Genomic DNA, 55544 nt, shown 5'->3' with positions numbered 1-55544 from the left:
GCCTCCGCGACGATCAGGTCACGGAGTTCAGTCGAGGTGATTGCAGCCGTCATGACGAGCGAATACCCAACCGGTCCCTAGGCGGGAAAGTTCCGCTCGCCGTGAGTTTTGCTGCGGGTCAAGCTTGCAGCAACGCCGAATCAGTCGCGCCGGTCTCGTCGGATTCGTCATCGACGTCGGCCCCGGGCAGGTTCTCCGGGTGCAGCATGTCGGCGTAACGCAGTGAATCGGGGATGCCGAACCCGTCGACCAGAAGTTGCGCGTGCGGGCGCAGCAGCCGGCACCGGTCGTTGATCCCGCGGGTGACCGCCTTGGCGCGTTCGGTCGACAGGAATCGGTGTTCGACGTACCAGGCCTTATCGTCCTCGATCACCGTCAGCGCGTAGAGGTCGCAGACGAGCCCGAGAACCTCACGCGCCTTGTCGTTTTCGCACGCGTCGATCCCGGCGACGAACGCCTCCAACACCACCCGATCGATGTGGGCGCGCGCAGCGTGCAGCACGTGATCCTGCACCGAATTGAACGCGTCGAAGGCCGACATTTCTTTCGATTTGGCCTGCAGCCGGCGCGCCACCGAGGCGATGATGTATTGCTCCCGGTCCTCGAACATCTGGACCTGGGTGCCTCGGTTGAACAGGCTGCCTTCTTCTTCGTTGTCCTGTCGGGCGTCGATGACGGTCTGGATGATCGTCTCGGCCGCAGTACGCTTCAGCACCCGTTCGCCGGCGAAATTGGCGGCGAAGCGCACCCATTCCACCGGGCTCATACCCTTGATGTCGTCGGCGTAGGCGGTCAGCAACTCCTTGGCGACCAGCTGCGTCAGCACGTGATTGTCACCTTCGAAGGTGGTGAACACGTCGGTGTCGGCGCGCAGGGCGATCAACCGGTTGTCGGCCAGATACCCTGCGCCGCCGCATGCTTCGCGTGCCTCCTGGATGGCGGTGGACGCATGCCAGGTGTTTGCAGCTTTCAGCCCGGCCGCCCGCGCCTCCAACTCCCGTTGCTCCTCGGCATCGGGGGAGTCGGCGGTCTGCAGATCGTGGCATTTGGAGACCAGTTCGTTCTGCGCGAACTGCAACGCATACGACTTCGCAATCAGCGGGAACAGCCGGCGCTGATGCACCAGGTAATCCATGATCAGCACCTCGCCTTCGTCGTCGGGCGCGCTGAACTGCTTGCGCTGCAACGCATATCGGGTCGCGATGTCCAGGGCAACCCGCCCCGCGGCGCCCGCGCTGCCGCCGACGGTCACCCGTCCGCGGATCAGCGTCCCGATCATCGTGAAGAACCGGCGGTTGGGATTCTCGATGTCCGAGGAGTAGGTGCCGTCGGCCGCGACATCGCCGTACTTGTTCAGCAGGTTCACCCGCGGGACGCGAACATGGTCGAACACGATGCGACCGTTGTCGACGCCCGGCAGGCCGCCCTTGTACTGACAGTCCGAGGTTGTCACGCCGGGCAGGTCGTCGCCGTCGTCGTCGCGGATCGGCACCAGGAAGCAGTGCACGCCGTGGTTGACCTGCTGGCCGTCCTCGGTGGTGACGAGCTGGGCGAAAACCGCGGCGATGATGGCGGTTTCGGCGGCACCACCGATGTAGTCCTTGCGCGCGTTCGGTGTCGAGGAGTGGATGACGAACTCTTCGGTCGCAGCGTCGTAGGTCGCGATCGTCTCGAGCGCCTGCACGTCGCTGCCGTGACCGGTCTCGGTCATCGCGAAACAACCGGGCAGCTCGAGGTTGATGATCTTCTTCACGTAGGCCTCGTGGTGGCGCTCCGTACCCAGGTTCTCGACGGCCCCGCCGAACAGGCCCCACTGCACCCCGGCCTTGACCATCAGCGACAGGTCCGACATGGCCAGCATCTCGATCATCGTCACCGCGGCGCCGACGTTGCCGTTACCGCCGTGCTCCTTGCGGAAACCGTCGTCGGCCTCACCGGAGGCGGCCATGATGCTCATCTGCTCGGCGACCTTCGTGCGGGCGATCACCGTGTTCGGTGTGTAGTGCGGACGGAAGATCTCGTCGGAGAGTCGCTCGCGCATCTGGTTCTTCACGTCACGAAAGCGTCCGTCGAGCGAGTTGCGTAAATGTTCCGCAATGGTGGTCATACCCGACGGTAACCGATCAGAATTGTGACGCTGGGAGAACGCGGTGCTCAGTTGAACGATCCGTTAACCCAAGGTGTCTATAGTCTCCTCCGCGGCCTCGGTCTTGCGGTCGCAGAAAGGTATGCCATGAGCGGGGTTTCCCGCGCTTTCAGCAGGGAGGGCGCGGTCGACGCGGAGGCCGTCGCGGCAGCTCTGCGGCCGACGTTCACCGTCACGGCCGGGGCGGAGCAGACGGTCTCGCACACCTGGCTGGACACCTTCGACTGGCGCCTGCACTCGGCCGGGATCTCATTGCGGTACGCCGACGACGGGCCGCTGGTGCTGCAGTCTCCCGACGGGGCCCGGCTGCAGGCTCCACGGGCCGGGCTGAAGTGGCCGGCGCAGGCGCATGATCTGCCGGTTGGGGCGCTCCGTGACGCACTGGCGCCACTGATTGCGCCGCGGGCGCTGCTGCCGGTTGTGACCGTGCGGTCCGCCTCGCAGGAGGCTCGGGTGCTCGATGCCGAGGAGAAAACCGTCGCACGGCTGCAGACCGACAGCGTCGAGGACGGGACCAGCCAGCTACGGATCCAGCCGCTGCGTGGCTACGACACCGAGGCCGATCGGATTGCGCGGCTGCTGGCGCGGGCCGATGGGTTCAGTGCGGTCTCCGCGACGCTGTACGACCTCGCGCTGATCCATGCCAGTCGCAGCCCCGCCAACGGAAGCCGCCCGCGCGTGAAGCTGCAGCCGGAAACCCCTGCGGCCGTGGCTATTGCGGAGATGCTGATCGGGTTCGCAGCGGCGATCGAGGAGAACGTGCCAGGCACCATCGCGTCGATCGACACCGAATTCCTGCACGACCTGCGGGTCGCGGTGCGTCGTACCCGCTCGATTCTCAAGCTGGTCGGGGACGTGCTGCCCGACCAGCTGGCCGATCGGTTCGCGCCGGATTTCAAGTGGCTCGGCGATCTGACCACCCCGGTCCGCGACCTCGACGTCTACCTGCTCGAGCTGGATTCGATGGCCGCCCGGCTGACGTCGGCCGACCCCGGCGACCTCGACGCGTTCCGGTCGTTCCTGGTCAAACACCGCAGCGCCGAGCGGCGGCGGTTGGTGCGCGGGCTGCGGTCGAAGCGTTTCCAGAATCTGCTGGGCGACTGGCGCGCCGAGCTGATCGAGGTGACGCCCGTCGGCGGCGGCCCAACGGTCGCGATGCTCGCGCACCGGAGAATCACGCGGGCATACCGCAACGCGGTGCGGCGCGGGAAGCGGATCAACGAGAACTCGCCCAGCGAGGACGTCCACGCGCTGCGCAAGCGGTGCAAGGAGTTACGCTATCTGCTCGAGGTGTTCCGGCCGGTGTGCGATAACACGCCACACCGGGCGCTGCTCAAAGAGCTCAAGTCGCTGCAGGACACCCTCGGCGACTTCCAGGACGGTGAAGTGCAGCGCGAAGCCGTCCGCGAATTCGCCGCGGCGATGATGGAACAGGGAGCGGTGCCCCCCAAGACACTGCTGGCGATGGGGGAGATGGCCGCGCAGCTCGACGCGCACCAGCTGAACGCGCGGGCGGCGCTGGCTGGTCGGCTGAAACCGTTTCTGGCCGAGGACAATCGCGCCCGCGTCAAGGCGCTGGTGCGCCGATGAGGGTCTACGCGACGTACAACATCAAGGGCGGCGTCGGTAAAACGTCGGCTGCGGTGAACCTGGCCCATCTCGCGGCGCTCGACGGGCGCAACGTGCTGCTGTGGGACCTCGACCCGCAGGGCGCGGCGACCTACATGTTCCGGGTGCGGCCCAAGGTCAAAGGCGGCGGGCGGGCACTGGTGGACGGATCGCGATCGCTGGACGACGCGATCAAGGCCACCGACTTCGACGGGCTCGACCTGGTGCCCGCCGATTTTCGGTATCGCAACCTGGATGTGCAACTCGACGACACGAAGCGGCCGACGCGCCGGGTCCGAGAATTGTTGCGGCCGTTGGAAAGCCAGTACGACGTCGTTTTTCTGGATTGTCCGCCGAGCATCTCGTTGCTGTCGGAGAACGTCCTGCATGCGGTCGACAGGCTGTTGGTGCCGATGATCCCGGCGACGCTGTCGGTCCGGACGTTCGATCAACTGACCGATTTCGTCGCCGATTTCGAAGGGCGCCGCCCGCTGGTGCAAGCCTTCTTCTCGATGGTGGACCGGCGCAAGCGGCTGCATTGCGATCTCGTGGAACGTCTGTCGACCGAACGGGTGGGAATTCTGGCCAGCGCCATCCCGGCGCTGTCGGTCATCGAGCAGATGGCCGAACACCGAGCGCCGGTGACCGCGTTCGCGCCGCACAGCGCCGCCTCGCACTGCTACAGGGCGCTGTGGGCGGAGATCACCGGCGGCTGATGCCGGCGCGACGGCCGTCGCAGTCGCCATCGCAGCGCGGCGGTCGCGACGACGCCGAAGCCGATCAGCAGGCCCATGTCGAGCAGCCACTGCCCGGATGTGTGCCGCCACGAAACGTCAGCGTCGGCAAGGGGATTGACCACGTGCACGTCGACGGTGGACGCGGTGGCGGCGAAGCCCCATCGGGACGGCACCAGCCCCGCGATCTGCTCCAGCGGGAAACGGCCGGATATCGGGAACAGCGCCCCGGCGAACACCAGTGAGACCATCACGATCAGCACGGCAATCAACACGACCTGCTCGGAATAAGTCGCCAATGACGACAGGGCCAGCGCGACCAGCGCCGACACGATGGCCGTAACGGCCAGCGCGATGAACAGTTCGACGCTGGCCTCGAGTTTGTTGTGGCCGAGCAGGACCGCGCCGTGCGTGGGCGCCGGGTGGCCGACGGTCGCGACGATGGTGATGACGGCGGTTTGGACGACAGCGACGAGGCTATAGACGATTGCCTTGCCGGCCAAGAACGCTGACGCCGATAATCCGTGAGCTTGTTCGCGCCGAAAGATGCGCTGCTCGCCGAAGAGGTCGCGGATACCCAGGGCGGTGCCCATCACGACGGCGCCGATGCCGAGCACAGTGAGGAGCGCCACCGCCTGGTCCGGGTTGTTGCCGTAGCGACTTGCCGGGCCGAATCCGGAGTCCCCGGGTATCAGCAACGAGACGGCCCCGAACAGCACCGGGAGGATGGATAGGAAGATGAAGTACCGCTGATCGCCGATCATCACCCAGGCTTGCCGACGCGCGGAAATGATGATCTGGTGCAAGACATTTCGCTGCAGCGACGGCGCGGTCGTGGCCTCGGATACGGCCGGCGGCTCCGGCGGCGGCGGTTCCTGTTGTCGCGCCAGGTATTCGTCGTGGGCGCCGTAGGGGTCCGTGCGGGCCCGCTTGACGATCGTGGTCCAATCGGTGGTGCCCAACTGCGGCCCCATCTGCGACGGCGCGCCGGCGAACACCGGGATGCCGGTGGGGGTGAGCACCACCACCTGGTCGCACGAGTCGAGTTCGGTGGGTGTCGTCGTCGCGACCAGAACGACGCGACCGTCGTCGGCGAGTTGGCGCAGCGTCGCGGTGATCTTCTGTGCCGCTTCCGGTTCGAGTCCGGCGGTCGGCTCCTCGAAGACGAGCAGCGACGGGTCGGTCAGCAGTTCCACCGCGAGTGATGCCCGTTTGCGCTGCTCGGCGGTCAGGGTGCCGGCTTTGGCGGTGCGCAGCGTGGTCAGATCCATCTTGTCGAGCACCGAGCGCACAGCCTCGCCTCGGATCTCGGCGGAAGTAGTTGGTGCAAAACGCAATTCGGCGGCATAGCGCAGCGCCTGCTCGACGGTCAACTGCGGGCGCACCAGGTCGTGACGCGGCACCACTCCGACATGTGGCCGCACATCGTCGGCCGCGACGTCATGGCCATCGAAATCGACTTCGCCGACGGTCGGTTGCCGCGTGCCGGCGAGCACGTCGACTAAGGCGGACGTGCTCGCTTCGGAAAGACCGATCACCGAGGTGATGGTGCCTGGCGACGCGGTGAACGACAGATCGGCCAGCGCCTGTTCGCCGTCGACGCTGAGCCGCACCCGGCGCGCCTCCAGCGGACCGGCGATGGTCGTCGGTGCCGGCGTGCGGGACGCGGGCTGCTCGTCGTCCGGCGGCTGCAGCTGCGCGGTCGGCGCTGCTTCGTCCGGCTGGGGCTCCGGACGGCGAGGCTGCCGGAGCTTCGCCATCGCGCCGGTGAGTCGTGCGCCGACGGTCGGCTTCGACTCGGGTGGCGGGAAGGGCGCCGGCGGTTCCGGCTGAACCTGCGATGGAGGTGGTGGCGGCACCGGTGCCGGTGGCCATGGTGGCGGCGGCAGTGGTGCCGGTCGGGGTGGTGGCGGTGGTGGCGCGTAGGAACGCATCGGCGGCGGCACTCGCGGGGGTGGGGCCGCTGCGGGTGGGGCGACAAGCTGGAAGACCAGTCGTGGCCCGTGTTGGGGATCGCCGAGCGTGATGGCCCGCCCGTCATGGATGAAGACCGTCGACATGCGTACCCCGTCGACGTAGATCCCGGCTTCGCTGCGATCGACAGCGATCCATTGATTGCCGTTGAAGTGCAGCACCACCAAAGGTGGGACGCTGGATGGGCGGACACCGTCGAGGCGGATGTCCGCGCCACCGTCCACGCCTACGGTGACGTCGCGGCCAGGGGCGAAGGCGTACCTACGCGGGCCCAGCCACACGATCAAGGGCGGCCCGAATGTCGCCGTCGACACAGCCGCCCCCCCCTTTCCCGCCCAATTTCTCGAGTCGAGAGTCCATTATCCAGCCGCCGTGTAGCGCTGATGACCGACCGTAGGTCGTCGGCGCTGGCTAGACCCTCCCGGGGCGACCCTTTATCGAGGTGAGCAGGGTCGCGGGGCAGGCGCGGAGTCGTCGAGCAGGCGCCGCAACACCGTGACGGCTTCGGCGAGAGTCTGCCGGTCAGCCTCGTTCAACTCGCCGAGTTGCGGCTCGATCGCGCGGGCGCGATCGGCCCTGACCCGGTTCAGCGTGTGCATGCCCTCGGCGGTGATTTTGATGCGTACCGCCCGGGCATCGCCTGGGTCGACGGTCCGGGTGACCAGGCCGGCGTCTTCGAGCCGTCGCACCTGGGTGGTCATCGTGGGCTGCGAGCAGTGATCCACCGCGGCGAGATCGCAGATCCGTGCTTCGCCATGGGCGTCGATCGTCGACAGCAGGCGGGCCTGCGCGGCCGGTAATTGCATCTGAATGCGTTGCGTGGCATAGCGATTGAGCCGGGCGACGACGGCGAGCAGATCCGCGCCAAGACCGGCGACAGCCTCCTGCGCGGCGCGTCGCTCGGTGATTGCGGACGATGTCATGCCTATATAGTTGCATAGCTAGGCTATCTAGGCCACGAACCGGCAATTTCCGTCTCGTCAACTCGATCGAACCCTCATTGTTTGCTCGCGGGTATACCCCGTGGGTGCTGGCAGAATTGATGAAATGAACGCGACTCGCTCTCCGACCGGGAATGCCGCGTCCCGCTCGCTGAGTCCCAGCGAGCTCGCGCAGGCATCGGTGATGGCCGCGCTGTGCGCGGCGACCGCGATCATCTCGATCGTCGTGCCGTTCGCTGGAGCGCTGTCGTTGCTGGGGACGGTCCCGATGGGATTGCTGGCCTACCGCTACCGGTTTCGCGTGCTGGTCGCTGGAACGGTCGGCGCCGGAGTGATCGCGTTCCTGATCGCAGGCCTGGGCGGCTTGCTGACAGTCGCCAACAGCGCCTATGTCGGTGGGCTGACCGGCGTCATCAAACGCCGGGGCCGCGGCACCGGGACGGTGCTCGTTGTCTCTGTCATCGCCGGCGCGGTGTTCAACGTGTTTGCGGTCGGCGCGCTGATGCTGCTCTCGCGGCTGCGAAACCTGATCTTCGACACCATCACCGCCAACATCGACGGGTTCGCGGCCGTATTGACTGCGATCGGCCGTTTCGCGGTCGCGCATTCGTTTCCGCTCAGTACCCGCATCGGCCAAGTATTCGAGGCGACCGCTCACGGGCTCCAGTGGTTCATCGCCCATGCGCTGCGCTACTGGCAACTGCTGCTCTTTGCCAACGGCGTCGTCTCGCTGGTGATCGTGTCGTTGATCGGATGGTGGGCGTTGTCGCGGGTGCTGAACCGGATGCGCGGCATCCCCGACGTGCACAAGCTGGATGCCCCGCGCGACAGCGCGCCGGTGGGTCCGGTCCCGGTGCGGTTGGACCGGGTCCGCTTCCGCTACCCGAATACCTCCCACGACGCGCTGCGACCCGTCGACCTAGAGGTCAAGGCCGGCGAACATCTCGCGATCACCGGAGTCAACGGCTCCGGGAAGACGACCCTGATGCTGGTGTTGGCCGGGCGGGAACCGACATCGGGCACCATCGAACGTCCCGGGTCGGTGGGGCTGGGTCGGATGGGCGGCACCGCGGTGGTCATGCAGCATCCGGAAAGCCAGGTGCTGGGCACCCGGGTTGCCGACGACGTGGTGTGGGGTCTGCCGCCGGGCACCAAGACCGATGTGGACCAGTTGCTTCAGGAAGTCGGCCTGGAGTCGCACGCCGAACGCGACACCGGAAGTCTGTCCGGCGGTGAACTGCAGCGGCTGGCGGTCGCGGCCGCTCTGGCGCGCGAGCCCGCGCTGCTCATCGCCGACGAGGTCACCAGCATGGTCGACCAGGAGGGCCGCGACAGCCTGCTGGGCGTACTGTCCGGCCTGAAACGGCAGCACAGCACGGCGCTGGTGCACATCACCCACTACAGCTCCGAGGCCGAATCCGCGGACAGCACAATCAATCTCAGCGAGTCTGGGGACAACACCGACATGGTCGAGACGATGGCCGCGCCTGCGACGACGCCGCCGCCGGTGGGACATGAGTCCGGTCCGGCGATTCTCGAAGTCGCCGGCGTCAGCCACGAGTACAACAGCGGCACACCGTGGGCCAAGGCTGCTCTGCGTGACGTCAGCTTCACCGTCCACCAGGGCGACGGGTTGTTGATCCACGGCGGCAACGGGTCAGGAAAGTCGACGCTGGCATGGATTTTGGCCGGGCTGACGGTGCCGACCACGGGCGATTGTCTGCTCGACGGCCTGCCCACGCACGAGCAGGTCGGTGCGGTGGCGCTGTCATTCCAGGCGGCCCGGCTGCAGTTGATGCGGAGCCGGGTCGATCGGGAAGTGGCTTCGGCAGCAGGGTTTTCGCCGAAGGACCAGGACCGCATCGAGAACGCCCTGGCCGTGGTGGGGTTGGACAGCGGGTTGAGCACACGGCGCATCGACCAGCTCAGCGGCGGCCAGATGCGCCGGGTGGTGCTGGCCGGTCTGCTGGCGCGGTCTCCGCGCGCGCTCATTCTCGACGAGCCGCTGGCCGGCTTGGACGCCGAAACGCAGACCGGCTTGGTGCGATTGATCGAGGATTTACGCCATGAGCAGGGGCTCACCGTGGTGGTCATCTCCCACGACTTCGTCGGCTTGGAGGAGCTGTGCCCCCGCACCCTGGATCTTCGCGACGGGGTGCTTCACGCGGTCTCGACTGCGGCCGGAGGGGTGTCGTGACTACCACGCCTGCGAAGGAACGATCAGAACGCCGGCCGTCGCGCTCGGTGGTTCTGCTGCGTCCGGTGCCGGGCAGCTCCGCGGTACACGACCTGTGGGCCGGCACCAAATTGCTTGCCGTGGCCGCTATCTCGGTGCTGCTGACCTTCTTCCCGGGATGGATCGCGATCGGTCTGGTGGCCGGGCTGGTATTGACGGCCGCGCGGATCGCGCGCATTCCGCGCGGCGCTCTGCCCACCATTCCGCACTGGCTGTGGGTCCTGCTTGCTCTCGGCGGCATCTCGGCCACTTTCGGCGGCGGAAGCCCGGTGATCGAGTTGGCCGGAACATCGATCGGGCTCGGCGGGCTGTTGAACTTCCTGCGGATCACCGCACTGTCGATTGTCTTGCTGGGGCTGGGGGCGATGGTGTCGTGGACCACCAATGTCGCTGAAATAGCGCCCGCGGTGGCCTCTTTGAGCCGGCCGCTGCGACTGGTGCGGATACCGGTCGACGAATGGGCCGTCACGATCGCGCTGGCCCTGCGGGCATTCCCGATGCTGATCGAGGAGTTCCGGGTGCTCTACGCGGCACGTCGGCTGCGGCCCAAACGGGTGACGCCGTCTCGCAGGGGGCGCGGGAAGCGGCTGGCGGCGGAGCTCGTCGACCTGCTCACCGCGGCGCTGACCGTGACATTGCGACGTGCCGACGAGATGGGCGACGCCATCACCGCGCGGGGCGGGATCGGCATGATCTCGGCGATGCCGGCCCGGCCGAAATCTGCCGACTGGATTGCTATGTCGATCACGCTTGCGGTGTGCGCCGCCGCGATCTGGCTCGACGTCCCGCCGGTCCCGCGCTGACCTGCTAACGGCGGGCGGCTGCGTTGGCGGCGTTCTCGGCGTTGTGCAGAGTTGACGCGACATCGCCGCGGCCCAAGAACATCTCGTCGAAGTAGGGTTTGAGCGCTTGATTTCCAGCGGCGAAGCCGGCGCCGCCCGGTGCGGCGATCCGCGGACCGTTGAGGACCGTGAAGAACGGTCTGACGTCGACGCCCTTGGTCAGCCAGTAATCGAAGTACACGTGCTGGGCCGCGGTCACGGCAGGGATGGCGCTGCCTTGGCGGCCGATGTACTGATTTCCCTCGATGCTGCCCATCCACGCCAATACCTGGCCTACCGCGTCCGGGTGCGCGGACGCCGAATTGCCTGCCGCGGCAATTCCGTTGGTGACGCTGACGCCGCCCTTGGGACCGGCAGGAAGCATCGCCACACCCCAGCGGAAGTTGGCTTGGGCGGTGATGGTGGCCAGGTTGTAGGTGCCGGACTGAAACAGTGCCATCCGGCCCGCCAAGAACTGGTTGCGGGAGAAGTCGCCGTTGTCGTTGGTTTCCGAAGCGGGCGGCGCGACGTGGTCGTCGTTGATCAGCTTGACCAGGTAGGTGAAGGCCTCGACGGCACCCGGGTTGTCGAAGGCGAAACGGTCACCGGCCTGATACGCCCCGCCCGCCGACCCGATGTAGTTGAGGTAGATGCCCTGCGCGTCGTTGGCGGCGTTGTAGCCCCACTGCCGGACCCGTGCCGGGTCGAAACCCGTTGTGCCCGCGGTGTGTCCATCGGCATCGACGGTGAGCCGGTTGAGCAGTGGACGCAGTGTGTCGTCGGCGTCCGGGCTCCAGCGCAGGGTCGACAGGTCCGCGGCATCGACGCCGGCGGCGGCGAGCAGGTCCGCGTTGTAGTACACCGCGATGCCGGCGTCGGTGAGTTGCGGCACTGCCCACAGCGTTCCGCCGCGGGTGAACTGCTGTACCACCGACGGCTCCCAGGCGGACGCGGCTTTCGGTCCCAGCGTCTTTCCGACGTCGATCAGGCGGCCACTGTCGGCGTATCCGGCGAGGAAGGCGTTGGAGACCCAGAAGATGTCGTCGGCGCTACCCCCGGCGACATCGGTGCGCAGCGTGGTGAAGTAGGTCGAGTACGACACGACGTTGGTGCGCACGTCGATGTCGGGATGCGTTCGGGTGAAGTCCGCGAACGACTTTCGGTACGCGGCGGCGACCTGCTCGTCCCACAGTCTGACGGTGACGACGGTCTTGCCGGCGACCGGGCGCGCCGTGACGTCCAAGACCACCGCTGCGAAGCCCAGCAGCGCGGCGATCAGTACGAAGCCGGCTACGAAAAGCGTGGAAGACCGCGGCCGCATCACTTGAGTCCTGTGACGACGATCGAGCGGACGATGTGCCGCTGAAATGCAACGAACAGCACCAGCAGTGGCACGATCGCTACCACGGTCGCGGCCATCACCAGCGTCCACTGCGAGTTGTAGCGCGACTGCAGGGCCGCCGTCGCCACCGTCAGCACTTGCCATTTCGGGCCGCTGGTGATCACCAACGGCCACATGAAGTGATGCCACTGCGACACCACGGTGATCAGCATCAGCGTCACCAGCACCGGCCGACTGGACGGGATCACCACATGCACGATCACGTCCAGGGTGTTGGCGCCATCCAGGTATGCGGCGTTGACCAGGTCATCGGGGATCGCGCGAAAGTGTTGGCGGAGAAGGAAGATCGCGTACGGAGAACCGAAGACGAACGGCAGCACCAAGGCCCAGAACGTGTTGCGCAGACCCAGCTGCGCCATCATCAGATAGAGCGGCACCACCGTCACGCTTCCCGGCACCATCAACGTCGCCAGGTACACCCAGAACAGTGCGTCCCTGCCGGGGAACCGCAACCGCGCGAACGCATAGGCGGCCAACACCGACGAGCTCACCTGGCCGAGCAGGATCACCGCCGTCATCAACGCCGTCACTGCCAGCGCCCGGCCGAACCCGGCACCGCCCAAGTCGGCGTAGTTCGACAGCGTCGGCGGCCGTGGCAACGACAACGGCGTGCCGGTCGCGAACTGATGCGCCGACGTGACCGACGTCAGCAAGCCGAGCACGAACGGCACCAACGTCAGCAACGCGCCGGCCAGCAAGCCGACGTACACCAGAACCGCGGCAGGGCTTTTAGGTGAGGTCATAGCTGACCCGCCGACGGAAATACAGATGCTGGACGATGGTGATGCCGACCAGGATGACGAACAACACCACCGCCATCACCGAGGCCCGGCCGATCGACGCCGCCCCGAAGGCTTCGGCGTAGATCCGGTGGGCGACCAGGTCGGTGCGGTCCTGCGGACCGCCGCCGGTCAACGCATACACGGTATCGAATACCTGTGCGGCACTGATGATTCCGGTGACCAGCACGAAAAACATGGTCGGCCGCAGCATCGGCAGCGTGATGCGCCAGAACCGCTGCCAGGATGTCGCGCCGTCGGTGCGCGCCGCGGAGTGGATCTCTGCGGGGATGGCCAGGATGCCGGACAGAAAGAACAGCGCGACATAGCCGACGTTGGTCCACACCACGACCGCCGACACCACCGGCAACGCCAGCCCAGGCTCGGTGAGCCACTCGATGCGATGACCCAGCAGTGTGCTGATCGCGCCGTCGGTGGGTGCGAGGATCCAGCGCCACAACACCGCGATCGCCAGCGGCACGCAGATCCACGGCAGCACATACAACGTGCGGAACACGCCGCTGCCGGGCAGTTCGCGAGCAAGCATCGCGCCGACGGCCAACCCGAGCACGGTCTGGATTGGGACCACGATCGCCACGAACGCACATGTCACCACTAGCGAATTGCCAAAGGTGTGGTCGGTGAGCACCGAGCGCCAATTCTGGCCTCCGACATACTCGATCGGCCCGAGCAGATCCCAGCGGTGCAGGCTCAGCCACACCACTACCAAGATCGGCAGCAGCAGGAACGTGACTACCCCGAACAGACTCGGCGCGAGCAAGGCATATCCGAGCGCCGCCGATCGGCGTCCGGACGTGTCACCCATACAGGTATTAAAGCCGGTCGATACGGTGGCAGGGTGACACCGAACCGGGGGATCGATGCCGACTTCCTCAGCCTGCCCCGCCACGAACTGGCCGACGCTGCGCTGTCCGCTGCCGTCGCGGCCGGGGCCAGCCACGCCGACCTGCGAATTCACCGGCTGGTCAGCGAGATCATCCAACTGCGCAACGGTGAGCTGGAGACCGCGGTGCTCAACCGCGAGATCGGCTTGGCCGTCCGCGTCGTGGTTGACGGCACCTGGGGCTTCGCGTCGCACGCGGAACTGTCACCCGACGTCGCCGCCGAGACCGCCCGCCGCGCGGTGGCGGTGGGCCGCACGCTCGCCGCGCTGAACACCGACCGGGTCGAGCTGGCCTCCGAGCCGGTGTATCCCGATGCCACCTGGGTATCGAGCTATCGCATCGACCCGTTCACCGTGCCGCTGGCCGACAAGATCACCGTGCTCGACGAATACTCCGGACGGCTGCTGGCCGCCGACGGCATCAACCACGTCTCGGCCAGCCTGATGTCGGTCAAAGAGCAGACCTTTTACGCCGATACCGCCGGCTCGTCGATCACTCAACAGCGGGTCAGGGTGCAGCCCCGGTTCGAGGCGATCACCGTTGACAGCGGCGGCTTTGACTCGATGCGCACACTGGCGCCGCCGATGGGCCGCGGCTGGGAAGCGCTGACCGACGACGGTGTGTGGAACTGGACTGACGAGCTGGCCCAGTTGCCGTCGGAGCTGGCCGAAAAGATCAAGGCTCCCAGCGTCCAGGCCGGCCGCACGGATCTGGTCATCGATCCGACCAACCTGTGGCTGACCATCCACGAATCCATCGGCCACGCAACCGAATACGACCGAGCGATCGGCTACGAGGCGGCCTACGCGGGCACGTCGTTCGCCACCCCTGACAAACTCGGCACGCTGCGGTACGGCTCGTCGCTGATGAACGTGACCGCCGACCGTACCGTCGAATTCGGTTTGGCCAGTATCGGTTACGACGATGAGGGAGTGGCCGCCCAGAGCTGGGACCTGGTGCGCGACGGGATATTCGTCGGGTACCAACTCGACCGGGCGTTCGCGCCGCGACTGGGTCAAGCGCGCTCGAACGGCTGCTCGTACGCCGACTCACCGCATCATGTGCCGATCCAGCGGATGGCCAACGTGTCGCTGCAGCCGGGCCCTGAAGGCTTGAGCACTGACGACCTGATCGGTCGGGTCGACGACGGCATCTACATCGTCGGCGACCGGTCATGGTCAATCGACATGCAGCGCTACAACTTTCAGTTCACCGGACAGCGGTTCTACCGGATCCGCGACGGGCGCCTGGACGGTCAACTCCGCGACGTCGCCTACCAAGCCACCACGACCGACTTCTGGAATTCGATGGACGCCGTCGGCGGCCCGTCGACCTGGCGATTGGGCGGAGCGTTCAACTGCGGCAAGGCGCAACCCGGTCAGGTGGCTGCCGTCAGCCATGGTTGCCCGTCGGCCTTGTTCCGCAGAGTCAACGTGCTCAACACCCGTACGGAGGGCGGCCTGTGATCGGCCCGCAACAGGTCATCGACATCACACTTCAGACCGCGGCGAAACTGGGGCGCGCCGCCGAGACCATCGTGGTGGTCACCGACCGCTCGGCGACGTCGCTGCGGTGGGCGAACAACTCGATGACCACCAATGGAGTGTCGACCGCACGGCAGACCACGGTGATTTCGATTGTCCGGCATGGCGATACCGCTCGGGTCGGCTCGCTGACCACGGCCGAGGTGGAGCCGTCCGCGATCGAACAACTGGTCGCCGTGTCGCAATCGGCCGCCATCGAGGCGCCCGAGGCTCGTGATGCCGCGGCGCTGCTGAGTGGTAACACCGCGCCGGATGACTGGGATACCCCGGTCTCGTCGACGGGTCCCGAGGTGTTCGCCGGCATCGCCGACCCGTTGGCGCGCGGATTCCGCGGACCCGATCAGCTGTACGGCTTCGCCCAGCACACGGTGGAGACGACCTTTCTGGCGACGTCGACGGGGCTTCGGCGGCGCTACACCCAGCCCGCCGGTTCGGTGGAGATCAACGCCAAGCGCGACGGCGCCAGCGCGTGGGCGGGGGTCGGAACCCCCAATTTCGCTGGTGTGGACGCGGATTCGCTGCTCGACGAGCTGTCCATGCGGCTTGGCTGGGCGTCGCGTCGCGTCGACCTGCCGGCCGGACGCTACGAGACGATTCTGCCGCCCTCGGCGGTCGCAGACATGATGATCTACCTGGGCTGGTCGATGACGGGCCGCGGTGCACAGGAGGGCCGCACCGCGCTGTCGGCCCCGGCCGGCGGGACGCGGGTGGGTGAGAAGCTGACCGACCTGCCGCTGACGCTGTATTCCGATCCCGGGGCGCCCGGGTTGGGGTGCACGCCGTTTGTGACCGCGACCAGTTCGTCGGAGACGCTGTCGGTGTTCGACAACGGGATGAACGTCGGCCGGGTGGACTGGATTCGCGACGGGGTGATCAACGCGCTGGCCTATTCGCGGGCGGCGGCCGACGAGTTCGGCGCGCCGGTCGCATTGGCTGCCAACAACATCCTGATGACTGGCGGTGGAATCGAGCTCGCCGACATGATCGCGACGACCGAGCGCGGGTTGCTGCTGACCACGCTGTGGTACATGCGCGAGGTCGACCCAACCACGCTGCTGCTGACCGGGCTGACCCGCGACGGCGTCTACGTCGTCGAAGACGGTGAAGTGGCTGCGGCAGTGAACAACTTCCGCTTCAACGAAAGCCCATTGGATCTGTTGCGGCGGGCCACTGAGGCCGGTGTGAGCGAGCTGACGCTGCCACGGGAGTGGGGCGACTGGGTGACCCGCGCGGCGATGCCGTCGCTACGGATTCCTGACTTTCACATGTCATCGGTGAGCCAAGCAACGTAAGCCGTTGCGCCGGAAACGAATCCGCAATAAGGACGTCGGTCACATGTCGATCCGGGGGGTTCTGATGTTCAAGGGGTTCTTGCCGCGTGCAGTGAGCGGCGCCTTCGCCGTCGCGGCGGCGTCTAGTTGGAGTTCGACTTTCGCAGCGCACGCTCCCGTCAATCTCTTCGAGGCGCTGCGGGACACCACGCTGGGAAGCTTCGGCATCACCATTCCCTGATTTCACGTGTCATCGGTGAGCCACGCGTCATAATCGGCGGGTGGTGTTGCACGACGACCTGACTCGACTGGTGGCCTTGTCGCCGGGCGACGGCCGGTTGACCGCATTGGTGCGGAGCGTGTGCGGGACGACGCTCGGACTACCGGCGCTTCCTTTTGAGGCAGACCCGGCTACCGATGATGTCGTCGCCGAGTTCGCCGAGCAGTTCAGCATGGACGTCTCGACGATCGGTGGCGAGCAGCGATCGAGGCTATGGAAGACGGTGGGCGACAGCACGTTCAGCGCAGTCATTCAGATGTACATCGCCGATTTCGTTCCTCGGGTGCGCGCCGGGCTGGAAGCCCTCAGCGTCGGGCATGAGTACCTCGGCTGGGTTGCCGGGCCCGTGTCGTGGGATCACGCCACCGACCCGTCCGATCTCGTGTTCAACTCGTTCCTGCCGACGGTAGCGCGATTGCGTGAGCTCGATGCGGTGACGGCCGAGGTGGTGCGATTGCGCGGCGCCACCCAGCACAACTGTCGGCTGTGCAAGTCGCTGCGCGAGACGACGGCGCTGAATGCCGGTGGCACGGAGACGCTGTACGAAGACATCGAGCGGTTCGAAGAGTCGGCGCTGTTGACCGACCGGCACAAGGCGGCGCTGCGGTACGCCGACGCGCTGATCTGGACGCCGAGTCGCATCGAGTCGGGCGTCGCCGACGGGGTGCGTGCCTACTTCTCCGACGCCGAGGCCGTCGAGCTGACCCTCGACGTGATGCGCAACGCCAGCAACAAGGTCGCGGTGGCGCTGGCCGGCGACGCGCCGCGCGTCGAGCAAGGCACCGAGGAGTATCTGCTCGACGTCGACGGGCAGACGGTGTTCAGCTGAGGCCTGGCGCTAATCTTTACGTTGATCTAGGGGCGGTAGCTCAGTTGGTTAGAGCCGCGGACTCATAATCCGTAGGTCGCGGGTTCGAGCCCCGCCCGCCCCACCGTAAAAGGCCTGGTCAAGTGAGATGTCGCCGTCAGACGACAGTCGTCCAAACCGTTTCGTAGCGGCGTCGTCGCGGCGCACGGCGACTGCACCGCCGCGACCGGCGCAGCTAGCTAACAAGGTCTGATGGGCGTCGGCGTGCCTATATCAGAGATTCCGCCACCGGTGGGACCATCCGCTAGTGGCCGACCGGATTAAAGAGACGATGGACGGCACACTGGGTCACTTCTGGACGGACATCAACAACGTTCACGACTTGGACAAGTCAGACGACGGTTACGCAAGACTTGTTGACGGCAGCCTTTTCCACGTGAGTACTCTGCGCACCCGCGAATTCAATGATTGGTCGCGGCTTAACGAGAGGCTCCCTCGACCCGAAGTCGTTTATGGGATGACCGCTGCAACGCGCTCCCTGTTTTTCGACATTGCGGGAGTCGCTCAGAACAACGTAATGGGTCCGCGAGCGTCTACGCAGACCCTTCGTACACGCGGCGTGGTTGTCGATGTACCTTTCGAGTTGCTCCAAAGCACGAACTTCCTGGCCGTAGAGGTCCGTATCCCGGAAGTTACTACCTGGTCCGGTTTGCAGGGTGTTTCCGAAACGGTTCGAAGGTTTGAGGACAACCGGCCCAAGACCTACACCGCGGCAACAATCGAGACCGAGCCGCTCGAAATTGAGATACGACGCGGTCTGAAGTTGACGCTGGACACGACGTGGTCCGTCGACGGTCCCGACGATAAACGAACGCTCAGCACCCCGTTGGTCGTGAGCACTGAAAGCAAGACGCCAAGGACATGGGATCAACATCTCGTCCCGCTTATCGCGGTACAAGATCTGATAAATTTGGCCTACGAAGGGTTCGTGCCAGCAGAACGCGGAACCGTGAAATTCAAGTGCCGGGACGACGGCCGTCCGCGCAGTGCTTCCCAAGTCTGGAACTCACGGCTGATGACAGTTCCTCGCGGTGTATCGCGGCCAAACTCGATGAGCGAGTATCCGCTGTTCCATCTTCATCAGATCGGCGGTGTGCGAGGGGTAAGAAACTGGATTCGGCTAGACCACCGGTATCCGCGAGCAACAGGCCCTATCGCGAATACGTTCCGCTACGGAACGACAGGTGCGGAAGTGCGCTTGATCGAAATCGCTCTTGCGTTGGAGTACTGGACATCTGTTCATAAGAAGCTAGGTCGTGAATGGGCAAAGCCACGCAAGCGCAAAAAAGCCAATGAGCCACTGCCGATGTCGGTTGGCCGACATGTCGGTCCTGCCTTCACCGAGTTTGTAGGTGACCTGGATAAGTGGAGCGATCTCTTCTGGAACACCTATCGCAGTTTGAAACATGCGCCGTCGTTCGAGTACGACCCGATCGACGTGCAAATCCTCGGTGACGCAGGCGCTTTGCTACTTCTCGGAGAGCTGCTAAACAGAGTCGCCGAGACCAGGCAGCCGATGGATCTCCTGTGCCGCAGCCACCGAACCGAACATCTCATACAAAACGTTCGCCGACTCGTCGAAAGTGCCCAGTAGACCATCGGAGGAACGGATTGTGATCGTGACGCGGATTTTGGGTTCAAGCGATTTGGTACGAGTCGAAATCCTTAACCACTCAGGGTGGTGGCAGCTGTGGCTACCGTTCGTCGGCTCGTTGATCGTCGCCATGGTGGCTTTTATTGGTGTGCTTCTTAGCAACAGGACGAACGGACGCGCTATCACCGCTTCAGACGAACGCGAGCTGGTCCGTTGGCGGCGAGAGAAGTTGCTTGAACTTGCAGATACGCTCCTCAACACGTCAGATTTCGCTGCAGGCCGCCTTCGAGGGTGCCTGTCCTGGACTGGTACCACGACGGCCAATAAGACCCTCTACGAGGTGAACAACGACTTCTCAACCATTCCTATGCTGGGTCGCCGGATGACCTTCATCACCGACAATCTCGATGAGGAGGTCAAGGCCGTTTTCGACGCTATAGGAGAATTGTTTCTGTTCACGGCGGAAAAGTGGGAGCGCGCCAAGCACGAAGTCGGGCAAAGCTCTCAACCGACCATCAAAGCAATAGAGACGGAAGCCGAGAAGGTGCGTGTAGCACAGCGAGCATTTGTCCTCGCGGTACGAAAGGCTGTTACCAATCTCGCGAGCGCCAAGTCTGCTTAACCCGAAGCATGGCCCGCGTATCAGCCGATCCGCTCGCCGGGGTAGCCCTTGAGCTCATCGCGTGGCCGGCGCCTCTCTCGGGGCGTGAGCGACAGTCCGCGCAACTCGACCTCGGGGCACTTGGGCAAGTACATGCCGCCTTCGCTTGGTGGCCGGCCATTCGCTTGACGCGGTAGCAGGCCTGGCCCCCAGTCCATCTCGCCAGCCTCGGCTGTAGCACTGGGATCGCGCGGGCGTCGATAGCGCCGAGGCGGTGGTTGCTCGCGCCAGGGTTCAGGTTGGTAGATGCCTCGGTCTTTCGCCACGGCTAGGTCGCGATCGCCGGGGCGGTGTAGCTGTTGCTCGTCGTGATTTGGCAGACCACGGCCGCGCTGCGGTGCCGTACGCCGACGCCGAACCCACGCGCAAGGAAGCTGTCTTGTAGGGGGTATCCGTTCCAGTGGCCCGGGATATGACGCAGCCCTTGGTAAGCCACGTTAACGTGCTGCCTCATGCCGACCGGGTTCTCGTCGCTACCTGCACCACCTGATGCCACGACGGCGACATAACCCCTTGGTACGTAGGTGCTTTGCAGCAGCCATGCGTTGCCGTACGAACCCCAGACCTTAAGCCCGTTCCAGTCGGTCGGCGGGATTGCGCCGTGGATCGTTTCGTTCGAGAGGTACGCCGGAAGCCACGCTGACGGAATGAAGTCAAACTTGGGTAGTGGTCCGCCAGTTCGGTATTCGATCCCAGCGCGCCAAGCGGTCATGCTTGATGCGTCGACGTCGAGCGGGTTAGCGAATAGAACCAACTGGCTTGCAGTATCAATACCGTACCCGTGCTCGGTGATGTGCTTAATCATCAATTCAACGTCGGCGGAGTCGATAACGGTGCTACCTGATGTCAGGTAATGCGTATGCGTCCCATCGAAAGTCGTGCCGAGATAGGGCGGTGGTGTCATTCCATCACCTGACCAAAGGCCGTAGCAAGTGTGGCCCCACTCATTCATCTCGGTTGCAGGGTCGAACAGCCGGCGCAAGATTGTTCCATTTACGTTTTTATTGTCCGCTTCCAGCACGCGGGTTACCTGGGCCGTAACCTGTTCTGCCGTAGCTTCTCTCAAAAATTTCCAGGTGGCACGTAAACTGAGGTCGTAGTCCCGGAAGCTGTAACCCAGCTTCAGGACATCGCTGGGCGGACGGATCGCACGCGGCACGCCCATTTCAGTCGCGAGCTCGAAGCTGTCGCTTGAGATGCTCTGTGGCACAGCGTCGGCGGCATTGATGGTCTGGTAGCTGATCAGGCTGCCGACCGTAGCGCGTTCGGAGTTGTAGAGCGCAAGGGCTTCTTGGATCTCAGCCCAAATTTGGTTCAGATCAACACCGTCGGCTGTCTGATTGACGAGCACATCGCCTTCGGTGCTTATACCTTTCGCCATGTCTTCACCTAACTTAATTCGTAATTCCATATACGGGTAGGGCGAACGCTAGCGTCAAAAGAGAAAGCTCGTAATGCGATAACGGACCCTCGGTAAGGGACCGATAGTTAATCGAGCGAGTCGCGACCGAAACGCGGTAGGGTAGCGGAGCTAGGCGAAAGACATTCTTGCGTAGATGCTTTCGTGTCAAGAAAATTCAATCTGATTGCAGGAGTACAAGATGGCACGCGTTGCTCCGTGCGTTCCCGACGATCCGCCAGGACTGGTGTTGTCGGATGCGCCGACGATCAAAGGAAAGGCCGGGGCAGTTGCTTGGTATCGGGAAGTGCTCGGCATTCCTGTGTCGATGAATAACGTCACCGTCGCGACCAATAACCGAGCGCTGCCAAGCTATCTGATCGGCGGGGCGGTGTTCTACTCGTCAAAAGATCTGTACCGATACATCACTTCTGAACGGAGAACAGCATGACCATCGACCACGACCGCCGCACGATGCTGACGGCGAAGTACGGCCTCGACCGCCCGCCGATGAACCCTGTGCTGAATACCACGGTCCAGGCGATCCTCGACGCCGAGCACGTTGTGAGCCGACAAGGGTTCGCGCGCCGCCTAGGGGACTGGGTGGACCCGTCGCGGAGTCCGCGCGTGCATGAGATCGCCATTCGGGCCCACGCTGACCTACGCGCGAAGATGGCCCAGGGCGGGATTGTCTACGACGACTTCGCCGAAGAGGGTTACCCCTATGACCCAGACAACCCTTCTGACGCTGCCGTTCTGATTCACTTCGTTGGCACTGATCGGGTAAGCGTCTGTAAACGCCAGCTGCCTGGACTCGTGGAGCGCGGAGTGGACTACCACACGGGCCTCTTGCAGGTGTACGGATCGGTCTACGACGGCGGGCGTGAGGGTGACTGTTCGATTCGGCTCGCGCGAGATTGCGGCGGACCCAACAGCATGGTGACGCTGAGCTACGGCGCCCTCGTTCTGGTGTTCCGATGCTGCGAAGAATGCAACCTTGCCGCTCGCGAGAATGCGGAAGTCGGGTACAAGCTTGGCCTTATGGAGGCCAACGAACGGCTAGCAGAGATGCCACTGCCCGCGTGGGCGAGGACCGCGCCTTGGTGGATGCGGGTTCGGGCTTGGCTTCGGCGACTCGCACGACGGCCCCGGGTGGCTGGCTCAGCGGCCCACTGACGTGATGCGAAGCCTCGGCGGTAGACCGGGAAGGCTCACTCGCCGCAAGGTCGCTAAGAGGGCTCTGAGAATTTCGATGATTTGAGCTTTTCTCTGGCGTATCCCCACACCCGGCGAAAGTCTGCAACCCGTCTGAGGGCAACTCAGAGCCGAAACCGGTTCCAGCGTCAATAGATACGCGGATACTATTTCCGGCGTGACGAGAGCGACTGGAGTACGCTCCGAAGAACCGGACCCTTTCAGGGCTCCGTAAATACCTTGGCCGGTATCTCCACCGAGCGCGCCTAAATGGCGCGTGTGACGGTGTTGTCATGCCCATAAACGGCATGACACGGGCGACATGGAGATGTCCGTGGACGAGGATCAAAAACCGACAATGTCCGAGCAGGAATTGTTCGAGTGGCTCTGCTACGACGAGGGCCTGCCGGTCACTCGCCGCAGCGTGAAGTGGGCAGTACTTAAACGCGAAATCACTCCAACGCAGATCAGCGGCAAGAACTGGTTCAGCAAGCAAGACGGCTGGGACTGGATTCAGTCTCGTCGTCAGCCCAGCGTCTATCGCGTATCGGAAACCAAAGCAGCTCAATAAATTAGCGGTGCCCCCGGCTCGGTACTTGGCTGGCGAGCCGGGGGCGATTGTCGGCGAAAGGACGGCGAGAGTGACTTTACCCGAAGAGGCCGAGAACCGAAAGCCGAAGCCGCGCAGCGAAATAGCTAGCGATGAGCACCGTTATGGCCTTAGTTTCGATGAGTTCTGCACTGCAGCAAAGGGACTGATCGATGCGGGTCTACATCCTGTCGCCATCGGGAAGTCGAACCCAGGTAAGCCCGATAAGCCTGCCGGGAAAGCTCCATGGCACACGGGTGTGACCGGCTACAACGGAGTCGACCCACACATCGACCGGGTGATGGAGTGGCCACAAGACGTCGCCCAGCGGATTACTCGCGGGGAGCGTGGGCTGCTGAATCTCGGTATGCGTATGCCCGTCGGCGGTCTTGGGCTCGATGTTGATGCCTACGACGACAAACGCGGCGCGACAACGATCGCGGAGTACCGGGCGCGGTTTGGTTGTCTGCCAGACACTTACCGAATTACCGCCCGCCCGTACGCCGAGGGCAGCGGGATTCGTTTATATCGGGTGCCTGACGACTGGCGAGGCAAAACGATCCTGAAAACCGCGGACGGCGCGGACGGGCACGTTGAGCTAATCCAACGACACCACCGCCTTGCCGCAGTTCCGCCGAGCTACCACCACACCGGTTCGCGGTATCGCGTCTATGACGAGCGCACCGGCAGTGAGGTGCCGAACGGAGCTGTGCCGCCGCTTGAGGATTGGTCGAAGCTGCCTGATTCTTGGCTGGAAGGGCTAGCGGGCACGCCGGCCAAGGCGGTGGGTGAGGCGACCGACGCCGAAGTGGAGCGGTTTTCGGCAGAACACGTTGCAAACCAGGAGCCCTGGCACCTAACCGATTTCGTAGTGCCGACGATTACCCGCGCCGATGGCGAGACGCGAAATGCGGCATTCGATGCGCTGCACGAAGCAGCGCGCATGGCGCGTGTCGGTTGGTACCCCTGGGCGGTGGCGCGGGGGGCCATCGAGGTCGCGGCCCAGGAGAGCTACGCCGAACGCGGATTGAGCCTGGATGAAGCAGACTTCTCGCGTTCCGAGCGGTACGCGATCCAGGCGGCCAACAGCGAAGACATTGACAATCTGCGAGAACGTGCGACAAAGCGACTTGCGCGGAGATTGGCGGTCAAGGATTGGGCGCCTATACACGACCAAAGCGCAGCCAAGGGTGAGGTTGCGTCATGGGCTCCTGTCGATATTGCGTTAGCGCGGACCACGGTTGGGTCCACTCCGCCGACGATTCTCGCTCGCTCGGACGGTAACTGCTTGTTTTACCGGGGCAAGGTGCACTCGGTCCACGGGGAATCCGAGTCAGGCAAATCTTGGCTGGCGCAGTGCGCTACCGCTGAAGTCTTGTTGGCCGGCGAATCGGTCTTGTATCTGGACTTTGAGGATGATGCCGGTCCTGTTGCGGAGCGCCTGATTCGGCTCGGCGTGCCAATCGAGGTCGTGGACAACTCGGCGGTGTATGCCTATGTGCATCCGGAAGCGCCACCTAAAGCGGACATTGAGCAGGCGGCGTTTACGGCGCTGCTGAGCGGCGTCTACAGCTTGGCGGTGATTGACGGTGTTACCGACTCGATGGGCTTGTTTGGCTTGTCCGGAAAGGATGCCGATGACGTCGCGCAGTGGCTGCGCCTACTTCCCAAGGCGATAGCCCGCGAGACCGGAGCCGCGGTCGTACTTGTCGACCACGTCGCCAAGGACACCAATACGCGCGGACGGTTCGCCCTCGGCAGCCAGCACAAGATGGCAGGGCTGAGCGGTGCGGCATACCTAGTCGAAATGGAGCAGCCCTTCGCTGTGGGCCAAGCTGGGGCCGCGAGTGTCCGTGTGGGCAAAGACAGACCGGGGCAGGTGCGAGGTCTGGGCGGACGGTGGCGTAAATCTGACCGCACTCAGCACGTAGCCGATTTGCATCTGGACAGCACCGATCCAGATTTGACGACGTGGGCGTTGACCGCGCCCGAAAACGCGGGCCTGCCTAACGAGACCGATGCTGGGAAAGCGAAGAGTAAGAGCACTTTTCGACCGACCTGGTTCATGGAGCAAGTCAGCCGCTATTGGGAGGAGACCGAGGACGCCGCTGAACGGACGAACAACAAGACCATCAACGCGATGTGCGCGGAGCGCAAGGGACAGGGCAAGACCCAGAACCGTGATCTATGGCGCACCGCAACCAAATTGCTAACCGACGAGGGCTACGCAAAGTCGATCAAGGGTGCTCGCGACAGCGACGTGTTCTCGATCGTCAAATCCTATCGGCAGATTGAAGACCCGTTATGCGGTGCGTACTCCGAAGCCGCCGCGCAAGGTATCGAAGGCTGGAAGTACAAGCTGGATTCCGGCGCTGAGAGCGACGAATTCGAGGCGGGATCATGACCGCGCCGACTACGCCGACGACTACGCCGACCGCGCGGTCAGCGCGGTGGCTAGCGAACCTCGATTTCGACCGCGCCGCCTACGCCTCCCCCGTAGGGGGCGTAGGCGAGGTCGGCGAGGTCGCGCGGCTAACTCGGCGCGGAGATTCCACGACGAAAAGTAGGCGCGGATTCGACCGAGATTGCAGCAGACAGCAAGGAACCCAAATTGTTTGAGCAACAAACCAACCGCCTTGGTTTCTGTCTTGGCCCAGGCGTACCGACCCGCATGACCTATCACAAGGGAGAGAAATCATGACAGGGCACTACAGTGAGGAATGGTGGGCTACCAGTAGTTCGCGCCGTTGTGTGAGTCGCAGAAAAGGTCGCCAATGCCTTCGGCCCGCCATCGACGGCGGGACCGTGTGCTACCACCACGGCGGTGCGGCCCCGCAAGTCAAAGCGAAAGCGCGCCAACGTCTTGAAGAAGCAGCAGACCGAATGGCCAAAGAGCTACTGGGCATAGCCACAGGCGCTGAGTCAGAGTCGGTGAAGCTGGCCGCGATCCGCGACGCCTTGGATCGCGCTGGTGTTTCGGCGAAGCAAGCCGTGGAGCTTTCGGCCACGGCGTCGGAGCCCAAGCCTTACGAGGACATGCTCATGGGCATAAGCGGAATCGCGAAGCTCACCCGTGTCGAATCTCGGGCTCAGCGCGGCCTCCCAGCCCCAGACGTACCGGCGTTACCCGCCGCGAGGGAAGGCCCGGAAGTCGTAGACGCCGAGCTACTCCCCGAAACGGCCACTGGCACCGCTCATTCGCCCACTGACGGCCTGAAACCCGTCGAGCGCCGCCGCGTACCCAGCGACCACCCGCAAACGCCAGTAGACGCGCCTACCGGCCTCGTTTCCTTCGAGGAGGCGGTGACCGAGACCCGCGTTCGGCGAGTCCGCCGGGTGACCAGGCGATACAGGTGAGAAAGTTTGCTGGAAGGACCAAAAGAGCTGGTAGAGACGGTCGTGATCGTTGGCCGGCTGGCGTAGCTTAATCGCCGAACCGACCGATTAGGCGGTTTAGGCGATAGGAGAAACGGATGACGAGAATCGACGACCGACCGCTGCGCGTAATCGGCTACTGCCGAGTGAGCACGGCGCGACAAGGCGAGAACGGACACGGTCTTGGCGCGCAACGCCAAGTCTTAGAACGGTTTTGCGAACAGGAGGGCCACGAACTACTGACGGTTACAACGGACGTCGTAAGCGGTGGTGACTCAGATCGTATGTACGGTAGGCAAGTTGCTATCGCCGCGATCGAATCCGGCGTTGCCGATGCGCTGCTGGTCCGCGCGCTCGACCGGGCAACCCGCGACCAGCTCGACCACGCGCGCCTGTTTAAGCAGGCCGAGCGGAACGCCTGGCGGCTAATGGACTGTGAGGGTGCGGATAGCGGTGAACCGCACCAGCGACTTGTCGCTGATATCCGCAATGCAGTTGCCGCTGAGGAATGCCGCAAGATCAGCGAGCGCACTAAGGATGGTCTCGCCAAGGCACGTAAGCACGGGACTCGCAGCGGTAGGCCGATTGGCCGGCCAACGCAGATCGACCCCGCGGTGGTGAAGCGGATAGTCGACATGCGGATGCGGGATTGCCTCAGTGCCAACGCGATTGCTCGCAAGCTCACCGAAGCTGGCGTGCCGACGCCACGCGGCGGCGCGCACTGGTACCCCACGACCGTCGCCGATGTATTCGCCCGCGAGGGCATCGCCTAACCAACAAAGGAGAAACCATGACCGCTACCCAACTAACGCCCGACGAACTGCGGCAGGCCCGCGCCAAGGCCTTCTGGTCGTGGGCCAAGAGCGACCCGCAAACCGCCTTGGCATCGTTCCACGGCAAGCCGGCTGCAACGTTCGCAGACGGCAAGTATCCAGCCGCCTGGTTTACGCCGCCCCGGAAGCCAAAGCCTCTGCCGCGCCACCGACGGCGCATCCGTTCCACGGCTGAGACCCGGCAACGCCGCGCTGCTCGCTACCGGAGGGCCTGAGCCGTGGCCTACGTACGAGCGCACGAGACCAAGCAGCGCCGAAACGGCAAGCGCATCAAGACCTACGCGGTCGTGTGGCGCGAGCCCATCCGTGATGACTTCGGCCTGCCGATCCCGCTCAACCCCGACCAGCCGAGCGGCCCGGTACGAATGCGGGCGAGGCGAGAAACCTACCCAACGCGCGAAGCCGCAGAGGCTCGTCGCGACGAACTCAACGCCGCGCGGCATACGACCGGGACGAGCGCGCTTGCGGAGCAGCGCAAGGCGGGTGATCTTCCGTTCGGGTGCTACGCGCGGGCATGGATCGACGCCCAGCGGGTAAAGGTCGCGTCCGGCAGGGTTAAGGCTGACACCGTAGATGGCTACGAGAGCCGCTTAGCGGTTTACGTACTGCCGGAGTTCGGTGCGAAGGCAATCGCGTCGGTAACCCCCGCCCATTGCGAACAGTTCCTCGCCGCCTTGGTAGCGCGCGGGCTGACGCCGGCCACACTGAAGCATCACTGGTCGGTGCTACGGTCCGTGTTCGTTTACGCGGTCCGCCATAAGGCAATTGCCGCTAACCCGATTGATGCCGTGGACTTCTCGGCGAATGGCGCCCAGCGCCGCAACCGTCGACACCACCCGCTATCGGCAGAGCAGGTCGCAGCCGTCGCGGCGAGCATCGGCACCCGATACCCGGTCTACGAGCTCTTGACGCTGTTCGCCGCCTATACGGGCCTACGGGCGGAAGAACTGGCGGGTCTAGAGATACACGACCTCGTGTTCGCGCCTGGGCCGCGATGCTCGGTAGAGGTTCGCCAGGCCAAGAAGCGGCGGGGAGGGGAGTGGGTGGCTGATTCGCTCAAGAGTGCCAAGAGCGCGCGAACGGTACCGCTGCCGGGCTGGCTCGCCGAGCGCGTTGCCGCCTACCTCGCGGACCATCCACGAGCCGACGAACCGTACGCGCCCCTCTGGCCGAACCGCGCCCTGGGCGGTGCGCGTCGGAGGGGCTGTCGGGCTATCGTGCCGCTGGACTACTCAGAGCCAGTCGACACGACAGCGTTCTATAAGAACGTCCTTCGCCCCGCGCTGGAGGCGGTCGGTCTACCGGCCAGCCGTCCCGCCTCGGCGGATGCGCCGGCTGTTCGGGGCGTACGGCTCCATGACCTTCGGCATACGTTCGCGACGCTTCAGCTCTCGGCGGGCGTCCACTTTATGCAGGTATCGAAGTGGTTGGGACACAGTACCTTCACGCTTACTCTCGACGTTTATGGCGATTACATCCCCGAACAAGATGGCGGGGCCGCTAACGAGCTACCGGAGCCGACCGCCGCGACGCGCATGGTCGAGGTTGTGCCGCTACGTCGACTGGCGACTTAATGTACAAGTTGGCGAACCATATCGCCGACCTTGACCGATACGCCCGGGTCAGTCGGCGTCACATCCTCGGGCTGTTTGGCGCCAATGATGTGTTCTCGCTTGGGCCTAAATCTTTCAAATGGATTCGGACTGAGGCGGTTCAATTCGTCGATCGTCATATGCGTCGTTGACAGGAAGGCGCCTAAACCTTGCGGTGGCGTGACGATCCGATACGTCTCCGCAACGCAGTACTTGGAATAGACGTCGGTAACTTTTACCCGCGTTTTTTCAAATGGCTTGGGTCCCAGCGACTCTCCCGTATCGGGATCTTTTACGTCGCCACCGAGGCCCATGACGCGGAAGACCATACCGGACTTCACGTGATCCACTTCGCCGCGATTTATTATGAGCGTGTGTTGGTCAACGATTTCTGCAACCTTCCCTGTAATCGCCTGTGGCACTTCGCTAGGCGTCGCCATTCGCCGCCTCCTGCTCCTGTCTCTGATGCCGTGAAATGTCTTGCAATGGGAGCTGTTCTCGTCGGGCTTGAATTGAGTGAAGATCCGCCTCGAAGTTAGCGGCACCGGCCGTTGCGGCGGTCTGCGACAAACTCTCCCATTCTCGAATTGTCTTCGTCACTTGAAGCAAGTTGTCGTCTGTGCGTGCGAGGGCATGCTCGACAGCGCGGATCGCAGCCGGAGTGTCATACTCGTTGAGTGCATTCAACGCCTGCGTAAGGCGCTGGTCGACGTGGTAAACGCCCTGTAGCAGGCTCCAAGCGGAATACACGGCTTTGCTGACATCGCGCTCAATATTCTTGTTGGCATCCAGACGGTGGTAAAAGTCCGCCGTCCACCCGGCGGACACTAGTCCGAAGAACGGAGCAAGTGCCTTGGTCAGAAAATCGCCCAACTGCTCGTCATGCGTCGAGTAGCCGAGCCAAAATGTCCCGATGGTGATTATGAGGGTAATAATGAAGCCAGCAATGTAGAGCGCCGACAGCTTATGCGGTTCGCGCCCTGCCACTCTTGGGTCCGTCCTTCGCCGATTCGAGAGCCTATTTCGCTAACGTGATCAGAGTCGCAGTATCGCCCACCCTGACGGTAGTGTCGATATCGTAATCCTCGCTCATTTCAACTTCCATCTTTTCTTTCACTGTTCTTTCGGGACCAAACACCCCTCCCATTACGCTCGCACCACCGACCTTGTAGGTTCGATACGTTTCGACAACGCAAATTTTCGGGTAGACGGTCTGTGCACTAACCCGAGCCTTCTCAACTGGTAAAAGGCCGATCTGCTCGCCGGACCCTGGGTCGTTAATGGGAATCCCTTCTAGTGACATTATTCGAAATATGTCACCGGGTTTTACGCCATTCTCGCGGCCGACATTCAGCACCAGCTCAGTTGAAGAGTTAACGCGAGCTACTTGCGCTTCAAGGCCGACGGTGGCACGCGGGACCTGTTCACTCATTCCATCCCTCTCCCTTGCGAATTGAAGCGTTCTCGGCCTTGGTTATTTCATCGTCTACTACCGTCGGCGCAAATCGACGCCAGTCTTGGATTGCGTCATAGGTCTGATCGAAAGCAACCGTCGTTGCCTCGCGTATAACTCGTATCCGGGTGCGCAACTCGGCGACAGTTTGATTGGCCTCGTCATCAGTATGAGACTCAATTCGAGCCATAATTTTCATGATACGGAACGACCTGGTAACCGCACTTCTAGCGGTTCGTTCTATGTCTTCCTGCTGACGCCGTTCGGCGATCTGCCGGTCATGACTTTGCGATTGATACATGAGGACGGCAACGATCCACGCACCTGCGATGGACAACACGGCAAGGACAGCTGTTAAGAAGTAGCTCTCCATAGGGGTTTGTCCACCCTTATGCGCAAGGACCAGCCCCGAGACGATGGCAACCACTAACGCGGCGACAAGCAGCGCCGAGGTAACGACGGCCCACTGACGAAATCGTGGGTTCGCTTTCGCTTTCCCGTCTGCCATACGATCCACTATTCCATCCAGTCGGCTAACATCCTTGAAGCCACTCCGTCGCGGCGCGAACGCGGCGACTGGGGGCGTTTCTAGGCCGAATCGGGGCCGTACCGGAGGCGTACCGGCAACGACCATTTATGGCTCTTTGCAGTGGATTTAGGGCTTTCAGCTACCCATCCGCCCTGGTCGCGAACGCCGAAAATAGGGACTCATAATCCGTAGGTCGCGGGTTCGAGCCCCGCCCGCCCCACTTCAGAGCCTGTTTTTCAGGCTTATCGGCGCCGAGTCACCGCTTATTCATCGTTTATAGGCCCAAGATTCTGGCTGCCATGCTGGTCATCCGGGATTTTGGCGGCGGCGTGCCAAGCCGCCCGCACGGTGTCGAGAGCCGTACGCGCCGAGACCGTGATTCGGGTCTGTCCGGCGAGTTGCGCCTGCCACTCGGCGTCTGAAGGCGCTGCGTCGAACAGCCGGGACGCGGGCGGCCGATTCGTAGGTCCGTGGCGTTGGTACAGGTCTACGGCATCGCTGTTGATTGCGCCGAGGTGGCTGAGCGCCCAAAGATCTCATAGGTCGCGAGCGCCGCGCCGATCGGCCCAGGTCGAGGTCTTCGACGCGGCAAAGGCGGGCAGTGTCGGAACAAGCAACTCGGCTGCGGGGGCGTCGGTGTAGCGCTGAACCATGATGCGCCGCTCGGATGGCCACACCACTCGGTCGTGCGCGGAGAGCAGTTGAATTCGCACGGACAGGCCGCCCGGCGATCGAAGGGTGCCGGTTGGGTGCTCGCGACGTTGCCCAACTTTGGGTCAAGAATGAGCCGGCCGTGCGAACGCGACAACGCGCGAGGGAGGTCCGAGTCGAGTGTGGCAGCCACGGACTTGCGATCGCCGATGGCGATCAAGTCGATGTCCTCACTGAGCCGCCCGGCTGCTAGGTGCGTGCGGGCCAGCGCGGTGCCGCCGATGAATTGAACCTGGTCTCCAACGCTCGAGCTAAGAAAGGCGAGCACATATGAAATGAGGTGGTCGCGTTCGACTTGCTCGGCGGACACGCCGAATTGTGTTGCCACCGCGGCGCGTTCATCGATGTTCACGCGTGGGCCCAGGCTTCGGCGCGACCAAGTGACGCCGTTCGTCGTTGGTCGGATGCGAGCGCGGCGATTCGTTGTTGGTCGCAGCGCGCATAGAGCGCGGCAACGGCCGATGGAACGTCGACCACCACCTCACCCAGTTCCGGGCGATGAGCGAGATCGAGCACCGTCTGTTCTGGTGTTGTCACCAATGCCGGTCCCAGCGGTGTGTCGATGCGCTCGGTGTCTAGGCGGGCGGTGTCGCGCTTAACGAATCGGACTACCGCCGGCCGATCCGAGAGTGCGATTTGGCGGTGCTGGCGGGGCACAGCGACCGTTGCGGTCGCGAGGGCGCGGGGGACCGCTCCGTGCAGGCGGGCTGCGCTCGGGCCCATGACGATGACATGGTCTGCTCCGTAGATCGCCGCGGCGATGCCCGCGGCGGTCGCTTCCAAGCTCGGCGTCCACGCACGGCCCACCATTTCCTGGGGGACGACGACGTAGTAGCCTTCGGCGACCCGATGAAGCAGACCGCGCTCACTGAGGCGGACCAACTGAGCCCGCGGATGGGCGTAGATCTTGTCGGCATCGCGCGGACGGATGGTCTTCATTGGCGCCCGGGCAAGATCGGGCGGTATCGGAGTGTTCCGATTCTGCGCCATGATCTCTCCTCGAGTATGCAAATCGTACCTTCGTAGAGTACGAAACGCATACTCATTGCGCAAGATCGACTGACGTTATCCTTCGCGTCGGTCATGAGGCTCGCAGACCAATCGATCGAGCAGGTCGGCCACTTGCGTGTGCACCCGGCCCCGCGGCTCATGTACCTGTCTTGGGTCATGGAGACGTTTGTGTGGCCCAAGTGGTCGGCCCCGATGCGGGGGCAGAGTACGAGGAAACAGTTGCCGAGGTGTTCTTCGATGACCAGGGCGTCAACCATCTGAACGTCGACCGGAACTGCCCGGTTCCTATCGGGGGTTGATGGTAGTCAATCTGGTTGTCGCACAACAAGAACGGGCAATAACAGGGACTATCAGGATCTGAGGATTGCTAATCCCTTGGTCACGGATTCGAGCCCCGCCCTACCTTGCCTGGCGAAGGACGGAAAACGGTCCTTGGTGCAGGACGGAGAACGGTCCGTGGTGGCCGTGTACCAGCGGCGCGCGGGGCACCGGTTGTGGCACCGTAAAAGTTCCGTGGGCGTGAGCCGTGCCGGCGGACCCAAATACCAGCGAGGCACCGAGGCCCAGTGCTGCAGCGGTGATTGCAGCAGCATTCCGGATGTTGAGGGCCAGTGTCGTCATCGGGTCCAAGGGTATACCGGCCTGGTCTCCGGACGGAGCGGCACGCCGCTGGCGCAAGGATCCGCTCCGCTCAGTCCAGATCGGCGAGGACCTTACGGGCGGCATCTAATTCGGCTTCCAGCGCGGCGACCCTGGCGGCCTGCTGCGAGCGTGCCTCTTCGATGACCTCGTTGATCGGGTTGGAGAGGTCCTCATGCAGTTCCTTGGCCGCACGGGAGACCGCGGCGGCCGCGACCACGAGGTTACGCGCCAGGTAACTGTTGCCCTGCTTGAGCTCCGCGCGCCATTCGCCGTCAGCGGTGCCGGTAACCGTGAGAGTCACGCGTGTCAAAATCATCAAAGTTCCAAAGGCGCTGTGCCCCAGTCTATCTGGGCGCCGTAGCTAACGCGTTGCGCGGGTCTTGATGTCAGTGGCAACGGCTTTCTGCCAACCCGAGGCGATGTCCCACACGTCCTTGAGGCGCGCTATCGCCGCGGCCTCGCAATGTCCGCAGTCACACTCGGGTGAGTGAGTGAGCAGGTCATCGACCACGTGCTTGACGAGCGTCATGGTGAGCGGTTCGCCGGTCACCTGGGCAGCGTTGAACACGTCAACGGCGACGAGATCGTCGGCATCGGCCATGCGCATACCCGTCAGTGTCCCATCGGGATCACGGCCGACGTTGCCGCCACACCTACCAACACGCTGGCAGTTTGACGTCCGGTGTGCTCGGCAGGCGGCGTGATCAGGCACCGGAGAGCAACGCGAGCGCGCCGGCGGTCGCGTCATCGGCGGAGCTCTGCCGTCCGGTAGCGCGTGCAGTCACGAACGCCCCCTCCACGACCGCGACAAGGGCGGCGGCGGTCTTCCTCGGGTCCAGTCCGGACAGCAGCGAGCCGTCTGCCTGGCCTTCCCGCACCGTCTCTTCGACTACGTGTGCCAGCTGCGTGAAGACGGATTCCAGGCTTTCCCGAAGTTCTGGTTCGGCCAAAATGCCTGCGTCGTAAGCAAAGCCGCCGACCCGACAGCCGTCGAGTGCCTCGCTCGCGCATCCCAGGAAAGCGGCCAGCCGGTCGCGCCCCGTCGGCAGTCCGTCCATGGCCGCCTGCACGGCGTCCAGCACGTCGCGTCCATTCGCCTCGACGACCTCCCGGCCGAGTTCGGGCTTGTTCGGGAAGTGGTGGTAGAAGCTGCCCTGGCTGACTCCGGAGTCGGCCATCACCTGTCGCGGGCTGGTCGTCGAATAGCCGTGCTGCCAGAACATCCGCTTCGCGGAGTCGACAATTTTCTGCTTGCTGTCCACGTCAGCGATGGTATCAGCCACCATACCTACCTCCAGGGTTGCGAACATACCTTAAGGTAGGTATGCTCGATCTCTGCCGCCCAGGAACAACTTCAAGGAGAACCCTTATGACCACCGCGCCATCTGTTCCCGTCGTTCAGTACGAGGTCGCCAACCTGGACGGATTCGAGCTGTTCTACCGCGAGGCCGGCCCGAGCGACGCTCCCGTCGTGCTTCTGCTGCACGGATTCCCGACCTCGTCGCACATGTTCCGGAACCTGATCCCGTACCTCGCGGATCGTTTCCATGTGATCGCACCGGACCTCCCGGGGTTCGGGCAGAGCGGCTCTCCTGATCGCGCGGAGTTCTCCTACACCTTCGATGCGGCTGCTCAACTCGTCGAGAAGCTGTTGACGAAGCTCGGCATTACCCGTTACGCGGTCAACGTCTTCGACTACGGCGCCCCCGCAGCATGGCGGCTGGCCCTTGCGAACCCCGACGCGATCACCGCCCTGGTCGTGCAGAACGGCAACGCCTACGACGAGGGCCTGGACAACGCGTTCTGGGTGCCGATCAAAAAATACTGGGCCGATCCGAGCCCGGAGAATCGGGATGCTCTACGCTCTCTCGTCACCCTGGCGTCGACGAAATTCCAATACCTCGACGGGATGGCCAACCCGTCGCGCATCTCGCCCGACAACTGGGTCGCCGATCAGGCGCTACTGGACCGACCGGGCAACGACGAGATCCAGCTCGACTACTTCCTCGACTACGGCACCAACCCTGCGCTGTATCCGGCTGTGCAGCAATGGTTGCGGGCCAAGCAGCCGCCCACCCTCGTCGTGTGGGGCGCCAACGACATGATCTTCCCGGCGGAAGGCGCCCACCCGTACAAGCGCGATCTGCACGACGTCGAGTTTCACGTCTTTGACAGCGGACATTTCCTGCTCGAGGACCGGGCTGACGAAGTGTTCCCGCTGATCCACGATTTCCTGACCCGAAAAATCGGCTGACGGACGGCGCCGCTCACGACGTTTTCACGGTGAACCAATGCGCTTGAGGTGGAGCGGTGAAACGGCCAGAAGGCCCGCGACCTACGTGTCATCAGGTCGTTTGGATTTGTCTACGTCCGGACCCGGCTGGCAAGTCGGACACCACCAGGTGCGGCGTCGTTCGGGATCATTGGTGACCTCGGCGACCACGCGAACCGTTGTGCCGCAACGTAAACACGGGCGTCCAGAGCGCCCGGCCACCCAGTGCTGCTCGCCTTTACGCCGTACGCCCGTCGTCACCTGCATCGCGCCCGGAACACTGGCCGAATGACGCAACGCCCGTGCCCCAAGTTCGAGCAGCGCCGTGACGTCGATCGTTCCTACCGGCGTCCAGGGATTGTGCCCGCGAATAAAACACAGTTCGTTGACCCACAGATTGCCGAATCCGGCCACGCACCGCTGGTCGAGCAGCGCCGCCACGAGTGGCCGGTCGGGATCGTCGCCGAGCCGCCGGGCCGCCTCGGCGACGTCCCAGTCGTCACGCAGCGGGTCTGGTCCCAGATAGCCGACGACGTCGTTCTCATCGCGGGTGCGCAGCAACTCGACGATCGGTATTTTCACGCCGTAAGCTGCCGGGCCATCCGTTCGCAGTACGATTCGGACGTCGGGCATGACAGCTTTTGGCAACCAGCGTCCGGCCAGAAACCGTCCACGATCCGGACATCAGCAGATGGGTGTGCAACGTGAGATCGCTCGACAACCGGATCAGCAGATGCTTGCCGTGCGTGACGTGTTCGAGGACGGTCAGACCGGCGAGGTCCGCGGTGGCATGTGCTGGCACACGCAGCTCGCCGTGGGTCAGGACGCGACCTCGCAAGGCGGTGTCCAGCCGGCGGGCAAGCGCGTAGACGGTGTCGCCTTCGGGCATGCATCCCATCGTCCACGACGTTGCCCACAGCGAGTCGACCCGCGCATGATCGAGCTCGCCCCGCGAGGCCGTCAGGCGTTGCGCGTTGGTGCCGTCTCATGCGCTTGACGGGGAGAGGCGCTGGCGCAAGTCGCTGGGGGAGGAGCGATTTGACGAGCTGCGCGAGACGTTGCAGGCGCTTCTTTCGGCCGAAGCAGTCAAATCCTGAGACCTGGCCGCCGGCGCGGCGACCCCAGGAATACGGCGAGTGCACGGAGAAGTTGCAACGCCACAATGAGAACTGAATCGGTAGCTTCGTCGACTGATATGCACTCTGACGAGACGAATTCGAGAACGGAGCAGTCATGGGAAAGCTAGACGGCAAGGTTGCGGTGATTACCGGGGCCACCAGCGGTATGGCCTTGGCCAGCGCGAAGTTGTTCGTGGACGAGGGGGCCTACGTCTTCATCACGGGTCGACGACAGGACTCGCTGGACAAGGCTGTCGTGGCGATTGGCCGCAACGTGACCGGCGTGCAAGGCGATGCCGCCAACCTGGGGGACCTCGACCGACTCTTCGAGACGGTGAAGGCCGAGAAGGGCAGCATCGACGTGCTGTACGCGAACGCCGGAACGGGCGAGGCAGTCAAGCTCGGCGACATCACTGAGGAGCACTTCGACCAGACCTTCGGACTCAATGCGCGAGGCACATTGTTCACGGTGCAGAAGGCTCTGCCGCTTCTGAACGACGGTGCGTCGATTGTCTTGACCGCGTCGATCGCATCGATCAAGGGTTGGCCTGGCTGGACTGTGTATGCGGGAAGCAAGGCTGTCCTGCACGCGTACGCACGGGTTTGGGTCACCGAACTCAAGGACAGGCGGATCCGCGTGAACGTCCTGAGCCCTGGCCAGGTCTCGACACCGATGATGGACGTGCTCGACGCCGAAACGAGGGAGCAGTTGGAGTCTCTAATCCCCCGGGGCGAGATGGGCTATCCCGACGAGTTGGCGAGCGTCGCACTCTTTCTGGCGTCCGACGACTCCAGCTATCTCAACGGCCAGTTGCTGAACGTCGACGGCGGCACCGCCGCAATCTGACGCTAATGCCCCAACGCGTCGAGGGCAAAGCTCCCGTCGGCATGGGCGGGCGCAGCCGGCTAGATCCGGTCAACATCGGACGATCGGTGTAGCGACGGCTATTTCTCGTTCGATGTGGGTACCTACCTCACAGCGGCGCCGCCAAGTCCATGCGCGCCGCTGCACGACGAGGAGGCATTCATGACTGAGCGATACACCACGACTGACGGCGGTGCCCCGGCCCCGAGCGACAAACAATCGCTGACGGTTGGCCCCGATGGCCCCATCCTGTTGCAGGACCACTACCTGATCGAGCAGATGGCGCAGTTCAATCGGGAGCGCATCCCGGAACGCCAACCGCACGCCAAGGGTGGTGGCGCGTTCGGCCACTTCGAGGTGACCCACGACATCAGCACATTCACCAGGGCTGCGGTATTCCAACCCGGCATCAAGACTGACACGCTGATCCGCTTTTCCACCGTCGCCGGCGAGCGGGGGAGCCCAGACACCTGGCGCGACCCGCGCGGATTTTCGTTGAAGTTCTACACGTCGGAGGGCAACTTCGACATGGTCGGCAACAACACGCCGGTCTTTTTCATGCGTGACCCGATGAAGTTTCAGCACTTCATCCGTTCGCAGAAGCGCATGCAGGCAACCAACTTGCGCGACAACAACATGCAGTGGGACTTCTGGACGCTGACACCCGAATCCGCCCATCAGGTGACCTGGTTGATGGGGGACCGCGGTATCCCCAAGAGCTGGCGACAGATGAACGGCTACAGCAGCCACACCTACAGCTGGATCAACGCCGCTGACGAAATATTCTGGGTGAAGTACCACTTCATCAGCGATCAGGGCATCGACTTCCTGACCCAAGATGAAGGCGACCAGTTAGCCGGCGAGGACGGCGATTACCACCAGCGCGACCTCTACGACGCGATCGACGGCGGCAACTTCCCCAGTTGGACGTTGAAGATGCAGATCATGCCGTTCGAAGACGCCAAGTCCTACCGGTACAACCCCTTCGACCTGACCAAGGTGTGGCCGCACAGCGACTATCCCCTGATCGACGTCGGCAAGCTGACGCTCGACCGCAACGTCACCGACTACCACACCGAGATCGAGCAAGCCGCGTTCGAGCCGAACAACATGGTGCCCGGTACCGGTCTGAGTCCGGACAAGATGCTGCTGGCCCGCGGCTTCTCCTACTCCGACGCGCACCGCGCCCGGCTGGGCACCAATTACAAGCAGATACCGGTCAATTCGCCGCACGTGGAGGTCAACAGCTATTCCAAGGACGGGGCAATGCGGATCAAGAACGTCACCGATCCGGTGTACGCGCCCAACTCCTACGGCGGGCCGCACGCGGATCCGGCGCGCGCTGCCGAGATCCGCTGGCAAGCCGACGGCGAGCTGGTCCGCGCCGCCTATACCTTGCGGCCGGAGGACGACGACTGGGGACAGGCCGGAACCCTGGTGCGTGAGGTTCTCGATGACGATGCGCGAGACCGATTGGTGCACAACATCGTTGGACACGTCTCCAAGGGTGTGAAAGAGCCTGTTCTGTCGAGGGTGTTTGAGTACTGGCGCAATGTCGATCCCGATATCGGGAAAAAAGTTGAGGAAGAATTCCGGGCAGGGTAGAAGGTATTCAAGTCCGAATCCTATAGTCGCAACGCTGCAACTCCCCGAAGAATGCAGGCTCTAGGCCTGTTCGCCGGTAGATGCGGCCAGTTGCTCGGCGGTCGGACTCGGTCGGTCGTAAGCGCTGTCAATGAGCGGGCGTTGCTGCTCGTCTAGTTCGTCGATTGCCGAGTCAGACCCGAGCATCCGCTTCGTTCGATTGAGCGGTAGGTGTTGCGTCGGGATGAGTACCGCTGTGATATTGCCGCGAGTGGTTGCGAGGTTGGCAGGGTCATCGAGCCGAGCTTTGACGTAGTCATGAATAGTGGCGGCGCCTATTTGGGCGTTTTGTGTTGCTAGCGCATAGTTGGGCGAATCTGTGACAGTGGGTGAGTCACTCCATCCGTCATATTGACGGGCTACCAAGAGCACTTTGTTTGCGACACCGGGAGGAATGCCCTGCCCGTGCGAGACAAGCTGGTCGTTACGCGCAAATGTGTCGCCCAGCAGCACGAACCGTACACCGGGCGGGGGCGTGTTCTGCGCCAGGTACAGCGAGATCACTTGTGATCCCAGGCTAAAGCCGAGGACGGTGTCTCCGGGATGCAAAGCGGTACCGACTAATGCCGCTACTCCTGCGTCATTGTGAAGGCCGTCAGCGGGATAGGGCACCTTGATGCACGGACATAATCTGCCCCCCAGCTGCTTCTGGGTCACCGACATGGTCATAGAACCGACAGAGTCGTAATCAAATGGTTCGACGGTGTACGTGATGCCCGCGGCCGTGGCGACAGCGATGTTCGTTGCCATCCCCGCGATGACGAGTGTCAGCGCCACGCACGGTGTCCATAAGCCCTTCATGGGCCTTGTCCTACCTATCGAAGATTGACTATTGCAAGGGCAAAATACCTCCGTCCACACGTGAGCACCGCGCAACACCGTGAGATGTCCCGCAGCATCTTTATCGCGGTCTCTGAAGCAGGAGGACTCGATGAAGGTCGGTTGGCGGGCAAGGGCGTGGTCGCGGCGCCACCAGAGTTGGATTCCGGCGCTGACCTGCCGTTACGCGGGTTCGCTGGCCGCTTCGGGCGATAGTCGCCCCAGCACACAACACCTGGACGGCAAACAAGATCGCTGCCATCAGAGTTTGACAGCCGCGTAACATTCCCGGAACCGACCGTCCCTAGTGTCAGCCCAGCAACAACTGGCAAATCCGATGCGATGCATCGCGGCGATAGGGACTCAATTGAGCGGAAATTCAACACGTCTTCAGGCAATCAACAACGTCGAGGCGTATGTCCCTCCGACCGTCAGTTTCGTACCTGGCGAAGAACCGGGCGAGGTTTTCGGCGCCAACGTCTTCACCAAGGCCGAGATGCAGGCGCGGCTGCCCAAGTCGGTGTACAAGTCCATCGTCGCGACGATGGAAAAAGGCACCAAGCTTGACCCTGCGGTTGCCGATGCTGTCGCGCTGGCGATGAAGGATTGGGCACTGGAGAAAGGCGCCACGCACTACGCCCACGTGTTCTACCCGATGACCGGCCTGACCGCCGAAAAGCACGACAGCTTCCTGGATCCGGTGGGTGACGGGACCACGTTCGCGGAGTTCGCCGGCAAGACCCTCATCCAGGGTGAGCCCGACGCCTCCAGCTTCCCGTCGGGCGGCCTGCGCAGCACCTTCGAGGCGCGCGGCTACACCGGCTGGGACGCCACCAGCCCGGCCTACATCCTGGAGAACCCGAACGGCAACACACTGTGCATCCCAACGGTGTTCGTCTCGATGACCGGTGAGGCACTGGACTACAAGACTCCGCTGCTACGCAGCCAGCAAGCGATGGGTAAGCACGCCGAGCGTGTCCTGAAGTTGTTCGGCCACAAGGATCTCAACCACGTCGTGTCGTTCTGCGGACCCGAGCAGGAGTACTTCCTGGTCGATCGACACTTCTTCCTGGCGCGACCGGACCTCATCAACGCGGGCCGCACGGTGTTCGGCGCCAAGCCGCCCAAGGGCCAGGAGTTCGACGACCACTATTTCGGGGCGGTTCCCGAGCGTGTCCTCGGCTTCATGATGGACACCGAGCGTGAGCTATTCAAACTCGGTATCCCCGCCAAGACCCGGCACAACGAGGTGGCGCCCGGACAGTTCGAGCTGGCTCCGATGTTCGAGCGGGCCAACATCGCTTCCGACCACCAGCAACTGACGATGACGATCTTCAAGACGCTGGCCAAAAAGCACGGCATGGAATGCTTGTTCCACGAGAAGCCGTTCGCCGGCGTCAATGGCTCCGGCAAGCACGTCAACTTCTCGTTGGGTAACTCCGAGCTGGGATCGCTGTTGGTTCCGGGTGACACGCCGCACGAGAACGCTCAGTTCCTGGTGTTCTGCGCCGCGGTGATCCGCGCCGTACACAAGTTCGCCGGACTGCTCCGGGTGTCGGTGGCTTCCGCCACCAACGACCACCGCTTGGGCGCCAACGAGGCACCGCCGGCGATCATCTCGATTTTCCTCGGCGAGCAGCTCGCCGACGTCTTCGAGCAGATCGCCAAGGGCGCAGCGACGTCGTCAAAGGGTAAGGGCACCATGATCATTGGTGTCGATACACTTCCCGCGCTGCCGACCGACCCGGGTGACCGCAACCGCACCAGCCCGTTCGCGTTCACCGGCAACCGGTTCGAATTCCGGGCGCCTGGCTCCGGACAGACGGTTGCCGTGCCGTTGATCATCATCAATACGATCATGGCGGACTCGCTGGACTACCTGGCCACCCAGCTGGAGAAGGCTGTCGGCGAGGGCGAGGACTTCGACAAGGCAGTGCAGGCACTGCTCACCGAGGTCATCACCGAACACGGTGACGTGGTCTACAACGGCGACGGCTATTCCGAGCAGTGGCAGATCGAGGCGGCCGAGCGAGGCTTGCCGAACCTGAAAACCACCTTGGATGCGGTCGGTGAGCTGATCACTCCCGAGGCAGTAGAACTCTTCGACAAGTACTCGGTGTTCAACGAGCGCGAGTTGCACAGCCGCTACGAGGTCCAGTTGGAGCAGTACGTGCTGACCGTCGCGGTCGAAGCGAAGCTGTCGCTGGAACTCGGGACGACCGTCATCCTGCCAGCCGCAATCCGCTACCAGACCGAGCTCGCCCAGAACGTCGCGGCTCTCAAGGCCGCCGGCGTGGAGTCGAACACCGCTGCGCTGGAGGCGGTTTCGGGTCCGATCTCCGACCTCACCGCGGGGCTGGAGACGCTGAAGACAGCGCTGGCTCATGACTCGGCGGAGTCGGCGCTCGACGAAGCGAAGCATGCTCAACACGAGTTGCTGCCGGCGATGGAAGCGGTGCGTGCCGCCGCCGATGCGCTGGAAGCCATTGTGGCCGACGACTTGTGGCCGCTGCCCACTTATCAGGAGATGCTGTACGTCCTCTGAAGGCTTGAAATCTGGCCGCGCGGTACGCTGGCGAGGAAGTCTGTGCCCTGGTTGAGTCCGCAGCCGATGGCGTATGCGAAGAAATTCGTGGACATCGGTCGAAGGCAGCCCATTGTCTCGGCGCAATTTGTTGCGACAACGAAGGGGCCATATGAGCGCGCCCTCATGGCGGGACCAAAACGACGGTAGCGAGGCGACGGTCACGACGGTCGCCAGCCGGGAAGTGGCCGCGCAGATCGACGTCCAGGTCACTGCACCCAGTACGCTGGAATTCCAGATTGCGGTCGCCCGGCTGCCGGGGCTGGAGGTACGCGAGTCGCTGACAATTACGTTGGACGGCAAGCCACTTCAGCCTCGCGAGATCAGCGGACCGCACGACACCCGGATCCATTCGATCGACGTCGGCGAGGGTGCGGTGAGCCTGTCGTATCAGGCGACGGTGCTCGGTGAAGCCGACCCCGCGCCGGTCCGCGACATCGACGTGATCACCTATTTACGGCCGAGCCGTTACGCCGAGGCCGACAAGTTCTTCGGCTTCGCGGCCACCGAGTTCGGGCAGTACACCGACTCGGCCACACTGCTCGAAAAAGTCGCCGCCTGGGTCGGTGCGCGGCTGGACTACGTGCCGGGCTCCAGTGACCCGATCGACGGCGCCGCCGACACCCTGCTGGCGGGAGCGGGGGTGTGCCGCGACTACGCCCACTTGGTGATCGCCTTGCTGCGTGCGGTGAATGTGCCGGCTCGACTCGTAGCGGTCTACGCACCCGGATGCGACCCGATGGACTTCCATGCGGTCGCCGAGGCGCTCGTCGAGGGGGAGTGGCGTGTCGTCGATGCGACATGTCTGGCTCCGCGGCAGTCGATGGTGCGCATCGCCACCGGACGCGACGCCGCCGACACCGCGTTCCTGGACAACCACAAAGGCTCGATCAACTTGAACAACATGATGGTCACCGCCTACGTCGACGGTGAACTTCCCATCGATTCGATCGACCACCTGGTGAGTTTGAACTAGCGCAGGTGGAGCCGCTCGCGGATCGCGTCGGCGAGGAAGCGTTTAGCGGAGACCGGCCGGAAGTTGTGTGCCGCGTCGGTCAGGGCCGCGTGGGAGTCTGCGCTCAGTTCGATATCGGCTGCGGCGACGTTGAATTCGAGTTGCTCGACGCTGGACGCACCAGGTATGGCGATCACGCCGGGAAGGTTGATCAGCCAGGCCAGCGCTACCTGCGCGGGCTTGGCGCCAACCTCGTTGGCGACGTCGCGCAGCGTCTGCAGCAGCGGCTCGATGCGGCGGAGGTTCTCGGTACCGAACAGCGAGTTGACTGCGCGGACTCCGCCGGGCCGGTTGTCCACGCCGTACTTGCCACCCAACAGTCCCTGCGCCAGCGGACTGTAGGCGATCACCACGCGGTTTTCCTGCTCGGCGAACGGCACCAGACCCTTGAGTGCCTGCGGGTGGGCCAGCGAGAAATGCACCTGGTTGCTGATGACCGGCCGTCCAAGCGCCGCGTCGGCCTGCTTCCACCGGGACAACGAGTAGTTCGAGACACCCGCGGCGCCGATGGCGCCGCTGTCGAGCAGATCGCGCATGCCCGGCATGATCACCGCGTCGGGTACCACCGGGTTGGGCTGGTGGATTTGGTAGAGCGGGATGCGCTCCAGTTGCAGCCGTCGGGCGCTGGCCCGTTCACGTTGCTTCACGATGGCGGGAAACGGCGCGACCGGAAAGATCTTGCTGGCCACCACAACCTGATCGCGCTCGTCGCCGAGTGCGTCGCCGAGAATCCGTTCGCTCTTGCCCAGCCCGTACACCTCGGCGGTGTCGAAGAAGTTGACGCCCAGCTCGCGGGCGCGACGGACGATGTCGCCGGCGGGCCCGGAGGCGTAGCTGTCGCCGTAGCCCCACTCGCGGGATCCGAACTGCCAGGTGCCAAGGCCGATACGACTGACGCTGCCGACGCCGTCGACATCCAAATACTTCATCTAGTTCACGGTACTGACCGCCGCGATGTGGTGACTAGCCGACCGCCCCGTGCTTCTCGAATACGTCGATGACCTCGCGGCTCTGGACCACATCCGCGTGTTCGCACAACTGGCGCAGTTCGTTGACCACCGTCTGCAGAACATCAAGCCGCTCCGAGGCTTGAGTCAGTGTGGCGAGCCAGTTGTCGTAGTCGCGCTCGTCATAGCCGATCTCAGCGACCGAGAAAGAGGTGCTGCTCATTGTGATTACGCTCCCGCCATCGAGGTACGCAGGGCGTACCGAGTCCTCGTAGTTGGGTAGCGGTTATCCCCGGGAAAACGTGCTTAAACTCACACGTCGTCCTGCTGCCAACTATCCGGACCCCCGGTCTGACCAACCGGAAATGGGCCTGCGTATGGAACGCCGGAGCGCCGGCCGATACGCTGTGCCTGCAGCGGGCACGTTACAAGAGAGGGCGAAAATGTCACGGACAGTGGTCGTCGGGGCATCGAGTGGGCTCGGGCGTTGTATCAGCATCGGTCTGGCTCAGCGCGGCGGACAGATCACGCTGATGGCGCGGCGTCGGGCGCGTATCGAGTCGGCGGCAGAGGAGGCGGGCGCGGATGCGATCGCCGTCGAATGTGATGTTACCGATGAACATTCGTGCCGTTCGGCGTTCGATCAAGCCGCCGAGGCGATGGGCGGGATCGACAACCTCGTCTACACGCCCGCGATCAGCCCTCTGGTCCGCATGGTCGACACCGGTGCCGACACCTGGCGGCGCATCTTCGACACCAACGTCATCGGCGCGTCGTTGGCGACCGCGGCGGCGATTCCGCATCTGACCGCCTCGGCCGGCAAGGCGGTCTACCTCTCCTCTGATGCCGGCAGCTTCGGGCCGCCGTGGCCTGGCCTCGGCGCCTACGGCGTCAGCAAAGCCGCGCTGGAACGACTTGTCGAAGCCTGGCGAGCCGAGCACCCGGACGTCGGATTCACGTCCCTCATCGTCGGCGAGTGCGCGGGCGGCGAAGGTGACGCCGCAACCGGGATGAACGCAGGCTGGGATATGGACCTGGCGATGAAGGCCTACCCGCTGTGGGTGTCCGGCGGTTGCATGCCCGGCAAGCTGATGCCCGTCGAAGATCTCATCGAAGTGGTGCAGACGATTCTGCAGACCAACGCCTCGACATCGATGCCGGTGGTTGTCGCGCGCGGTGCTCCCGCTGCCCAGGTCGCCTTCCCCGACACGAATTAGCCCAAGCCGCAAAGCCAATCGGCACTGCCGCTATCGCTCGTCCTTTACAGTTGCGCTGACAATCACGAGCGAAGGAGACGCGGATGGCGTGGTTCATGGCCCTCCAGGGCCCACACCACACACCCCACCAGTCGATGGTCTACGAACTCCAAGACGGGGTGGACGTGGACAAGATCGCCCAGGAGCTGGTCAGCTCAGCGACCCTGGACCGGGTCGTGGCCGTGCCCGCGGTGCTCTCGGCGAACAAGCGTCGGCTTCAGAAGGTGACGATTTACGTCCGTCCTGCGGCGTGGGGGCTGTGGTCGTTTTACGAGCTGTCCGACGAGGATCGCCGCGAGATGGCGAAGAACAACCCGGTGGTCAACGCACTGGCTCAAGCCGCGCAGCAGCGTGCGGCGGCACAGGGGAAGGCACCCGGCGGCCCGATGACCGTGCAGGTCAACCCGCTGACGGGCCAAGTGGGCCCGGCCAACTCCTAGGCGGTGTGCTGAGAGTCGCCGGGGTCGTCGTCCAGCGCGGCGGCCCCAAGCGTGCTCAGCATCTCGACCGCGGCCCGCTGCCAGGTGAACATCTCGGCGCGTTGCCGCGCGCAGGAGCGGCGAAGCTTTTCGGGACGGCCGACCACCGCGGCCACCGCCTCGGCGATGGCTGCCGGATTGTTGTCGGCCAGCGCACCGCAATCGGCGGTGATGATCTCGCCGAGCGCCGACGTGCGCGACACCACGGCCGGTGTCCCGCAGGCCAGCGCTTCCAGCGCAGCCAGCCCGAAGGTTTCGTGTGGTCCGGGAGCAAGCGCGACGTCGGCTGATGCCAGCAACTCGGCGACACTGAGCCGATCGGAGATGAAACCGGTGAACTCGATCGGCAGCCGCGCGGCCTGCCGCTGCAATCTGGCCCGTAATGGTCCGTCACCCACCACGACCAGGCGGGCTGCCACCCCCGCCTCGCGCAGTGCCGCGACGGCGTCGATGCTGCGGTCGGCCCGCTTTTCCACCGACAGCCGACCGCAGTGAACCAGCAGGATCTCGCCGGGGGAGGCCCAGCGCTGACGCACCACCGCCGAGCGGCGCGACGGGTGATACGTCTCCAGGTCCACGCCGAGTGGAATGGTGACGGTGTTGGTCGCGCCGATCCGGTCGAACTCCTCGCGCGCAAAACCGGTCGTGCAGACCACGGTGTCGTAGTCGGCGGCCGTGCGCCGATTGGCGAAGTCGGCGAACCGGCGCGCGGTTCGGCGTGGAAGTACCTGGCCCGCAAGGCGATCGAGACGCTCATGCGAGATCATCACGGTCGTCGCGCGGTGGTCGCGACCCCATCGGCCCAGCGATCTCAGGGTGAGCCGATCAGACACCTCCAGGGTGTCCGGCTGCAGACCCTTCAGCAGCGTCCGCACCGGCCCGGGCAGCACAGCGCGATATCCGCCGGTGAACGGAATCAGCCTGGCGGGAACAGTGATTCGCTTGACGCCGGTCGGCAGATGCGCGTGCTCGGCATGGCGTCCAGGGACGATCAACACCACTTCGTGGCCCGCGGCGCAGTACTCCGCGCCCAATCGATCGACGGCGGTGCGAAGGCCGCCGGAGCGAGGCCCGTAGAAGTTCGCGACCTGAACGACACGCATGCTCACCAGTCCAACCGGCCCTTGTGTGGGGTCAACGATCTAACACTGACTTTTCGCTGAACAAGCCGTGAACACCGGAGATCACGCGCCGAAGTGCGGGGCGTCGCAAGCATATTCCGCAAACGCCCACGCGGTGCCGAGCGAAGCGGACACTCGGTGTCCGCTCGGGGTTATCCGCGGTAAGTCACGGTAAGGTTGAACGCGCGGGTTCTGACCGGCAACGCTGCGGGGTGTCACACCGCGAGCAGGTCGGAGCGACGACGGGATGGGAAAGAGGAGATGCACCAGTTGGCGGCCACGCTTGTCGCGGCCGGTGTTGGGATGTTCGTCGCCGGCTGCGGCGGCAGCAATCAAGCCAATCAGACGTCGACGACGACCATAACGTCGCTGATCCCGCGGCCGGTGGTTGAGCGTGAACTCGACCCGTTGTTGCTTACTCCCGCCCAAGTCAATCCGCTGATGGGTGCGACGGGGATGGCGGTGATCCGAAGGCACGACGCGATGTCCGACGATAGCGCCACGATGCGGCCTGCCGAATGCCTGGCCATCGACGGTTCGGCACAGGCGCGGACGTACGCCAACAGTGGATTCACCGGCGTGCGTGATCAGGAGCTCAACGACGGCGACAGCTTCAATCACTACGCCGAGCAGGCGGTGGTGCTGTTCCCGACGGTCAAGCAGGCCCATGTCTTTTTCGTCACTTCGGCCCTGCGCTGGCCGGCCTGCCACCAGTACATCCACACGCAGTCCCGGACGAAGTGGGATGTGGGGGAGATATCGGACGACAACGATGTGTTGAGCGCGATGTCGACACAGGAAGAAGCAAAAGCCGGCGGGTGGGCGTGCGGTCGGGCGCTGGCGGTGAAGAACAACGTCGTCGTCGACGTCAACACCTGCAGCCCGAACCCGGCGAACTCCGCGGTTGACATCGCCAATCAGATCATCGCGAAAGTCGTTTCGCGATAAGGGATGTGGCTAGTCGGGGCCGGACGGTCCCAGCAGCCGCGCTTCTTCGAGGTCCATCGAGGCCTGCAATTCAAGCAGGACGATGTCATCGATGCGGCGCTTGTCGCGCAGCTCGGTGATGGCCCGCCGTTTGTGTTCGAGCACGCCGAGGCGCACTTGTCGGATGAGGTCACTCTTCGCCTCGGCGTCGTCGCGGGTCGCGCCGTCGTCACTGGCCCTGACCAGTGCCGCATGCTTCTGGTATTCCGCGTTCATCCGGCTTTCCAGCTCGTCGCTGATGCCGAGTTCGGCGGCCACCAACGGCAGCGCGTCGAGCGCGGCCTGCGCGCCGGCACAACGAGCCAGCCGCAATTCGTCGGCGTGGGCTTCGTCCTCGGGGATCTTGGCCCAGCGGACGATGCTGGGCAATGTGCTGCCCTGGACGATCACGGTTGTCAGGATGACGAACGACACCACGAAGATGATCAGGCTGCGATCGGGAAAAGGCGTGCCGCTGTGGGTGGTCAGTGGGACCGCTAAGGCCGCGGCCAGTGAGACGGCTCCGCGGAATCCGGCCCACCCCGACACCATGCGCTGGCGCCAGTCGACTCGGCGTTCACGCTGCGCTTCGCGCCGGTCGACGGCGCGGATCAGCCAGGTTGTGGCCTCGCCCCAGACCAGCCGGGTTCCGACCACGACGACGGTGACGGCAACCGCCAGCGCGATGGCGTGGTGAATGCCGTGGTCGATCCGGCTGGCGCTCCGGATCGCGCTGGGCAACTGCACCCCGACGAACACCCACAGCGCGCCGTTGATCAGAAACGTTGCGATGTCCCAGAATGCGAACGACACCAGGCGGGACCGAGCCCGGATCACCCGTGGCGAGGCGTATGCGAGCATCAGGGCGCACACCAGGACGGCGACGACGCCACTGCAATCGAACGCGTTAGCGAGCAGGAACGCGGCGAACGGCGTGAGCAGACTGAGCGCCGCCTCTTCTTGGGGGGCGTCTAGGCGGGTTCGGGCTAGGGTCACCAGCCCGCCGATAAGCAGACCGGCGGCAATGCCGCCCAGGTAAGACACGACGAACCGGACGGTGAGGTCGATCGGGCCTACGGACGCGCCACCCATGGCCACCGAGACCGCGACGCCGAACAGGACCAGCGCCGTGCCGTCGTTGATGATGCTCTCCGCCTTGAGCACGGTCAGGGTGCGGCGCGGCAGCCGTTTCGCCAGACCGGCGACGGCGGCGGCGTCCGTCGGGGAGAGCACGGCGCCGAGCACCGCCGCGGCATGCGATTCCATCCCGAAGGCCCGCGCGGTCCAGGTCACCGCGATGGCGTTGGCAATCACCAACCCGACGCTGAGCAAAACGATGACGCGCATGTTGGCGCGGATTTCGCGGATGCTGGTATTCAGACTTTCCCAGTACAAAATTGCCGGCAGGAACAGCAGCAGCACGATTTCGCCGTCGAGCCGGACGTGGCCGAACTGGGGGATCAAACCCAGCATCGCGCCGAGGCCGATCAGCAGCACCGGCGGGCCCACGCGGTAGCGCCGGCCCAGCACCGTCCCCACGATCACGGTGGCGAACAGCACAACGATGACGACGAGCCCGAACATCAGCACATGGTATGTGCCCGAGTCATCGGCAGCGCGACAACCGGATTCGGTCGCGCAGGCCTCCCGTGGGCCGGATCAGCCCGGCGGAGTCCAGGAAATCGGCAGCGTCTTGATGCCGTGGATGAACGGCGACAGCAACCGCGACGGCTCAGCGGTAGCGGCGACGTCGGGTATTGCGCGGTGCAACTCCTCGAACATCACCCTGAGTTCGCGACGGGCCAAGTTGGCGCCCAGGCAGAAGTGCGCGCCGCCGCCGCCGAAGCCGACGTGCGGATTCGGGTCGCGAGTCACGTCGAACTTCCACGGGTCGGCGAACTTCGACTCGTCGCGGTTGGCCGAGCAGTACCACAAAGTGGCCTTGTCGCCGGCGGCCATCGCGGTGCCGTGCATCTCGAAGTCGCGAGTGAGCGTGCGCCGCATGTAGACAACCGGCGAGGCCCATCGCACGATCTCCTCGACGGCCGAATGGGACAACGCGTCGAAGTCGGACCACCAGGTCTGCCGCTGTTCGGGAAAGCGGGTCAATGCGACCAGTCCGTGGCTGATCGCGTTGCGGGTGGTCTCGTTTCCGGCCACCGCCAGCAGGATGAAGAACGACGCCACCTCGGCGGAGGTGAGTTGCTCGCCGTCGACCTCGGCCTCTACCAGGCTGGTGGTCAGATCGTCGTGGTGATTGACCCGGCGATCCTCGGCAAGCGCGGTGGCGTACGCGCCGATGTCCATCGAGACACGCAGGAATTCGTCGAAGTCGGTCGTCAGATCGGGGTCGCCGAAGCCGAGGATCACGTTGGTCCAGTGGAAGATCTTCTGATGGTCTTCGTCGGGGATGCCCATCATGTCGCAGATGACCTGCAGCGGCAGCGGCCCGGCCAACTCGGTGACGGCTTCCCCGTTGCCGTCGGGATGGCTGGTGACCAGATCGGCGACCAGGCGACGCGCCCGCTCGCGGACCGATGTCTCGATGCGCGCCACCACTTTTGGGGTGAATGCTCTGCTGACGATTGATCGCAGCCGCTGATGCCGCGGGTCATCGAGCACGATCATCGAGCCGAAATACTCGGATACTTCCGGCATCTGGTCGTTGATGGTGATGTTGGGGCTGGAGCTGAAAATCTCGGGGTGGCGGCTGGCGAAGAACACGTCGTCGAGCCGGGTCAGCGCCCAATGCCCGTCGCCCTGTTGGAAGCCTTCTTGAACGGGCTCGGGCCAGAACGAGACGGGCGCTTCGCGCCGAAGTGTGGTGAAGGCACCGTCGCGCTGGTCGTCGTCGAGTGCCCAGAATTTCCATTCGTCGAGGTGGATTTCAGCACGCGCAATGTCGGGCGGCGCCTCGCCGTTCATCCGCGTCGCAATGCCCATGTCGGCCGTCCTCGTCGCTGAGCTGGCTGTGGTTGGAGCTTAAACCGGTCGCTGCCGATCGGAATACTACGGTTGGCGTAATACGTCGAACGTACTTGGTTTAGCGCCATGAATCCAAGCGATGCCCGCCGCGTCCTGCGCTGGTACCCCGCGGCGTGGCGTCGCCGCTACGGCGAGGAGTTGATCGCAATGCTCGACGATACCCACGGTGATGACGAACTGCCGCGGCATGCCCGGATGCACCTGGTCCGCTCCGGCTTGATTCAGCGACTTCGCTTGGTACGCAAGTACTCTGGCACCTACGTCGGATACAGCATCGCATGCGCGTTGGTGTGGGCGGTCATCCTCGCGGCGATGTACACCCACGCCGGCGACGGCACCCGGCACACCTTTGCGGTGTTCTTCGGCGGGTGGGCCATCGGTTGGCTGTCGGCGAGCATCGGACGCCTCGTCTACCCGCCGCCGAAACGTCGCAAGCCGATCTGACGGCCTCGGCGTTGCGCTCAGGTCGAGCAGACGGTGCGGGCGGGCGCCCCGTGTGCGGTCGCCTGATTGACCACCTTGCCGTCGACTCGGATCGTGCAGGTGATCGAGCCGGGTCCCTCAGCGCTGATCACCAAGACCCGGCTGCCGTTCACGGTGAACTGCGTCTTCCACGGCAGCGGCACGTTTGCCTGCTGCGTTTGGCCGCCCGCGAGTTGGTAGGAGACGTAGTCGGCGACGGGTGCGCTGCCACTCACGTCGTAACTCACCTGGGTGTCGCTGCCCGCGTACGCCGTTCCGCCCGGGCCCACCGTGGCGGCGAACGCGGTCAGGGCCGCAACAAGGATCGCTCTGCTGGTCATGATCTTCTCCCGGGGGATGGTGTCTCTGACGGATCGTTTCACCCGCGTCAGCCCCGTGGGCAGGTTTTCGGGGTCTTTCTCCAAATACCGAGTTCCGATGTGCCGCGGTTGAACCGATGTCAACAATGATCGTCACGAGAGACGAACCCGGCGATGACCGAACCGACCGGACCAGCGGGACGCTGCTGGTGCTGCAGCCTTTGGCCGGTTGGGCGATGGTCTCAGCGGCCGCGGGACCGGTGGTCGTCTTCGACTCGCTACGGCTGCCGCCGATCGCACCGTTCGATGTGCAAGTGTATTGGGTTCTGCGGCAAGCCCATTCGGTGGTCGCCTACACGCTCATGGCCGTGATCGCCGCACACATTTCCGCGGTGCTGGTGCACACCCGGACACTGCGGGATCGACTGCTCGAGCGGATGACTTTCCGATTTCGGGCAAAGGCCGACCGCAGCCGCGCCTAGGGTGAACCGGGGTTCGTCGACGAAGAAGGTGGCGCATGGCGCAGGGTAGTTCCAAACGCGTAGTGGTGTGGGGTACAGGCTTCGTCGGCAAGATGGTGATCGCCGAGATCGTCAAACATCCCGAGTTCGAACTCGTCGGCGTCGGCGTCAGCAACCCGAAGAAAGTCGGCCAGGACGTCGGCGAGATCTGCGGCCTCTCCGGACGGACCGGCGTGACCGCCACCGACGACGTCGATGCGCTGATTGCGCTGGAACCCGACGCGCTGGTGCACTACGGACCGACCGCCGCGCACGCCGACGCCAACATCGCTTTGATGACGCGCTTCCTGCGCGCGGGCATCGACGTGTGCTCAACGGCGATGACGCCGTGGGTGTGGCCGACGATGCATCTCAACCCGCCGCAGTGGATCCAACCGATCACCGAGGCGTGCGAACTGGGTGAGTCGTCGTGCTTCACCACCGGCATCGACCCGGGCTTCGCCAACGACCTGTTCCCGATGACGCTGATGGGACTGTGTTCGGAGGTTCGCACGGTTCGCGCCTCGGAGCTATTGGACTACACCAACTACGAAGGCGACTACGAAGTCGAGATGGGCATCGGGCGGGAGCCGGAATTCCGGCCGATGCTGGAGAACCGTGACGTCCTGATCTTCGCGTGGGGCGGGACGGTCCCGATGATCGCGCACGCCGCCGGCATCATGCTCGACGAAATCACGACGACGTGGGACAAGTGGGTGACCCCCGACGAACGCAAGACTGCCAAGGGAGTCATCCCCGCCGGCCACGTCGCCGCGGTCCGCTTCACCATCAACGGGATCTACCAGGGCCAGACCCGGATTCAGCTCGAACATGTCAACCGCATCGGGCTGGACGCGGCGCCGGACTGGCCGGCCGGCACCAAGGACGACGTCTACCGCGTAGATATCGAAGGCACGCCTAGCATCTCGCAGGAGACCGCGTTCCGGTTCACCGACGGATCCGGTCGAGACGCGGCCGCGGCCGGCTGTCTGGCCACCGGATTACGGGCACTGAACGCGGTTCCCGCCGTCAACGATCTCCCGCCGGGCTGGGTCACCGCGCTGGACCTTCCGCTGATCGCGGGGGTCGGCACGATTCGTTAAACGACGGTAGCTAACAGACCGAACCGGGACAGCCGATAAATTGGTGTCAATGCGCACAATGAGACGACATGGCTGACGGAGAACGATCGGCGTTAGGCCTTTCGGTGGGTTCGACCAACCTGGCCGCGGTCACAGCCGAGCGGGCCGTGACCCGCAAGCCGGTGCTGACGCTGTACCGGCAACGCCCACCCGAGGTCGGCGTGCCGTCGGAGAACCCCAAGCTCAACGAGCCCGGGTTGGTGATCACCGACTTCGTCGACCGGGTCGGTGATCCGGCCGGAATCGCGGCTGCCGACAACACTACGCACCGCAGCGAAACCCTGATCGCCGATGCCCTGCGGGCCCTGGCTTACACCGCGACCGACGGACGCGCGCTCCCGGAATCGGTCGCAGTCACCCATCCCGCACACTGGGACCCGGCGGCGGTCAGCTCGATGCGGGTGGCGATGAGTCGCGTGTCGGAATGGTCACGCGGACGACTGGTTCTGCTGCCGGACTCGGAAGCCGCGTTGGTCGCACTGGACGCCAACCCCGGTGTGCCCACCAGCGGAATCGTCGCGGTGTGCGACTTCGGTGGCTCGGGAACCACGCTCAGCCTGGTGGACGCGGCCAACGGCTATCAGGCCATCACCCCCTCGATTCGGCACACGGAGTTCTCCGGCGACCGACTGGACCAGGCGCTGCTGACGCACGTGATCAATGACCTGTCGACCGGGGGCTCGTTCGACACCTCGGCCACCTCGGCGATCGGTTCGCTGAAGCAGCTGCGGACCGCGTGCCGCTACGCGAAAGAGCAACTGTCGTCGGCGAATACGACAGCGCTGACTGCCGATGTGCCCGGCTACCGCGGTGAGGTCGGGCTGACCCGTACCGACCTCGAGGACGCGATCCGCCAGCCGTTGGACGGCTTTATCGGCTTTTTCCACGACGTGCTGCAGCGCAACGGAATTCGCCTGGACGATCTCGCTGCGGTCGCGTCGGTGGGAGGCGGCGCCAGCATCCCGTTCGTGACCCGGGCCCTGTCGGAGCAGTCGGGTGCGCTCGTCATCTCAGCGCCGCGGCCACACCTGACGGCCGCAGTGGGCGCGGCGCTACGTGCCGCGCGTGGGCCGAGCGCCGGTACTACCGCGCTGGCGCCGACTGCGCTGGGCTCGGTCAGCGACGCGACGAGCATCGCCGAGATTCCGGTGGAACCGGCGGCCGCGCCGGCACTGGCCTGGTCGGAGGCCGGTGACGATTCCGGCATCATGCCGATCCAGCCCGGCGAATACGACGGGGAGTACGACGCGGTGCCGCGCAGCGGGCTGACCTCCTCAAGCCCGCGCGCACAGGTAGCTGCCGCGGCCAAACCCAGTGTGTCCGGCGCGGTTACCGATTCCTGGTATCGCCGTCCACTGGTGGTGGCGGTCGGGACCGCGCTTGCGGTGCTGGCTATCGGCGCCGGTGTGCTGATTACGATGCGGCATACGTCCGGAAGCGCGCCAAACACTCCATCGCCCAGCGGCGGCACCACGCAGGCGCCGTCATCAGAGACCAGTGCGAGCCAGGAATCGAACACCAACCCGCCCTCGTCCTCCGCGCCCGACCCCAGCACGACGGTGTCGACGACCAGCGAGTCGCCGACCACGACGACGACAACTACGACGACGGAAGCTCCGACGACCACGACGTCGCCGACGACCACCGAGCCGCCGCGACCGCGATTCCCTCGGGGACCCGGCGATCGGCCGTTACCCAACCCGGGGCAGGAAGGTCGCTAGCTCGCGGCTTCGTCCTTGTGCTCGTCCTCGTGCTCGTCCTCGTGCTTGTGCTCGTCCTCGTGCTTGTGCTCGTCCTCGTGCTTGTGCTCGTCCTCGTCCTGCGGCTTGTCCTGCTCTTCGTCTTTCTTCTTCTGCTCGTCCTGGCCGAACTTCGGGTTGCCGTCGTCGTCAATCCACTCGTTGACCGCAACCCCGGTGATCGTCCCGTCGGTACCCGGCAGCACCGCCGTCGGCCG

58 protein-coding genes, 1 tRNA gene and 2 pseudogenes (2 of these 61 cut by a window edge) are annotated in these 55544 nt (G+C 64.2%); 32 read left to right on the top strand and 29 right to left on the bottom strand.

The annotated features are described in order from the left end of the window. Positions 1-53 carry the 5' end (the start) of a rhodanese-like domain-containing protein gene (locus ACQY5A_RS02625; RefSeq protein ID WP_428338814.1) on the bottom strand. It extends 529 nt beyond the left edge of the window, so only the first 53 of its 582 coding nucleotides appear in the window; its start codon is at positions 51-53; its stop codon lies off the left edge, out of view. A gap of 65 nt (positions 54-118) precedes the next feature. Then, a complete protein-coding gene (locus tag ACQY5A_RS02620; protein WP_428338813.1) occupies positions 119-2107 on the bottom strand; it encodes an acyl-CoA dehydrogenase in 1989 nt (662 codons plus the stop codon). A gap of 126 nt (positions 2108-2233) precedes the next feature. On the opposite strand from ACQY5A_RS02620, the gene ACQY5A_RS02615 reads away from it, so the two are divergent. Together ACQY5A_RS02615 and ACQY5A_RS02610 are read left to right on the top strand one after the other, a co-directional pair. Then, a complete protein-coding gene (locus ACQY5A_RS02615) occupies positions 2234-3736 on the top strand; it encodes a CHAD domain-containing protein (protein ID WP_428338812.1) in 1503 nt (500 codons plus the stop codon). Further along, entirely contained in the window at positions 3733-4470 is a 738-nt protein-coding gene (locus tag ACQY5A_RS02610; protein WP_428338811.1) for a ParA family protein, read from the top strand. The genes ACQY5A_RS02615 and ACQY5A_RS02610 overlap by 4 nt, the downstream gene beginning before the upstream one ends. Here ACQY5A_RS02610 and ACQY5A_RS02605 read toward each other — a convergent pair. Then, on the bottom strand, positions 4434-6776 hold the full coding sequence (locus ACQY5A_RS02605) for an ATP-binding cassette domain-containing protein (RefSeq protein WP_428338810.1): 2343 nt from the start codon (positions 6774-6776) through the stop codon (positions 4434-4436). The genes ACQY5A_RS02610 and ACQY5A_RS02605 overlap by 37 nt on opposite strands. A 120-nt stretch (positions 6777-6896) precedes the next feature. Further along, positions 6897-7385, bottom strand: coding sequence for a MarR family winged helix-turn-helix transcriptional regulator (locus ACQY5A_RS02600; RefSeq protein WP_428338809.1), 489 nt, complete (start codon positions 7383-7385; stop codon positions 6897-6899). A 124-nt stretch (positions 7386-7509) separates the two neighbouring features. Here ACQY5A_RS02600 and ACQY5A_RS02595 point away from each other — a divergent pair, with 124 nt between their 5' ends. Together ACQY5A_RS02595 and ACQY5A_RS02590 are read left to right on the top strand one after the other, a co-directional pair. After that, a complete protein-coding gene (locus tag ACQY5A_RS02595) occupies positions 7510-9600 on the top strand; it encodes an ATP-binding cassette domain-containing protein (RefSeq protein ID WP_428338808.1) in 2091 nt (696 codons plus the stop codon). Next, positions 9597-10442 carry a CbiQ family ECF transporter T component gene (locus ACQY5A_RS02590; protein ID WP_428338807.1) on the top strand — a complete coding sequence of 282 codons (846 nt, stop codon included), beginning with the start codon at positions 9597-9599 and terminating at the stop codon, positions 10440-10442. The genes ACQY5A_RS02595 and ACQY5A_RS02590 overlap by 4 nt, the downstream gene beginning before the upstream one ends. Positions 10443-10446: 4 nt before the next feature. Here the strand turns inward: ACQY5A_RS02590 and ACQY5A_RS02585 are convergent, their stop codons facing one another. From ACQY5A_RS02585 to ACQY5A_RS02575, 3 genes are read right to left on the bottom strand one after another with little or no spacing between them, the layout of a single operon-like run. Next, entirely contained in the window at positions 10447-11784 is a 1338-nt protein-coding gene (locus tag ACQY5A_RS02585; RefSeq protein WP_428338806.1) for an ABC transporter substrate-binding protein, read from the bottom strand. Further along, positions 11781-12605 carry a carbohydrate ABC transporter permease gene (locus ACQY5A_RS02580; protein ID WP_428338805.1) on the bottom strand — a complete coding sequence of 275 codons (825 nt, stop codon included), beginning with the start codon at positions 12603-12605 and terminating at the stop codon, positions 11781-11783. The genes ACQY5A_RS02585 and ACQY5A_RS02580 overlap by 4 nt, the downstream gene beginning before the upstream one ends. Beyond that, the gene (locus ACQY5A_RS02575) at positions 12592-13467 is read right to left on the bottom strand and encodes a carbohydrate ABC transporter permease (RefSeq protein ID WP_428338804.1); all 876 of its coding nucleotides are present in this window, start codon (positions 13465-13467) and stop codon (positions 12592-12594) included. Before ACQY5A_RS02575 ends, ACQY5A_RS02580 begins: the two co-directional genes overlap by 14 nt. Positions 13468-13500: 33 nt before the next feature. On the opposite strand from ACQY5A_RS02575, the gene ACQY5A_RS02570 reads away from it, so the two are divergent. The 7 genes from ACQY5A_RS02570 (at position 13501) to ACQY5A_RS02540 (ending at position 19725) form a co-directional block, all read left to right on the top strand. Continuing rightward, positions 13501-15012, top strand: a complete 1512-nt coding sequence (locus tag ACQY5A_RS02570) for a TldD/PmbA family protein (protein WP_428338803.1) — start codon at positions 13501-13503, stop codon at positions 15010-15012. After that, the gene (locus ACQY5A_RS02565) at positions 15009-16382 is read left to right on the top strand and encodes a metallopeptidase TldD-related protein (RefSeq protein WP_428338802.1); all 1374 of its coding nucleotides are present in this window, start codon (positions 15009-15011) and stop codon (positions 16380-16382) included. Before ACQY5A_RS02570 ends, ACQY5A_RS02565 begins: the two co-directional genes overlap by 4 nt. Positions 16383-16425: 43 nt before the next feature. Next, complete coding sequence (locus ACQY5A_RS02560; protein ID WP_428338801.1) at positions 16426-16602, top strand: hypothetical protein; 177 nt, start codon at positions 16426-16428, stop codon at positions 16600-16602. A gap of 40 nt (positions 16603-16642) precedes the next feature. Then, the gene (locus tag ACQY5A_RS02555) at positions 16643-17470 is read left to right on the top strand and encodes a carboxymuconolactone decarboxylase family protein (protein WP_428338800.1); all 828 of its coding nucleotides are present in this window, start codon (positions 16643-16645) and stop codon (positions 17468-17470) included. Positions 17471-17499: 29 nt separating this feature from the next. After that, positions 17500-17573 (top strand) — tRNA-Ile (locus tag ACQY5A_RS02550). Between the two features lie 183 nt (positions 17574-17756). Beyond that, positions 17757-19103 carry a hypothetical protein gene (locus ACQY5A_RS02545; protein ID WP_428338799.1) on the top strand — a complete coding sequence of 449 codons (1347 nt, stop codon included), beginning with the start codon at positions 17757-17759 and terminating at the stop codon, positions 19101-19103. A gap of 19 nt (positions 19104-19122) precedes the next feature. Then, a complete protein-coding gene (locus ACQY5A_RS02540; RefSeq protein WP_428338798.1) occupies positions 19123-19725 on the top strand; it encodes a hypothetical protein in 603 nt (200 codons plus the stop codon). 307 nt (positions 19726-20032) lie between these two features. Here ACQY5A_RS02540 and ACQY5A_RS02535 read toward each other — a convergent pair whose 3' ends face one another. Then, entirely contained in the window at positions 20033-21145 is a 1113-nt protein-coding gene (locus tag ACQY5A_RS02535) for a hypothetical protein (RefSeq protein ID WP_428338797.1), read from the bottom strand. A gap of 220 nt (positions 21146-21365) precedes the next feature. On the opposite strand from ACQY5A_RS02535, the gene ACQY5A_RS02530 reads away from it, so the two are divergent. The 8 genes from ACQY5A_RS02530 (at position 21366) to ACQY5A_RS02495 (ending at position 28728) form a co-directional block, all read left to right on the top strand. Then, on the top strand, positions 21366-21614 hold the full coding sequence (locus ACQY5A_RS02530) for a hypothetical protein (RefSeq protein WP_428338796.1): 249 nt from the start codon (positions 21366-21368) through the stop codon (positions 21612-21614). Further along, positions 21611-22339: a hypothetical protein gene (locus tag ACQY5A_RS02525; RefSeq protein ID WP_428338795.1), complete on the top strand. Its 729-nt coding sequence runs from the start codon at positions 21611-21613 to the stop codon at positions 22337-22339. Before ACQY5A_RS02530 ends, ACQY5A_RS02525 begins: the two co-directional genes overlap by 4 nt. Before the next feature lie 352 nt (positions 22340-22691). Beyond that, on the top strand, positions 22692-22928 hold the full coding sequence (locus ACQY5A_RS02520) for a hypothetical protein (RefSeq protein WP_428338794.1): 237 nt from the start codon (positions 22692-22694) through the stop codon (positions 22926-22928). A 70-nt stretch (positions 22929-22998) separates the two neighbouring features. Beyond that, entirely contained in the window at positions 22999-25350 is a 2352-nt protein-coding gene (locus ACQY5A_RS02515) for an AAA family ATPase (protein WP_428338793.1), read from the top strand. A 479-nt stretch (positions 25351-25829) separates the two neighbouring features. Next, positions 25830-26303, top strand: coding sequence for a hypothetical protein (locus ACQY5A_RS02510; RefSeq protein ID WP_428338791.1), 474 nt, complete (start codon positions 25830-25832; stop codon positions 26301-26303). A 116-nt stretch (positions 26304-26419) separates the two neighbouring features. Continuing rightward, positions 26420-27094 (top strand): recombinase family protein, encoded by a 675-nt coding sequence (locus tag ACQY5A_RS02505; protein ID WP_428338790.1) that lies wholly within the window; start codon positions 26420-26422, stop codon positions 27092-27094. Between the two features lie 17 nt (positions 27095-27111). Further along, a complete protein-coding gene (locus ACQY5A_RS02500; protein ID WP_428338789.1) occupies positions 27112-27369 on the top strand; it encodes a hypothetical protein in 258 nt (85 codons plus the stop codon). Between the two features lie 3 nt (positions 27370-27372). Then, positions 27373-28728, top strand: a complete 1356-nt coding sequence (locus ACQY5A_RS02495; protein ID WP_428338788.1) for a tyrosine-type recombinase/integrase — start codon at positions 27373-27375, stop codon at positions 28726-28728. Here ACQY5A_RS02495 and ACQY5A_RS02490 read toward each other — a convergent pair. The 11 genes and pseudogenes from ACQY5A_RS02490 to ACQY5A_RS02440 all read right to left on the bottom strand — a co-directional run bounded on the left by ACQY5A_RS02490 (position 28725) and on the right by ACQY5A_RS02440 (position 34375). Next, positions 28725-29186, bottom strand: coding sequence for a hypothetical protein (locus ACQY5A_RS02490; RefSeq protein ID WP_428338787.1), 462 nt, complete (start codon positions 29184-29186; stop codon positions 28725-28727). The genes ACQY5A_RS02495 and ACQY5A_RS02490 overlap by 4 nt on opposite strands. Then, positions 29173-29733: a hypothetical protein gene (locus ACQY5A_RS02485; protein WP_428338786.1), complete on the bottom strand. Its 561-nt coding sequence runs from the start codon at positions 29731-29733 to the stop codon at positions 29173-29175. The genes ACQY5A_RS02490 and ACQY5A_RS02485 overlap by 14 nt, the downstream gene beginning before the upstream one ends. Positions 29734-29764: 31 nt before the next feature. Next, complete coding sequence (locus ACQY5A_RS02480) at positions 29765-30178, bottom strand: hypothetical protein (RefSeq protein ID WP_428338785.1); 414 nt, start codon at positions 30176-30178, stop codon at positions 29765-29767. Next, entirely contained in the window at positions 30171-30707 is a 537-nt protein-coding gene (locus ACQY5A_RS02475) for a hypothetical protein (protein WP_428338784.1), read from the bottom strand. Before ACQY5A_RS02475 ends, ACQY5A_RS02480 begins: the two co-directional genes overlap by 8 nt. A 557-nt stretch (positions 30708-31264) precedes the next feature. Continuing rightward, positions 31265-31441 (bottom strand): hypothetical protein, encoded by a 177-nt coding sequence (locus ACQY5A_RS02470; protein WP_428338838.1) that lies wholly within the window; start codon positions 31439-31441, stop codon positions 31265-31267. A 134-nt stretch (positions 31442-31575) separates the two neighbouring features. Continuing rightward, positions 31576-31707 (bottom strand): annotated as a pseudogene (locus ACQY5A_RS02465) (nucleotidyl transferase AbiEii/AbiGii toxin family protein); the annotation flags it as partial. 80 nt (positions 31708-31787) lie between these two features. Further along, complete coding sequence (locus ACQY5A_RS02460) at positions 31788-32429, bottom strand: type IV toxin-antitoxin system AbiEi family antitoxin domain-containing protein (protein WP_428338782.1); 642 nt, start codon at positions 32427-32429, stop codon at positions 31788-31790. Between the two features lie 420 nt (positions 32430-32849). After that, complete coding sequence (locus tag ACQY5A_RS02455) at positions 32850-33071, bottom strand: hypothetical protein (protein ID WP_428338781.1); 222 nt, start codon at positions 33069-33071, stop codon at positions 32850-32852. A gap of 70 nt (positions 33072-33141) precedes the next feature. After that, positions 33142-33393: pseudogene (locus ACQY5A_RS02450) on the bottom strand (DUF6319 family protein); the annotation flags it as partial. Positions 33394-33453: 60 nt separating this feature from the next. Continuing rightward, positions 33454-33699 (bottom strand): hypothetical protein, encoded by a 246-nt coding sequence (locus tag ACQY5A_RS02445; RefSeq protein WP_428338780.1) that lies wholly within the window; start codon positions 33697-33699, stop codon positions 33454-33456. 97 nt (positions 33700-33796) lie between these two features. Then, positions 33797-34375, bottom strand: a complete 579-nt coding sequence (locus tag ACQY5A_RS02440) for a TetR/AcrR family transcriptional regulator (protein WP_428338779.1) — start codon at positions 34373-34375, stop codon at positions 33797-33799. An 86-nt stretch (positions 34376-34461) separates the two neighbouring features. Here ACQY5A_RS02440 and ACQY5A_RS02435 point away from each other — a divergent pair, with 86 nt between their 5' ends. Continuing rightward, the gene (locus ACQY5A_RS02435) at positions 34462-35346 is read left to right on the top strand and encodes an alpha/beta fold hydrolase (RefSeq protein WP_428338778.1); all 885 of its coding nucleotides are present in this window, start codon (positions 34462-34464) and stop codon (positions 35344-35346) included. An 81-nt stretch (positions 35347-35427) separates the two neighbouring features. On the opposite strand, the gene ACQY5A_RS02430 is transcribed toward ACQY5A_RS02435, so the two are convergent. Both ACQY5A_RS02430 and ACQY5A_RS02425 read right to left on the bottom strand, forming a co-directional pair. Beyond that, a complete protein-coding gene (locus ACQY5A_RS02430) occupies positions 35428-35946 on the bottom strand; it encodes a hypothetical protein (protein ID WP_428338777.1) in 519 nt (172 codons plus the stop codon). Continuing rightward, entirely contained in the window at positions 35906-36253 is a 348-nt protein-coding gene (locus ACQY5A_RS02425) for a DNA-formamidopyrimidine glycosylase family protein (protein ID WP_428338776.1), read from the bottom strand. The genes ACQY5A_RS02430 and ACQY5A_RS02425 overlap by 41 nt, the downstream gene beginning before the upstream one ends. 344 nt (positions 36254-36597) lie before the next feature. Between ACQY5A_RS02425 and ACQY5A_RS02420 the strand changes: the two genes are divergently transcribed. Together ACQY5A_RS02420 and ACQY5A_RS02415 are read left to right on the top strand one after the other, a co-directional pair. Continuing rightward, entirely contained in the window at positions 36598-37329 is a 732-nt protein-coding gene (locus ACQY5A_RS02420) for an SDR family NAD(P)-dependent oxidoreductase (RefSeq protein ID WP_428338775.1), read from the top strand. 180 nt (positions 37330-37509) lie between these two features. Next, positions 37510-38952 carry a catalase gene (locus tag ACQY5A_RS02415; protein WP_428338774.1) on the top strand — a complete coding sequence of 481 codons (1443 nt, stop codon included), beginning with the start codon at positions 37510-37512 and terminating at the stop codon, positions 38950-38952. Between the two features lie 60 nt (positions 38953-39012). Here ACQY5A_RS02415 and ACQY5A_RS02410 read toward each other — a convergent pair whose 3' ends face one another. Then, positions 39013-39768: a PE-PPE domain-containing protein gene (locus tag ACQY5A_RS02410; protein WP_428338773.1), complete on the bottom strand. Its 756-nt coding sequence runs from the start codon at positions 39766-39768 to the stop codon at positions 39013-39015. Positions 39769-39852: 84 nt separating this feature from the next. Between ACQY5A_RS02410 and ACQY5A_RS02405 the strand changes: the two genes are divergently transcribed. The 3 genes from ACQY5A_RS02405 (at position 39853) to ACQY5A_RS02395 (ending at position 43370) form a co-directional block, all read left to right on the top strand. Then, a complete protein-coding gene (locus tag ACQY5A_RS02405; RefSeq protein WP_428338772.1) occupies positions 39853-40026 on the top strand; it encodes a hypothetical protein in 174 nt (57 codons plus the stop codon). Positions 40027-40177: 151 nt separating this feature from the next. After that, a complete protein-coding gene (locus ACQY5A_RS02400; RefSeq protein WP_428338771.1) occupies positions 40178-42355 on the top strand; it encodes a glutamine synthetase III in 2178 nt (725 codons plus the stop codon). A 151-nt stretch (positions 42356-42506) separates the two neighbouring features. Beyond that, positions 42507-43370: a transglutaminase-like domain-containing protein gene (locus tag ACQY5A_RS02395; protein WP_428338770.1), complete on the top strand. Its 864-nt coding sequence runs from the start codon at positions 42507-42509 to the stop codon at positions 43368-43370. Here the strand turns inward: ACQY5A_RS02395 and ACQY5A_RS02390 are convergent. After that, positions 43367-44338, bottom strand: a complete 972-nt coding sequence (locus ACQY5A_RS02390) for an aldo/keto reductase (RefSeq protein ID WP_428338769.1) — start codon at positions 44336-44338, stop codon at positions 43367-43369. The two genes, ACQY5A_RS02395 and ACQY5A_RS02390, sit on opposite strands and share 4 nt — an antisense overlap. Positions 44339-44372: 34 nt before the next feature. After that, positions 44373-44579, bottom strand: coding sequence for a hypothetical protein (locus tag ACQY5A_RS02385; protein WP_428338768.1), 207 nt, complete (start codon positions 44577-44579; stop codon positions 44373-44375). Positions 44580-44811: 232 nt separating this feature from the next. Here ACQY5A_RS02385 and ACQY5A_RS02380 point away from each other — a divergent pair, with 232 nt between their 5' ends. After that, positions 44812-45573, top strand: a complete 762-nt coding sequence (locus ACQY5A_RS02380) for an SDR family oxidoreductase (protein WP_428338836.1) — start codon at positions 44812-44814, stop codon at positions 45571-45573. An 83-nt stretch (positions 45574-45656) separates the two neighbouring features. Continuing rightward, positions 45657-46052 carry a hypothetical protein gene (locus ACQY5A_RS02375; protein ID WP_428338767.1) on the top strand — a complete coding sequence of 132 codons (396 nt, stop codon included), beginning with the start codon at positions 45657-45659 and terminating at the stop codon, positions 46050-46052. Here ACQY5A_RS02375 and ACQY5A_RS02370 read toward each other — a convergent pair. Beyond that, positions 46049-47194, bottom strand: a complete 1146-nt coding sequence (locus ACQY5A_RS02370; protein WP_428338835.1) for a glycosyltransferase — start codon at positions 47192-47194, stop codon at positions 46049-46051. The genes ACQY5A_RS02375 and ACQY5A_RS02370 overlap by 4 nt on opposite strands. Positions 47195-47473: 279 nt before the next feature. On the opposite strand from ACQY5A_RS02370, the gene ACQY5A_RS02365 reads away from it, so the two are divergent. Further along, complete coding sequence (locus tag ACQY5A_RS02365) at positions 47474-48160, top strand: sensor domain-containing protein (protein ID WP_428338766.1); 687 nt, start codon at positions 47474-47476, stop codon at positions 48158-48160. A gap of 9 nt (positions 48161-48169) precedes the next feature. On the opposite strand, the gene ACQY5A_RS02360 is transcribed toward ACQY5A_RS02365, so the two are convergent. Together ACQY5A_RS02360 and ACQY5A_RS02355 are read right to left on the bottom strand one after the other, a co-directional pair. Further along, positions 48170-49762 (bottom strand): Na+/H+ antiporter, encoded by a 1593-nt coding sequence (locus ACQY5A_RS02360; protein WP_428338765.1) that lies wholly within the window; start codon positions 49760-49762, stop codon positions 48170-48172. A 75-nt stretch (positions 49763-49837) separates the two neighbouring features. Next, a complete protein-coding gene (locus ACQY5A_RS02355; protein ID WP_428338764.1) occupies positions 49838-51121 on the bottom strand; it encodes a cytochrome P450 in 1284 nt (427 codons plus the stop codon). A 108-nt stretch (positions 51122-51229) separates the two neighbouring features. On the opposite strand from ACQY5A_RS02355, the gene ACQY5A_RS02350 reads away from it, so the two are divergent. After that, complete coding sequence (locus ACQY5A_RS02350) at positions 51230-51607, top strand: hypothetical protein (RefSeq protein WP_428338763.1); 378 nt, start codon at positions 51230-51232, stop codon at positions 51605-51607. 17 nt (positions 51608-51624) lie between these two features. On the opposite strand, the gene ACQY5A_RS02345 is transcribed toward ACQY5A_RS02350, so the two are convergent. Next, positions 51625-51966, bottom strand: coding sequence for an MmpS family transport accessory protein (locus tag ACQY5A_RS02345; protein ID WP_428338762.1), 342 nt, complete (start codon positions 51964-51966; stop codon positions 51625-51627). A gap of 116 nt (positions 51967-52082) precedes the next feature. Between ACQY5A_RS02345 and ACQY5A_RS02340 the strand changes: the two genes are divergently transcribed. From ACQY5A_RS02340 to ACQY5A_RS02330, 3 genes are all read left to right on the top strand, one after another. Continuing rightward, entirely contained in the window at positions 52083-52427 is a 345-nt protein-coding gene (locus ACQY5A_RS02340; RefSeq protein WP_428338761.1) for a cytochrome b, read from the top strand. Between the two features lie 35 nt (positions 52428-52462). Further along, positions 52463-53548, top strand: coding sequence for an NAD(P)H-dependent amine dehydrogenase family protein (locus ACQY5A_RS02335; RefSeq protein ID WP_428338760.1), 1086 nt, complete (start codon positions 52463-52465; stop codon positions 53546-53548). A gap of 68 nt (positions 53549-53616) precedes the next feature. Continuing rightward, positions 53617-55308 (top strand): Hsp70 family protein, encoded by a 1692-nt coding sequence (locus ACQY5A_RS02330; RefSeq protein ID WP_428338759.1) that lies wholly within the window; start codon positions 53617-53619, stop codon positions 55306-55308. Here the strand turns inward: ACQY5A_RS02330 and ACQY5A_RS02325 are convergent. Next, positions 55305-55544, bottom strand: the 3' portion of a protein-coding gene (locus tag ACQY5A_RS02325) for a hypothetical protein (protein ID WP_428338758.1). 147 nt of this gene lie beyond the right edge of the window; only the last 240 of its 387 coding nucleotides appear in the window; its start codon lies off the right edge, out of view; its stop codon occupies positions 55305-55307. The genes ACQY5A_RS02330 and ACQY5A_RS02325 overlap by 4 nt on opposite strands.

The organism is Mycobacterium sp. (assembly GCF_965277065.1).
In the GTDB taxonomy this organism is placed as follows: Bacteria; Actinomycetota; Actinomycetes; order Mycobacteriales; family Mycobacteriaceae; genus Mycobacterium.
The sequence above is the reverse complement of the archived record's forward strand: the minus strand, read 5'-3'. Positions and strand labels throughout refer to the sequence as shown.

Excerpts from the sequence above, each read along its gene's own strand:
- ACQY5A_RS02435 (WP_428338778.1), top strand. The coding sequence starts at position 34,462 with ATGACCACCGCGCCATCTGTTCCCGTCGTTCAGTACGAGGTCGCCAAC.
- ACQY5A_RS02390 (WP_428338769.1), bottom strand. The coding sequence starts at position 44,338 with ATGAAGTATTTGGATGTCGACGGCGTCGGCAGCGTCAGTCGTATCGGC.
- ACQY5A_RS02530 (WP_428338796.1), top strand. The coding sequence starts at position 21,366 with ATGGCACGCGTTGCTCCGTGCGTTCCCGACGATCCGCCAGGACTGGTG.
- ACQY5A_RS02535 (WP_428338797.1), bottom strand. The coding sequence starts at position 21,145 with ATGGCGAAAGGTATAAGCACCGAAGGCGATGTGCTCGTCAATCAGACA.
- ACQY5A_RS02510 (WP_428338791.1), top strand. The coding sequence starts at position 25,830 with ATGGCCAAAGAGCTACTGGGCATAGCCACAGGCGCTGAGTCAGAGTCG.
- ACQY5A_RS02500 (WP_428338789.1), top strand. The coding sequence starts at position 27,112 with ATGACCGCTACCCAACTAACGCCCGACGAACTGCGGCAGGCCCGCGCC.
- ACQY5A_RS02335 (WP_428338760.1), top strand. The coding sequence starts at position 52,463 with ATGGCGCAGGGTAGTTCCAAACGCGTAGTGGTGTGGGGTACAGGCTTC.
- ACQY5A_RS02580 (WP_428338805.1), bottom strand. The coding sequence starts at position 12,605 with ATGACCTCACCTAAAAGCCCTGCCGCGGTTCTGGTGTACGTCGGCTTG.
- ACQY5A_RS02525 (WP_428338795.1), top strand. The coding sequence starts at position 21,611 with ATGACCATCGACCACGACCGCCGCACGATGCTGACGGCGAAGTACGGC.
- ACQY5A_RS02425 (WP_428338776.1), bottom strand. The coding sequence starts at position 36,253 with ATGCCCGAAGGCGACACCGTCTACGCGCTTGCCCGCCGGCTGGACACC.
- ACQY5A_RS02365 (WP_428338766.1), top strand. The coding sequence starts at position 47,474 with ATGCACCAGTTGGCGGCCACGCTTGTCGCGGCCGGTGTTGGGATGTTC.
- ACQY5A_RS02395 (WP_428338770.1), top strand. The coding sequence starts at position 42,507 with ATGAGCGCGCCCTCATGGCGGGACCAAAACGACGGTAGCGAGGCGACG.
- ACQY5A_RS02420 (WP_428338775.1), top strand. The coding sequence starts at position 36,598 with ATGGGAAAGCTAGACGGCAAGGTTGCGGTGATTACCGGGGCCACCAGC.
- ACQY5A_RS02480 (WP_428338785.1), bottom strand. The coding sequence starts at position 30,178 with ATGAGTGAACAGGTCCCGCGTGCCACCGTCGGCCTTGAAGCGCAAGTA.
- ACQY5A_RS02350 (WP_428338763.1), top strand. The coding sequence starts at position 51,230 with ATGAATCCAAGCGATGCCCGCCGCGTCCTGCGCTGGTACCCCGCGGCG.
- ACQY5A_RS02340 (WP_428338761.1), top strand. The coding sequence starts at position 52,083 with ATGTCAACAATGATCGTCACGAGAGACGAACCCGGCGATGACCGAACC.
- ACQY5A_RS02595 (WP_428338808.1), top strand. The coding sequence starts at position 7,510 with ATGAACGCGACTCGCTCTCCGACCGGGAATGCCGCGTCCCGCTCGCTG.
- ACQY5A_RS02330 (WP_428338759.1), top strand. The coding sequence starts at position 53,617 with ATGGCTGACGGAGAACGATCGGCGTTAGGCCTTTCGGTGGGTTCGACC.
- ACQY5A_RS02445 (WP_428338780.1), bottom strand. The coding sequence starts at position 33,699 with ATGCGCATGGCCGATGCCGACGATCTCGTCGCCGTTGACGTGTTCAAC.
- ACQY5A_RS02575 (WP_428338804.1), bottom strand. The coding sequence starts at position 13,467 with ATGGGTGACACGTCCGGACGCCGATCGGCGGCGCTCGGATATGCCTTG.
- ACQY5A_RS02345 (WP_428338762.1), bottom strand. The coding sequence starts at position 51,966 with ATGACCAGCAGAGCGATCCTTGTTGCGGCCCTGACCGCGTTCGCCGCC.
- ACQY5A_RS02415 (WP_428338774.1), top strand. The coding sequence starts at position 37,510 with ATGACTGAGCGATACACCACGACTGACGGCGGTGCCCCGGCCCCGAGC.
- ACQY5A_RS02505 (WP_428338790.1), top strand. The coding sequence starts at position 26,420 with ATGACGAGAATCGACGACCGACCGCTGCGCGTAATCGGCTACTGCCGA.
- ACQY5A_RS02560 (WP_428338801.1), top strand. The coding sequence starts at position 16,426 with ATGTCGATCCGGGGGGTTCTGATGTTCAAGGGGTTCTTGCCGCGTGCA.
- ACQY5A_RS02370 (WP_428338835.1), bottom strand. The coding sequence starts at position 47,194 with ATGCGTGTCGTTCAGGTCGCGAACTTCTACGGGCCTCGCTCCGGCGGC.
- ACQY5A_RS02455 (WP_428338781.1), bottom strand. The coding sequence starts at position 33,071 with ATGACGACACTGGCCCTCAACATCCGGAATGCTGCTGCAATCACCGCT.
- ACQY5A_RS02355 (WP_428338764.1), bottom strand. The coding sequence starts at position 51,121 with ATGGGCATTGCGACGCGGATGAACGGCGAGGCGCCGCCCGACATTGCG.
- ACQY5A_RS02385 (WP_428338768.1), bottom strand. The coding sequence starts at position 44,579 with ATGAGCAGCACCTCTTTCTCGGTCGCTGAGATCGGCTATGACGAGCGC.
- ACQY5A_RS02460 (WP_428338782.1), bottom strand. The coding sequence starts at position 32,429 with ATGGCGCAGAATCGGAACACTCCGATACCGCCCGATCTTGCCCGGGCG.
- ACQY5A_RS02610 (WP_428338811.1), top strand. The coding sequence starts at position 3,733 with ATGAGGGTCTACGCGACGTACAACATCAAGGGCGGCGTCGGTAAAACG.
- ACQY5A_RS02475 (WP_428338784.1), bottom strand. The coding sequence starts at position 30,707 with ATGGCAGACGGGAAAGCGAAAGCGAACCCACGATTTCGTCAGTGGGCC.
- ACQY5A_RS02360 (WP_428338765.1), bottom strand. The coding sequence starts at position 49,762 with ATGTTCGGGCTCGTCGTCATCGTTGTGCTGTTCGCCACCGTGATCGTG.
- ACQY5A_RS02620 (WP_428338813.1), bottom strand. The coding sequence starts at position 2,107 with ATGACCACCATTGCGGAACATTTACGCAACTCGCTCGACGGACGCTTT.
- ACQY5A_RS02615 (WP_428338812.1), top strand. The coding sequence starts at position 2,234 with ATGAGCGGGGTTTCCCGCGCTTTCAGCAGGGAGGGCGCGGTCGACGCG.
- ACQY5A_RS02375 (WP_428338767.1), top strand. The coding sequence starts at position 45,657 with ATGGCGTGGTTCATGGCCCTCCAGGGCCCACACCACACACCCCACCAG.
- ACQY5A_RS02600 (WP_428338809.1), bottom strand. The coding sequence starts at position 7,385 with ATGACATCGTCCGCAATCACCGAGCGACGCGCCGCGCAGGAGGCTGTC.
- ACQY5A_RS02490 (WP_428338787.1), bottom strand. The coding sequence starts at position 29,186 with ATGGCGACGCCTAGCGAAGTGCCACAGGCGATTACAGGGAAGGTTGCA.